42 protein-coding genes and 1 rRNA gene (1 of these 43 running past the window's edge) are annotated in these 42,088 nt (G+C 44.2%); 17 read left to right on the top strand and 26 right to left on the bottom strand.

The genetic code is table 11. The features are described 5' to 3' along the window. The 6 genes in view from HY807_07350 to HY807_07375 are tightly spaced (at most 58 nt apart) and all read left to right on the top strand, a layout consistent with a single transcriptional unit that may run on beyond the window. Positions 1 to 554, top strand: the 3' portion of a protein-coding gene (locus tag HY807_07350; protein ID MBI4826222.1) for a L,D-transpeptidase. It extends 544 nt beyond the left edge of the window; 554 of the gene's 1,098 nt are visible here — the last part of the coding sequence; the start codon falls outside the window, past its left edge; it ends in the stop codon at positions 552 to 554. Then, entirely contained in the window at positions 554 to 1,204 is a 651-nt protein-coding gene (locus HY807_07355; GenBank protein MBI4826223.1) for a L,D-transpeptidase, read from the top strand. The genes HY807_07350 and HY807_07355 overlap by 1 nt, the downstream gene beginning before the upstream one ends. Before the next feature lies 1 nt (position 1,205). After that, positions 1,206 to 1,880, top strand: a complete 675-nt coding sequence (locus tag HY807_07360; protein ID MBI4826224.1) for a hypothetical protein — start codon at positions 1,206 to 1,208, stop codon at positions 1,878 to 1,880. A 26-nt stretch (positions 1,881 to 1,906) separates the two neighbouring features. Then, positions 1,907 to 4,708: a transglycosylase domain-containing protein gene (locus tag HY807_07365; protein MBI4826225.1), complete on the top strand. Its 2,802-nt coding sequence runs from the start codon at positions 1,907 to 1,909 to the stop codon at positions 4,706 to 4,708. A gap of 58 nt (positions 4,709 to 4,766) precedes the next feature. Beyond that, positions 4,767 to 6,197, top strand: coding sequence for a HAMP domain-containing protein (locus HY807_07370; protein ID MBI4826226.1), 1,431 nt, complete (start codon positions 4,767 to 4,769; stop codon positions 6,195 to 6,197). Further along, on the top strand, positions 6,198 to 7,565 hold the full coding sequence (locus HY807_07375; GenBank protein ID MBI4826227.1) for a sigma-54-dependent Fis family transcriptional regulator: 1,368 nt from the start codon (positions 6,198 to 6,200) through the stop codon (positions 7,563 to 7,565). A 25-nt stretch (positions 7,566 to 7,590) separates the two neighbouring features. Here HY807_07375 and HY807_07380 read toward each other — a convergent pair whose 3' ends face one another. The 3 genes from HY807_07380 to nifU all read right to left on the bottom strand — a co-directional run bounded on the left by HY807_07380 (position 7,591) and on the right by nifU (position 10,076). Continuing rightward, on the bottom strand, positions 7,591 to 8,010 hold the full coding sequence (locus tag HY807_07380) for a hypothetical protein (GenBank protein MBI4826228.1): 420 nt from the start codon (positions 8,008 to 8,010) through the stop codon (positions 7,591 to 7,593). A 90-nt stretch (positions 8,011 to 8,100) separates the two neighbouring features. After that, positions 8,101 to 9,258: a cysteine desulfurase NifS gene (gene nifS / locus HY807_07385; GenBank protein ID MBI4826229.1), complete on the bottom strand. Its 1,158-nt coding sequence runs from the start codon at positions 9,256 to 9,258 to the stop codon at positions 8,101 to 8,103. After that, complete coding sequence (nifU, locus tag HY807_07390; GenBank protein MBI4826230.1) at positions 9,255 to 10,076, bottom strand: Fe-S cluster assembly protein NifU; 822 nt, start codon at positions 10,074 to 10,076, stop codon at positions 9,255 to 9,257. The genes nifS and nifU overlap by 4 nt, the downstream gene beginning before the upstream one ends. Positions 10,077 to 10,199: 123 nt before the next feature. Between nifU and HY807_07395 the strand changes: the two genes are divergently transcribed. Together HY807_07395 and HY807_07400 are read left to right on the top strand one after the other, a co-directional pair. Further along, entirely contained in the window at positions 10,200 to 10,463 is a 264-nt protein-coding gene (locus HY807_07395; protein MBI4826231.1) for a zinc ribbon domain-containing protein, read from the top strand. Positions 10,464 to 10,471: 8 nt separating this feature from the next. After that, positions 10,472 to 11,260, top strand: coding sequence for a sugar phosphate isomerase/epimerase (locus HY807_07400; GenBank protein ID MBI4826232.1), 789 nt, complete (start codon positions 10,472 to 10,474; stop codon positions 11,258 to 11,260). Positions 11,261 to 11,276: 16 nt separating this feature from the next. Here HY807_07400 and HY807_07405 read toward each other — a convergent pair whose 3' ends face one another. From HY807_07405 to nadA, 5 genes are all read right to left on the bottom strand, one after another. Continuing rightward, complete coding sequence (locus HY807_07405; protein ID MBI4826233.1) at positions 11,277 to 11,570, bottom strand: type II toxin-antitoxin system RelE/ParE family toxin; 294 nt, start codon at positions 11,568 to 11,570, stop codon at positions 11,277 to 11,279. Then, entirely contained in the window at positions 11,555 to 11,743 is a 189-nt protein-coding gene (locus tag HY807_07410; GenBank protein MBI4826234.1) for a hypothetical protein, read from the bottom strand. Before HY807_07410 ends, HY807_07405 begins: the two co-directional genes overlap by 16 nt. A 99-nt stretch (positions 11,744 to 11,842) precedes the next feature. Next, complete coding sequence (locus HY807_07415) at positions 11,843 to 12,970, bottom strand: SAM-dependent methyltransferase (GenBank protein ID MBI4826235.1); 1,128 nt, start codon at positions 12,968 to 12,970, stop codon at positions 11,843 to 11,845. A gap of 216 nt (positions 12,971 to 13,186) precedes the next feature. Next, positions 13,187 to 15,070 carry a diguanylate cyclase gene (locus tag HY807_07420; protein MBI4826236.1) on the bottom strand — a complete coding sequence of 628 codons (1,884 nt, stop codon included), beginning with the start codon at positions 15,068 to 15,070 and terminating at the stop codon, positions 13,187 to 13,189. 54 nt (positions 15,071 to 15,124) lie between these two features. Next, a complete protein-coding gene (gene nadA / locus HY807_07425) occupies positions 15,125 to 16,108 on the bottom strand; it encodes a quinolinate synthase (protein MBI4826237.1) in 984 nt (327 codons plus the stop codon). Positions 16,109 to 16,214: 106 nt separating this feature from the next. On the opposite strand from nadA, the gene der reads away from it, so the two are divergent. Together der and HY807_07435 are read left to right on the top strand one after the other, a co-directional pair. Then, entirely contained in the window at positions 16,215 to 17,537 is a 1,323-nt protein-coding gene (der, locus tag HY807_07430) for a ribosome biogenesis GTPase Der (GenBank protein MBI4826238.1), read from the top strand. Next, positions 17,537 to 18,358 (top strand): YihY/virulence factor BrkB family protein, encoded by an 822-nt coding sequence (locus HY807_07435; GenBank protein MBI4826239.1) that lies wholly within the window; start codon positions 17,537 to 17,539, stop codon positions 18,356 to 18,358. Before der ends, HY807_07435 begins: the two co-directional genes overlap by 1 nt. Positions 18,359 to 18,363: 5 nt before the next feature. Here HY807_07435 and HY807_07440 read toward each other — a convergent pair whose 3' ends face one another. From HY807_07440 to HY807_07470, 7 genes are all read right to left on the bottom strand, one after another. Continuing rightward, positions 18,364 to 19,608, bottom strand: coding sequence for a class I SAM-dependent RNA methyltransferase (locus HY807_07440; GenBank protein MBI4826240.1), 1,245 nt, complete (start codon positions 19,606 to 19,608; stop codon positions 18,364 to 18,366). 6 nt (positions 19,609 to 19,614) lie between these two features. Then, positions 19,615 to 19,890, bottom strand: a complete 276-nt coding sequence (locus HY807_07445) for a helix-turn-helix transcriptional regulator (GenBank protein MBI4826241.1) — start codon at positions 19,888 to 19,890, stop codon at positions 19,615 to 19,617. Between the two features lie 9 nt (positions 19,891 to 19,899). After that, entirely contained in the window at positions 19,900 to 20,172 is a 273-nt protein-coding gene (locus tag HY807_07450) for a type II toxin-antitoxin system mRNA interferase toxin, RelE/StbE family (protein ID MBI4826242.1), read from the bottom strand. 108 nt (positions 20,173 to 20,280) lie between these two features. Next, positions 20,281 to 21,126, bottom strand: a complete 846-nt coding sequence (locus HY807_07455; protein ID MBI4826243.1) for a restriction endonuclease — start codon at positions 21,124 to 21,126, stop codon at positions 20,281 to 20,283. A 57-nt stretch (positions 21,127 to 21,183) separates the two neighbouring features. After that, positions 21,184 to 21,828 carry a TIGR00730 family Rossman fold protein gene (locus HY807_07460; GenBank protein MBI4826244.1) on the bottom strand — a complete coding sequence of 215 codons (645 nt, stop codon included), beginning with the start codon at positions 21,826 to 21,828 and terminating at the stop codon, positions 21,184 to 21,186. A gap of 33 nt (positions 21,829 to 21,861) precedes the next feature. Further along, positions 21,862 to 22,137 carry a hypothetical protein gene (locus HY807_07465; GenBank protein MBI4826245.1) on the bottom strand — a complete coding sequence of 92 codons (276 nt, stop codon included), beginning with the start codon at positions 22,135 to 22,137 and terminating at the stop codon, positions 21,862 to 21,864. A 129-nt stretch (positions 22,138 to 22,266) separates the two neighbouring features. Next, positions 22,267 to 22,866 (bottom strand): DUF3786 domain-containing protein, encoded by a 600-nt coding sequence (locus HY807_07470; GenBank protein MBI4826246.1) that lies wholly within the window; start codon positions 22,864 to 22,866, stop codon positions 22,267 to 22,269. A 106-nt stretch (positions 22,867 to 22,972) separates the two neighbouring features. Between HY807_07470 and HY807_07475 the strand changes: the two genes are divergently transcribed. The 3 genes from HY807_07475 (at position 22,973) to dusB (ending at position 26,879) form a co-directional block, all read left to right on the top strand. Next, positions 22,973 to 24,832 carry an ATP-binding cassette domain-containing protein gene (locus tag HY807_07475; GenBank protein ID MBI4826247.1) on the top strand — a complete coding sequence of 620 codons (1,860 nt, stop codon included), beginning with the start codon at positions 22,973 to 22,975 and terminating at the stop codon, positions 24,830 to 24,832. Then, complete coding sequence (locus HY807_07480; protein MBI4826248.1) at positions 24,819 to 25,694, top strand: patatin-like phospholipase family protein; 876 nt, start codon at positions 24,819 to 24,821, stop codon at positions 25,692 to 25,694. The genes HY807_07475 and HY807_07480 overlap by 14 nt, the downstream gene beginning before the upstream one ends. Before the next feature lie 189 nt (positions 25,695 to 25,883). Further along, a complete protein-coding gene (dusB, locus tag HY807_07485) occupies positions 25,884 to 26,879 on the top strand; it encodes a tRNA dihydrouridine synthase DusB (protein ID MBI4826249.1) in 996 nt (331 codons plus the stop codon). Between the two features lie 18 nt (positions 26,880 to 26,897). Here the strand turns inward: dusB and HY807_07490 are convergent, their stop codons facing one another. From HY807_07490 to HY807_07500, 3 genes are all read right to left on the bottom strand, one after another. Beyond that, entirely contained in the window at positions 26,898 to 28,130 is a 1,233-nt protein-coding gene (locus HY807_07490; GenBank protein MBI4826250.1) for a hypothetical protein, read from the bottom strand. 130 nt (positions 28,131 to 28,260) lie between these two features. Continuing rightward, positions 28,261 to 28,836 carry a septum formation inhibitor Maf gene (gene maf, locus HY807_07495; GenBank protein ID MBI4826251.1) on the bottom strand — a complete coding sequence of 192 codons (576 nt, stop codon included), beginning with the start codon at positions 28,834 to 28,836 and terminating at the stop codon, positions 28,261 to 28,263. A gap of 30 nt (positions 28,837 to 28,866) precedes the next feature. Next, positions 28,867 to 29,358, bottom strand: a complete 492-nt coding sequence (locus tag HY807_07500; GenBank protein MBI4826252.1) for a hypothetical protein — start codon at positions 29,356 to 29,358, stop codon at positions 28,867 to 28,869. A 186-nt stretch (positions 29,359 to 29,544) separates the two neighbouring features. On the opposite strand from HY807_07500, the gene HY807_07505 reads away from it, so the two are divergent. The 3 genes from HY807_07505 (at position 29,545) to HY807_07515 (ending at position 33,465) form a co-directional block, all read left to right on the top strand. After that, on the top strand, positions 29,545 to 31,356 hold the full coding sequence (locus tag HY807_07505; protein MBI4826253.1) for a LysM peptidoglycan-binding domain-containing protein: 1,812 nt from the start codon (positions 29,545 to 29,547) through the stop codon (positions 31,354 to 31,356). Between the two features lie 204 nt (positions 31,357 to 31,560). After that, positions 31,561 to 33,132 (top strand): L,D-transpeptidase family protein, encoded by a 1,572-nt coding sequence (locus tag HY807_07510; protein ID MBI4826254.1) that lies wholly within the window; start codon positions 31,561 to 31,563, stop codon positions 33,130 to 33,132. Positions 33,133 to 33,267: 135 nt separating this feature from the next. Beyond that, the gene (locus tag HY807_07515; protein ID MBI4826255.1) at positions 33,268 to 33,465 is read left to right on the top strand and encodes a 30S ribosomal protein S21; all 198 of its coding nucleotides are present in this window, start codon (positions 33,268 to 33,270) and stop codon (positions 33,463 to 33,465) included. A 176-nt stretch (positions 33,466 to 33,641) separates the two neighbouring features. Here HY807_07515 and HY807_07520 read toward each other — a convergent pair whose 3' ends face one another. From HY807_07520 to hrcA, 8 genes are all read right to left on the bottom strand, one after another. Then, positions 33,642 to 33,842 (bottom strand): cold-shock protein, encoded by a 201-nt coding sequence (locus tag HY807_07520; GenBank protein MBI4826256.1) that lies wholly within the window; start codon positions 33,840 to 33,842, stop codon positions 33,642 to 33,644. A 179-nt stretch (positions 33,843 to 34,021) separates the two neighbouring features. Beyond that, positions 34,022 to 35,032: a sensor domain-containing diguanylate cyclase gene (locus HY807_07525; GenBank protein MBI4826257.1), complete on the bottom strand. Its 1,011-nt coding sequence runs from the start codon at positions 35,030 to 35,032 to the stop codon at positions 34,022 to 34,024. 130 nt (positions 35,033 to 35,162) lie between these two features. Continuing rightward, on the bottom strand, positions 35,163 to 35,741 hold the full coding sequence (locus HY807_07530) for a YcbK family protein (protein MBI4826258.1): 579 nt from the start codon (positions 35,739 to 35,741) through the stop codon (positions 35,163 to 35,165). Between the two features lie 197 nt (positions 35,742 to 35,938). Next, positions 35,939 to 36,679, bottom strand: a complete 741-nt coding sequence (locus tag HY807_07535; GenBank protein MBI4826259.1) for a 16S rRNA (uracil(1498)-N(3))-methyltransferase — start codon at positions 36,677 to 36,679, stop codon at positions 35,939 to 35,941. 40 nt (positions 36,680 to 36,719) lie between these two features. Continuing rightward, positions 36,720 to 37,829, bottom strand: a complete 1,110-nt coding sequence (gene dnaJ, locus HY807_07540) for a molecular chaperone DnaJ (protein ID MBI4826260.1) — start codon at positions 37,827 to 37,829, stop codon at positions 36,720 to 36,722. A 12-nt stretch (positions 37,830 to 37,841) separates the two neighbouring features. After that, positions 37,842 to 39,767 carry a molecular chaperone DnaK gene (gene dnaK, locus HY807_07545; protein MBI4826261.1) on the bottom strand — a complete coding sequence of 642 codons (1,926 nt, stop codon included), beginning with the start codon at positions 39,765 to 39,767 and terminating at the stop codon, positions 37,842 to 37,844. A gap of 58 nt (positions 39,768 to 39,825) precedes the next feature. Then, positions 39,826 to 40,380: a nucleotide exchange factor GrpE gene (gene grpE / locus HY807_07550; protein MBI4826262.1), complete on the bottom strand. Its 555-nt coding sequence runs from the start codon at positions 40,378 to 40,380 to the stop codon at positions 39,826 to 39,828. 13 nt (positions 40,381 to 40,393) lie between these two features. Further along, on the bottom strand, positions 40,394 to 41,425 hold the full coding sequence (hrcA, locus tag HY807_07555; protein MBI4826263.1) for a heat-inducible transcription repressor HrcA: 1,032 nt from the start codon (positions 41,423 to 41,425) through the stop codon (positions 40,394 to 40,396). 255 nt (positions 41,426 to 41,680) lie between these two features. On the opposite strand from hrcA, the gene HY807_07560 reads away from it, so the two are divergent. Further along, a 16S ribosomal RNA gene (locus HY807_07560) occupies positions 41,681 to 42,088 on the top strand; the annotation flags it as partial.

Consider the following 42,088-nt stretch of genomic DNA (forward strand, 5'->3'; position numbering starts at 1 on the left):
TGATGTCGCCTATACTCAGCCGTTATTCTGACGAAGCCCAGATAAAGAAATGGCGTTCATGGGTCAATGAAACCATTCAAAAATCAAAAGACAGGGATATTTATTCGATCGTAGTGAGCAAGATCGATAAGAAGCTGATTATTTATAACAGAGGCATCCCATACAGGACATATGAAGTCGGCATCGGGATCAACGGTTCAAAGGATAAGATGTATGCAGGCGACAGAGCTACACCCGAAGGGAAGTACAGCATTTCCAAGAAAACATCCAATAGCCGTTATTATAAAGCCCTGCATATCAACTATCCGAATGACGATGACCTGAAGCAGTTCTCTGTTCTCAAGAGAAAAGGAATTATTCCTAAAACAGCCCATATAGGCGGCCTTATTGAAATACACGGCGGCGGAAAGAACGGAATGACCTATGGGTGTATAGCCATGGAGAATGCCCATATGGATGAGCTTTTCAAAATAGTTGATGTTGGTACCCCGATAGCTATAGTAGGATCTGTCGAGTTTGAAAACAGTATTTCATCAGCTATGAAGGGACTTTAATGATGATCATTAAAAGAGCGGTACAGATATTAATAGTACTGCTTGTTGCAGTCTTCTTTTCCCTGGAGGGTATTGGTTATTACCTTGCCGGCAGAAGCGGCAGCGCTGTTGTTGGTACTGGCGCGGAGAAGAATTCCAAAGGGACTCCGGCTGCTTCATTCAAGGGCAGCCCTGCAGCTCTCAGAAAAAAGATCGCCTCTCTTTCTCCCAAAGGAATCTATATAATAATCGATACCGCGAGAAACAGGCTTTATATGAAAAAGGGGGAGGAAATATTGCGTGAGGCTGTGATATCAACCGGCAGCGGCAGCATATTAAAAGACCCTTCCGGCAAGAGAGAATGGGTATTTGACACGCCAAGGGGTGAACGTACTGTAAAGTCGAAGATCACGAACCCGGCATGGGTGAAACCTGACTGGGCCTTTGTTGAGGAAGGTGAAGAGATACCTGCTGATAACAGGGACAGGGTTGAAACCGGGATGCTGGGGGATTATGCCCTTTCCATTGGTAACGGTTATTTGATCCACGGCACTTTATATACAAGACTGCTCGGGAGAAGTGTGACTCACGGATGCGTCAGGGTAGGGGACGAGGACCTTGAGTTTGTTTACAAGAATACACCGATAGGGTCGAAGGTGATAATTTTTTAGAATGCGTTTTTGGCGAGCAGTTTTTCTAATCCATATCTTTTTTATCCTCTTTATAAGCGCGGAAGCTTTTTCAGAAACACTGCCAGGCCGGGCGGAGGAACGCCTGCTTCAGTCAGAGCTGCAGGTTGCGCAGAAGACCAATATCTATTTCATCCTCGATCTGGAAAAGAACAGGATATACTTTAAAGCGCGCGGGATCGTATTAAAAGACCTGGAGATCAAGGAAAAAAGATTTTGGGGAGCGGCTGACACTGTAAAATTATATGTCATGACCGGTAAGGCCGCGCGTTCTGAACCTCGCAGAGATGAGGTCATACCGGAAAACATAAAAAAAGATGAAAAGGTTCCTGTACCGGCCATATCCACTCCCGCTCCCGCAAGTGACCTCAAAGCGCTGGAAGTGGATGACATGCCTGCAAGCTTCATCCTTAAACTTGGTGAAGACCTGACCGTCTCAGTGAGGCCTGATAAGAAAGGGAAGATTCCCGGTCTTTATTCCATCGTCAATACATTAAACTGGTATATATCACAGCCGATGCTCACGGTGTGGCATACTTTGAAAAAGAGGCCGTATAGAGTATTGAATCTGGTTTTGGATGAGAAGGATGCCCAAGCCTTGTACTGGTCGCTATATGAAGGCACAGAGGTTTTAATATACAATCCGCAGAACCATTAATTTGATCCGGGCTGATCCTTATCAAAATGTCATCAATTAGGCTGCGCAACCATCTCAAGAACTCCAGGCGGTTTCGTCGTCTTTCGCTTTACTTCGCGTTAGGTATTATTGCCCTGATAATCTACGAATGGCGTACCTCTTTTATTCAATCATGGGTTTATTCAAACTATGCCAGAAAATTGCAATTCACACTCGGTTCCGGCCCCAGCCCGAGTATTGTTTTTCCTGAGAAAGGCCCTTTTGACGAAAGACGCGGTTATGTAAGTATCCCTGCATTTGTCATCAATCTGGAGAAAAACAATTATGAAATAATCCGTCAGGCCCGCTTCAGCCCGGCCCTTGAAAAGGCTGTCAGGGACGGCATAACTCCTCCATATAAAGAAAAGAATGTGGCCGGGTTGAGCATACTTGACAGGCTGGGCATGCCTCTCTATGAAAGCATCCCGAGCGAAAGGATATATGCCAGCTTTGAGGATATACCCGAGGACATTATCAAGATACTGCTCTTTATTGAAAACCGCGAGCTGTTAAAGCCGGCAGGGGATACACAGAATCCTGTCTTTGAGTGGAACCGCATGGCAAAGGCCGGAATCCAGTATGTCGGGAACAAGATCGGCCTGCCTATAGCGGTTGAAGGCGGAAGCACCCTGGCCACGCAGCTTGAGAAGTATCAGCATTCTCAGGGAGGACGTACTGCCGGGGCGAAAGAAAAGATACTCCAGATAACTTCCGCAAGCATCAAGGCTTACAGGTCAGGACGCGATACTACGGTCTCCAGGAGGGAGATCGTGACTGATTATATTAATACGATGCCGCTGGCATCAGCAGCCGGATACGGTGAGGTCAACGGGCTTGGTGAGGGCTTATTGGCGTGGTTTGGCACAGATATCAGGGAGGCGTCTGATATCCTGCGTTTAAAGGAAAGCCCCTCTTCTGATCTGAAATTGCGCGCCGAGACATTCAAAAAAGTCATGGCACTTTTTCTTGCGGTGAAGGCACCGACCGATTATCTTGTAAAAAACAGACAGGCACTATTGCAGAGGATAGATCACTTTACAGGCCTGATGCTGAAGGAAGGCGAGATCACCCCTGAATTTCATGATGCGCTGAAGTCCCTCCCCCTTGAATTCAGGACAGGCAGGATGAATGTGACGAAGGCGCCTTTTGCCGAAAGCAAAGCTCCGAACGCTGTCAGATATCATCTTCTCAAGGTGCTGAACTTACCCGGCTTTTATGATCTGGGCCGTCTGGACCTGACTGTTAACAGTACGCTGGATGCGGATATTCAGAAAAAAGTCGCGAATATGCTTGGACAGCTCTCTGACAAGGAATTTGTAATGTCTGCGGGGCTGTCTCAGGAGCGTATGCTGAAGCACGGCGACCTGAAAAACATGATCTATAGTGTTCTTCTATATGAGAAAACACCTTCCGGCAACGCACTAAGGGTGCAGGCTGACAATCTGGACAAGCCTCTGGATATAAATGAAGGCGTAAAACTGGATCTTGGTTCAACGGCAAAGTTAAGGACACTTGCGCATTATCTCCAGATAATATCCGAGGCATACGAAAAGATGTCCGGCCAGACCCCTGAGGCGCTGAGAAATGCCCCCTCTCTTCATAAAGACCCTATCTCCAGATGGATAGCTGAAGAGCTTTCAGCGAGACCGGGACTGTCCCTGTCGCAGGTTCTTGAGGCAGCTATGGAGAGAAGATATTCCGGTAATCCGTCTGAGGTATTTTTTACCGGAGGAGGGCAGCACAGGTTTGAGAATTTCAACAAAGACGATAACAGCAGGGTAATGACGGTTTATGAAGGGCTGAGAAATTCCGTCAATCTCGTCTTTGTACGCCTGATGCGTGATATTGTTTCTTATCATACGGCGCGACTGGACATTGATACCGCAGTTGTAATGAAAGACCAGAAAGATGCAAAGCGAAAGGAGCTTCTCACCATTGCTGCTGACAAAGAGTCGCGTGATTTGCTTTCCGGATTCGTGGAAAAGTATAAAGATGTACCGCTTAACCGGGCTATTAAAAAACTACACAGACATCCGCTTGAACTTTGGACGATAGGTTATTTGGAGGCACACCCTCAGGCGCAATGGCAGGAGTTAGTGCAGGCCAGTGCAGTTGAAAGAGAACAATCCAGCGCATGGCTTTTTTCACCGCGCAACAAACATGCCCAGGATATCAGGATCAGGATACTGATCGAAGAAATGGCATTTGGGGAGATACACAAGGGATGGCAAAAACTCGGGTACCCGTTTGACTCTCTGGTTCCATCATATGCCACTTCTATAGGCAGTTCGGCAGACCGGCCAAGCGCGCTTGCAGAGCTTATGGGGATTATAGTAAATGACGGGCTGCGTATGCCGGCGCTCAAGGTGACATCGCTTAACTTTGCAAAGGACACCCCGTATGAGACCGAACTTTTCCTGAAGCCGGTTGCGGGTGAAAGGGTCATGTCAACGGAAGTAGCAGGGATCCTGAAGAAAGCTCTGGCAGGAGTTGTTGAAGGCGGCACGGCACGCGCTGTTTCAGGCGCATTTAAAGGGACTGACGGCAGCCCTTTGGCAGTTGGGGGCAAGACCGGTTCAGGTGACAACCGGTTTGAAACATTTGGAAAGGGCGGAACCCTTATCAGTTCAAGAGTGGTAAACAGGACAGCCACCTTTGTTTTTTATATAGGTGGCCGCCATTATGGTGTTATCACGGCATTCATGCCTGGTGAGGAAGCTGCGGATTATTCCTTTACCAGTTCTTTGCCTGTGAATATTCTGCGCCTTCTGGCGCCAGGATTGAAGCCGATGATCCTGACTGATAAATAATTCCAGGACGCTGATATTTCAAAAGTTATATAATTATGATTATGAAAGCTGAGATCCTATGATACAAGACAGATTATTTAAATCGTCTCTTCACAAAAAACTCGTGGCAATGATGCTTTTTCTCAGCCTGAGCCTGATATCAATACTTATATTTCTGTATTCCCAGTCAGAGAAAGCGATATTCAATGAGTTTGAAAGACAGACGGCCGAGCTTTCAAAGGCGATACAGATCGGCATGGAGGAGGCCACGAGCAGCGGCATAACAGATGAAAAACGCCTGCAGGGCTTTCTTGGCAAGCTGAATGCAAAAGGTGTAAAGGAGATATCTGTTATCAGCACGTCAGACAAGATCATCTCCAGCACAAACCCGAAGGATGTGGGCAAGTGGATATCGAAGAGTAAAAAAGAATTGATATTCAAGGCTGAGCTGGGGGAACCTGTCACAGGAGAGGATCAGGGGTACAATGTAATGATCCCGGTTGTTTCAGGCGACAAACAAATGGGTTATATCAATCTGACATTGAATACTGAGGACTTCTCTGTATTTCTCCAGACCAGTATGATCAGAAGGATAGTAGCCGCCTCTATCATATTCGGGATAGGAGCTATTCTGGCTGTTTTTTTTGCAAAGCGATACACAAAGCCGATAGAGGAAGTTGTTACAGCGGCGCAGAGGGTTGCGCTCGGCGACCTTGATCAGGAGCTTCATACAGGCAGAAAGGATGAAATAGGGGAACTGGCAAGGAGCTTTAACTACATGGTCGGGAAATTGCGGGATCAGAGGGAGATGACAGAAAAACTTAGAAAGGCGGAGCATCTTGCTGGCATAGGCCAGTTCGCCCAGAATATAGCGCACGAGATCAAGAATCCTTTGAACTTCATTAACCTTTCTATTGACCATATGAGGGAGACTGCAAAACCTTCAGATCCTGTTCAGGCGGAAAAGTTTGATTCTCTTATTACGAATATGAAAGGCGAGATACAGCGTGTAAGCAGGTTTGCCGAAAGCTTTCTTGAATACGGCAGGCCCTTTGAACTGAACCGCCGAAAGACTAAAATGGAAACAGTAATTGATGAGGTCGTTGAGCTTGTATCGGTAAAGGCTCAAATGGAGAATATACAGATACATAAAGAGTACCGGAAGATACCGGAGCTTAATATTGACCCTGAATTTATCAAAACATGTATTTACAATATCATTATCAATTCACTTGAGGCGATGCCTGACGGGGGCGTTCTTACGATTATGGCAGGGATGGCAGGTTCAAATTTCTCTCTTGCTGTGAAAGACACAGGAATCGGCGTTAACAAGGATATGATGGATAAGGTCTTTGAACCCTTTTTGACTACAAAGAGCAAAGGCCTGGGACTTGGGCTTGCGTTTACAAAAAGGATTATTGAAGAGCATGGCGGCAAGGTTGTGTTTGAAAGTACGGAAGGCAAGGGCAGTACCTTAACATTCATTCTGCCTGTAGAGAAGGAGCATTAGATGCCGGTCATACTTGTTGTTGACGATGAGCCGCTTCAGAGGGATATCCTTAAGACGATATTGGAATCAGAAGGGTATGAGGCGCATACCGCTGCTTCCGGCGAAGAGGCGCTCGGAGTCATTAAAAAGTTCCAGCCTGAGGTCATACTCACTGACCTAAGGATGAAAGGCATGGATGGGATCGAGTTCATGGAGGCTGTTCCCCAGGAGCCTTTTAAGCCTTCTGTAATTATTATTACCGCGCATGGCACCATATCATCTGCTGTTGAGGCTGTCAGGAAAGGTGCCTTTGATTATCTTACAAAACCGATAGACAAGAACAGCCTGCTGCTGACCGTCAGAAGAGCGGTTGAGAGGGCATCTCTGCTGAAAGAGAATATGCTCCTCCATAAGGAGCTTTTCAGCAAATTCAAGATCGAAGGCATTGTCGGAAAGTCAGAGAAGATGCAAAAGGCGATGGAGATAGTAAAAAAAGTCGCGCCTTCATCCGCAACGGTATTTATAAGGGGTGAAAGCGGTACGGGCAAAGAGCTTGCGGCAAGGGCGATCCATTACAACAGCCTCCGAAAGACAAAGCCGTTCATCGCACTGAACTGCGCTTCCATACCTGAGAACCTTTTTGAGAGTGAACTCTTCGGTTACGAACCAGGCGCGTTCACCGGGGCCAACACGAGGAAAGAGGGCCTTTTTGAACTTGCAAACGGAGGCACTCTCTTTCTTGATGAGATCGGTGACCTGCCGCTTGTGACACAGTCAAAACTGTTGAGGGTCTTTCAGGATAAGGAGATACGCAGGATAGGCAGTAAAGTGACCATAAAGATCGATGTGAGGATAATAACCGCGACAAACAAGGATATGGAAAAGGAGATCGCGGCCGGCCATTTCAGGGAAGATATGTATTACAGGCTCAAGGTTGTAACGATTTATCTTCCGCCTCTAAGGGAGAGGATCGAAGATATTCCTGAACTTGTAGATTTTTTCCTGAAGAAATACAACAAGGAATTCGGCAAGAGAATAAAATCTGTGGAGCCTGCCGTTCTCAATGCTTTTTCGCGTTATCAATGGCCGGGCAATATAAGGCAGATAGAATCGGTTATTGAAAGGGCTGTGCTTATGAATGATACAGGGTCTATCAATCTGAGAGACATAAAAGGCGAACTTGAGTTTGTTGATAATAAAGAAAGTTCCGCTGCTTTTGATCTTCCGCCTGAGGGGATAAATTTTGAAAAGATGGAAAAAGAGCTTATCAGCAAGGCCATGGACAGGTCAGGCGGGGTGGCGTCAAAGGCTGCAAAGTTATTAGGGATGAGCTATAAGACATTTTTGTACAGGTTGGAAAAGCATAACATCGAAAGCGCTCCCTCCTGATTTGATTCTTATCTTTATATCAGGGTCAATCCTTCACCCAGTAAGCCAGCTTTTCCGCAATCATCGCCATAATTAGAAAGACCAATAAACCTATTCCCTGATACATTGGTTCCGCATAGAGAACCGGTTCAATCCCTGACCTATAAGAGAAGTAGGCGAGGGGCGGGATCCATGCTGTCAGGGAAATAAGCAAGCCTCTCCATCCTATAGAGAGAAAGGTCTTCGGCCTGGGAGGGCGCGTATCCCTTTCCTTATTCATGTCTCTGGCAGGGATCTGTTCGCCTCTCTGGCTAAGGAGCCGGCCTATAGCTTCAAAAGCCTCATCCGAATATTTATTGACATCGTTTTCTTTGTATATATTCTTAAGTTCTTCAGTATCCCTATTCTCCATCGTCTTCATTATGTCTTCTATAAGTATCTCTTTGCGGTCCGGTATGGTTGCCATTTCAGAAGGCTCCTTTTTTTAATGTGATTATTAATAAATTAGAATAAAATCTTAAAAAAAACAAATCAGGCAAAAGAGCGCAAGAGACATCTATGATTCTCTTCCAAAAGGACTGAGCGCGCGCAGGTCTCTTATGATCTCCGGCATCTTTTGAAGGACAAGGCCTATCTCTTCATCTGTTGTGTATCTGCTCAGGGAGAACCTGATCGAGCCGTGAATGGCGGTAAAAGGCACGCCCATGGCCCTTAGCACATGCGAAGGCTCAAGAGAGCCTGAAGTGCATGCCGAGCCCGAGGATGCGCAGATATTATATTCATTCAATCTCAGCAGAATGGCCTCACCTTCTACATATTCAAAGCTGATATTTGAAGTGTTCGGCAGCCGGTTCTCTGTATCGCCATTGACCCTTGCGTCAGGGCATGCGCTGAGCAACCCCTTTTCGAGCCGGTCACGAAGGTTTGTTACTTTTGTGTTTTCAATACCGAGATTATCTTTGGCAAGCCCGCATGCTTTTCCAAATGCGATTATTGAGGCAACATTCTCTGTGCCTGACCTTCTGCCTCTCTCCTGATGCCCCCCGATAATGTACGGAGAGAACCTGATGCCTTTTCTTACATAAAGCGCCCCGATGCCTTTTGGCGAGTGTATCTTATGCCCTGAGATGGACATCATGTCAACCGGGAGTTTCTTCACATCCACCGGTATCTTGCCTACAGCCTGCACGGCATCTGTATGCATAATAACACCTTTAGACTTCACGATCTCGCATATCTTCTCAATCGGAAATATCACCCCGCTTTCATTGTTAGCGTACATTATGGAGACAACGGCGGTGTTCTCAGTTATTGACCTCTCCAGGTTCAGGAGGTCGATCCTTCCAAGTTTATCGACTGGCAGGGTGGTTATATCGAATCCCCTTCTCGACATAGCCTTGCAGAAGTTCAGAACAGCCGGGTGTTCGACCCTTGTGGTGATGATATGTCTCTTCCGGCCTGTTTCAAGAGCGCTCATGACAGCGGTGTTGTCGCTCTCAGTCCCGCAGCTGGTGAATATTATCTCTTCAGGCTCTGCATTTATCAGCGAAGCAGCCTCTGCTCTTGCCTCCTCTATCTTCCTGTGGATCTGGCCTCCGAATAGGTGCATGCTCGAAGGGTTGCCGTAGAGTTCTGTCAGGTATGGCAGCATAGCATCTCTCGCCTCATCAGCGACCCTTGTTGTCGCGTTATTGTCGAGATAGACCTCTTTCATTGGGCCTCCACAACCAGTTCATCGCTTATAAGTTCCTTCAGTGTCTTATTGATATCTCCAATCGTAATGCCGGACATCTTGCATTCAGTGCACATGCCTCTCAGTGCTATTATGACCCTGTTGCCCTGAACATCTATGAGCTCTATATCCCCTCCATCAGCCTGAAGCCTCGGCCTTATCTCTTTTTCGATCACTTCCTGTATCATGGCTATCTTTTTGATATTGGTCATCGCTTTCTTTGGACTCGCGGCCTTTACTCCTGATACCTCAAGCAGGATATCCGCGATCCTGGGGATGCATTCACCGCAGCCTCCGCCGGCCTTTGTGAAATTGGTTATATCCTCTACAGTACGCAGGCCGTTCTCTTTTATGGCACGCCTTATCTTCTGATCTGTCACGCCGAAGCACTTGCAGACCATCTCTCCTTCATCAGCTTCGGGACGCGCTTCTCCTCTATAATCGGCAACAGCAGCCTCAAGCGCTTCCTGTCCCATCACAGAACAGTGCATCTTTTCGCGGGGAAGGCCGCCGAGGTATTCAGCGATATCCTTGTTCGTGACCTTCAACGCTTCATCAACCGTCTTTCCTTTTATCAGTTCAGTTAGCGCGGATGATGAGGCGATGGCGCTTGCGCATCCGAATGTCTGAAACTTAGCGTCAATGATCCTGTCTGTCTTTCTGTCTATCTTCAGCGTGAGCTTCAGCGCGTCGCCGCAGATCAGGCTGCCGATCTCGCCTACAGCGTCAGGATTTTCGATCTCTCCGGTATTTTTGGGTTGTAAAAAGAGTTTTTTGACCTTTTCAGTATATTCCCACATATTGATTAATTATCATAGGGATATGACCTTGTCAAGAAAACTCCGGATATGATATTTTTTATAGTGATTAAAGCTGTGTTATTCTATCCTGTACTCAGGTTTTAAGGCTGGCAAGGAGGAGTTATGCCGATATACGAATATAAATGTACAAAGTGCAAGGAGGTTTTTGAGGTGATCCAGAAGATCAATGATGAGCCTCTTTCCAAATGCGGTGAATGCGGAGGCAAACTAAAAAAAATGATTACAAACACCTCATTCGTCCTGAAAGGAAGCGGATGGTATGTTACTGATTATCCTTCTGAAAATAGAGATAAGGCCATGAAGGCGAAGAAGTCTGCCGATCAAAAGAAGGATTCAAAAAAGAAAGAGGCCGCAAAGACAGAGTGACAGCATTCATGAACAATACATCAGGAAAGATACGCCCGCATGTCCATGTCCCGTATGACGCAATAGATAAATATCTTAAGTTTATCAGGTCTGAGAAGCTGAACCTTGAGATATACTTTGGTTCCAAGCAAGCTGATGAGTTGAACAGGGACGACATCCTTGAACTGAAAAAGAAGCTGGATTACGGGCCTGAGATATCGGTACACGCACCATTCATGGATCTTTCCCCCGGAGCTGTTGATTCAAAGGTGAGAGAGGTCACGATACAGAGATTTGTTGATGTTCTTCATTACTCTAAGATACTTGAGCCCAATGTCGTTGTCTTTCATTCAGGATATGACAAGTGGAAATATGATAAACGCGTGGATATCTGGCTTGAGAGGAGCATGGAGACTTGGCAGCCTATAAATGTCATGGCAGCTGATATGGGCATAAAGATCGCGATAGAGAACATTTTCGAGGAGGAACCTGCAAACTTAAAGCTTCTCATGGGGGAAATGAACTCAAAGAACTTCGGGGTATGTTTTGATACCGGGCATTTCAACCTTTTTTCATCTATCTCATTGACAGAGTGGATCGAGGTTATCCATCCCTACATAGCCGAGCTTCATCTGCATGACAACAGCAGGCTTGGCGATGAACATCTTGCCATAGGGGACGGGATATTCGATTTCAACCTCTTGTTCAGGATGATTGAAGAGGTTGACTGTGTCTATACCTTAGAGGCGCACAGTATCAAAGATGTCAAGAAAAGTTTAAAATGGCTTGAGGAATATTTTGAAAAGCGTGGTGAGTAGTTTGCCATCTGCTAAATCATAGAATATTTTCTAATTGCCTTGCTCCATGACAGATTACAACAATCTCAATAATCTCATTCTTAATGCGGTAGACAATTCTATAATTCTCATAAATCTTCTCTCTTAAATTCTCATTGTTATATTCTGGAACAACGCGGCCTGTTTTTGGGAACTGAGAGATGGTTTCAACAATCGAGATAATTTTCTTGGCAAAAAGAGCAGCGTAATATCTTGAATCTTTTGCGATGTAGTCACAGATATCTTCAAAATTCGAAGCTGCTCTTGGCGACCATTTTATGCTGTAAGCCATTTGGACATCCGCTGTTCAATTTCTGAGTGAGGAATCCCTTTCCCCTCGTCCAATTCTTTCAACCCGGCATCAACCTGAAGCTTGAAATATAATTCTGCAATAATGTCATCAACCGTGACCTCTTCAGGAAGAGACTGAATCATCTGAATGACCTGCTGTTTTATACCTCTCATTTAAATCACCTCCTCGATGTCCAAATATACCATTTAAATCTATCCGCTAACAAGGGACATGATTTTTTAGGTCTTCAAGGGAAGTAGACTTTCCGCATTCTACAGCTTCCCGACATGATTCCTTAAAGAGAAGCCTTTGAGTTCAGGATCGCCTTCGCCTTTATACTGGATCATGACCATATGAGATTCTCCCATGCCTTCAGGCATTATCAGCCCTTTGATCTTTTTTATCTCTGCTGCATAATTCGGCGAGTCGGCATAGAGTTCTGTAATTATTTCGTCAATGCCGGAAGCGACAAGGTACGTTCCCTGCGATGTGTAGCCTAATGTTTCCAGCACTGCCTCATCACCCCATTTTTTAACGGATGAAAAATCAACATGGGCGGTTATGTCCTGCTCTCCTACATACTCATATGGATTTTCATTTATCTGATGATCGTGATAGCAGAGGAGGGTGCCTCTGTTTCTCTCTTCACTGTAATATTCTTTCGCAGTGTAACCGTAATCTATCGTCAGGAGAAAACCGTTAGATAATATCGATGATATCTCTTTGAGCCAATCTTTTATTCTGAGATTTATCTCAGTTCTGTACCCCTGTGGGAATCCCGTGGAGAACTGCCTGATGTAATCCATCAATTCAATATCAGTGATATCCTGTTTTATCTCAATGAGTCCGCCTGGATCATAATTCAAACAAACCTCTTTCAGGCCATTATCCATCTCAACGATATGAACCGGAAATGCGTCAAGAAGCTCGTTGGAAAATATGCAGCCGTTGATTTTGCCGGGCATATCTTTTAGTGACTGAAACCATGTTACCCTTTCTTTATGTTTCGCAAGAAGATCTCCCTGTTTTTTCTCAAAGTGTTTGAATGGTTCAATGATCGCGTACTTTAATGAGTTTGAAATATCATGAGATTGCTTAGTCAGATGATCGAGAATATCTTTGCTTAAATACCCTTCGCCCGCTCCTATCTCAACAGCATGAAATTCAGACGGCTTGCCGAGTATCTCCCACATCTCTATTAACTGCTTCGCTATCATCGCGCCGAAGACAGGGTGAAGATGCGGGCTTGTATAGAAGTCGCCATGACGGCCTATCGCAACCTCAGGGTTTGAGTAGTAGCCGAGTTCAGGATAATAAAGCGCCATCTCCATGAACTTCTCAAAAGTGACGGAACCGTCTTTTTTTATCTTTTCAATGATGATATTTTTCAGTTGTTTCATTTTTGTATTTTCGTCATTCCGGCTTGTCCGGAATCTTTTCCGTGATAAATACAGGGCTTCTTCGTTTCATTCAGAATGAAATTTAAAGACGATTCCGGACAAGCCAACAGTAGGCTGGACGGAACCGCCGGAATGACATTATCATGAAAGTCTGAATATTATAATGCTTTGGGAAGAATATGATGATAAAGATTGTAGCTGATGATTTACGGCAGGCTAAAACTCATTCTCTGTCCACATATCCTGCGTGAACCTGACGGCCTTGTTCCTGCCGGTATCTTTCGCCTTGTATAGAGCCACATCGGCATACTTGATGGCCTGCCAGAAGGCGTCTGTGTCTTTGGGGAATTCGCTTATGCCGAGGCTGATCGTCTTTTTTATTATTCCGTCAAAGACCTTGAGCTTGGTGTCTTCCATAGACTTTCTGATCTTTTCAGCGATCTCCATTGTTTTATCGCCCTCGACATCAAGTATTATCAGAAGGAACTCCTCTCCGCCAAACCGTATCACAAGGTCTGAGCTTCTAACGCATTGCCTGATGATATTGGCAGTGTTTTTGAGGATTTCATCGCCGACATTATGGCCGTAAACATCATTGACCTGTTTGAAGTAGTCGAGATCGCACATTATAAGCCCGATGTTCTTCTTCCTTCTCAGGGCGCCGGCTATGAGTGTTTCAGTATATTCCTGCAGGAACCTCCTGTTGTACAGGCCCGTAAGCGCGTCCTTCAGCGCAGATTCTCTTAGTGTGTTCGTCAGCCTCTTCGCCTCAATTACAGGAACAGCCTCGCTGATATACTGTTCCACTTTATATATCCTTCTGTCTTTACCGTTGAGATTGTAGTATTTTTTATCAAACAGGAACTGGACGACTCCGCCGACGCTTCCTGAGATCAGCATCGGTATACATACATGGATCTTGTCCAGTTCTGTTTTGAACTGTTTGCATATGTTTGGGTAAGCAAAAGAGGATATAAGGTGGCCGGTCTTTTTTACCTTGCATAGGCTGCAGTCATGCAGTATGTCAGGATTGCAGTTTATATCGTTTTCATTCATGATGATGGGATATACCGATTTCATCTTGTTCTGGCTGTTTGAAACCTCATAGATCAGGAAGTTGTCAAGCCCGAACCTGTCAAAGACATTGCCAAGCCTGGAGTAGACATCTTCAAGGCTGTCGTCCTCTTCGATGACCTGTTTAAAAATATCAAGTTCATGGATCTCTTCCATCAGGTCATTGAAGTCCTGTGTCAGGATGCCTATTTCATCTTTTGAGCTCACATGGATCTTGTTTGTGATATCCACCTTTCCTTCTCCCACTGACCTTATCTGCTCTATTATCGCCTTGACGGGCCTGGCGATCGCTCTTGAAATGGAGATCGTGAAAACTATAAGAAGAAGAGTCGCTGTCAGCAGGACGCCTATAAAGGCGTAGGGCATGAATTTTGTCACGTATCTGATGCTCCGGGCATTTACATCGTAAAGTGAGGCTTCTTCGGAAGAGTACCGGTTGGATAATGATATTAATTTTGAAATCAGCAGTTTGAATTCCCCGATATTATTATCAAGCTGTTCCGCGCTTAAATTTTTATCCGCGAGCAAGTCCTTTTTTGTTTTAGCTATCTCCAGTATCTTTGCTTCAAGCGCGTCAACGTCAGCCAGCAAAGACTTTGAGTAAATCCCGTTTCCGGGATCGTTTTCAGAAGAAAGTGTCGTGCTGTCAATAACGCTGTTGTCATCCCTGTTAATATCCACTACCAGCCCGCCCGTGGACAACGCAGCTGCAAATAACCTGATATCGGAAACCCTTGCTTTTGATATCTCAAGTTTAGCGTTAAAGATATTTATATCAGAGATATTCCTTATTTCAGTTGCGTCAGTGCTGAGCTCCTGCAGTTTTCTCAGGATCTTCTGGGCGACTCTTTCGTGAGGTATCAGGTGGTTTACTATCTTGTCGGTTTTCAGATTGATTATCTTGCTGGTTACGATGCTTATGCCGAACATCACCATGAACCAGAACAGGACGCCAACGAAAAAGAATACGAACTTTTCCCTTATAGGCATGTTGACGAATGTTATGAACTTTACAAATTTCTTCACTCTGCTCATATTTTCATTAGTCAATGCGGTCATAGTCAAATTATAAAGCAAAACCTAAGAAATTTCTAACATCCTGTCAAGCGCCTTTTTTGCGGGTATCCGGATATCTTCCGGCACCTTTATGATATTTGTCATCGTCTCAAGCGCCCTGAGCACGCTGTTAAGCGTGGTCTTCTTCATATTGGGGCATATCATGTCTTTTCTTAATGTGTAAAAAGTCTTGCCCGGATTCTCTTTCCTAAGCCTGTATAAAAGCCCTATCTCAGTGCCTACGATAAACTCATTAGCGTCAGACGCTGCCGCGTACCTCAGCATCCCTGATGTGCTTGTAACATGGTCAGCAGCCTCAAGAACCTCAAGCCTGCATTCAGGGTGCGCCATCACAAGCGCGAGGGGATGTTCGGCCTTCGCCTTCTCAACATCCTCTTTTCTGATCCTGTCATGAGTATGACAGAATCCGTCCCATGCGATGACCTCTTTTTGGGTATTTTTCGCTATCCACGCTGAGAGATTTTTATCCGGGATACATATGACCCTGCCAGAGTCGAGTGATTCAACCACCTTTACCGCATTGGCTGATGTGCAGCATATGTCGCTCTCTGCCTTTACAGCAGCGGTGGTGTTGACGTAAGTGACAACAGGCACGCCGGGATGAGCTTTCTTGATGTCCTTCAGAGTGAAGTCAGCGGGGTAGGTGTAAGCGTCAGTATATTGATAACCGGGAAACTCGGTTATCGCATTTCTCGGGCCGTCCACAGTTATCATGTCAGCCATGGGACAGAAGGCGCCTAACTCGGGCAGAAGTACCGTCTTGTCAGGAGAGAGTATGGATGCGCTCTCCGCCATGAAATTCACACCGCAAAAGACGATAACATCGCAGTCTGTTGATGCCGCCTTTCGGGAGAGCTCCAGAGAGTCGCCTGTGAAGTCAGCAAGCTCCTGAACCTCGTCACGCTGGTAATTATGCGCGATTATCAAGGCGTTTCTTTGCTCTTTCAGCCGCAGGATCTTTTCAATTATGGCGCTGTGCTCGGTCATGATGACTTGCAATATAACATGCGTATATATATAAGGTCAATCAGTAGTTATATGTAGTTATATGTAAGGCGCTCCCGTTGCCTGTGCTATAATTACTATCATTATTATGAAGAAACCGATCGTTGCGATAGTAGGAAGGCCGAATGTAGGAAAATCCACCCTTTTTAACAAAATGGTTGGGAAGCGGCGCGCTGTTATCGAGGATATCCCCGGTATCACAAGGGACAGGCTGTATGATGAGGCAAAGTACGATGACAAAAGGTTCATTGTCATAGATACGGGCGGTATCCATCCTGACCCTCATAAGGATATGGACAGCGAGGTGCGGGAGCAGGCTCTGGTTGCGGTGGAAGAGGCTGACATTCTGATCATGATGATGGACGCGGAGAGCGGCCTTCTGTCTGCTGACATGGAGCTTATCAACCTTCTCAGAAGATACAGTAAAAAAACCTTTTACGCGGTAAATAAGATAGACGGAATAAATAAAGAGAAGAGCCTTCTAACGGATTTCTACGCCGCCGGCATTGATATATTCCCTGTTTCAGCCTTGAACGGTTATGGTTACCATGATTTCATGGAGAAGGTCACAGAGCTGATCCCTGATTTTGATGAAGAGGAATCAGAATATCCGAGGATATCGATATTAGGACGTCCGAATGTCGGCAAGTCCACTCTTGTCAATTCCCTTCTCGGCAAAAAGAGGATGATAGTCAGCGATGTGCCGGGCACTACAAGAGATGCTGTTGATTCAATATGCTCGTACTACAAAAAGAACTATGTGCTTGTTGATACCGCAGGGATCCGCAGAAAGGGCAAGATGGCTGAGACCTTTGAAAAATATTCTTTCATGAGGACGGTGAGGAATGTTGAGAACTGCGATGTTGTCCTGATGGTGCTTGACGCGTCTGAAGGCGTTGTTGAGCTTGACCTGAAGATAGCAGGGCTGATATATGAGTCAGGCAGGGGCGCGATAATACTCCTGAACAAGTGGGATCTTGTGGATAAGGAGGAGATGTCACTCAAGAAGATGGAGGCTGAAATATATCAGAAGCTGTGGTTTATGCGGCATGTCCCGATATTGACGGTATCCGCATTGAGCAGGCAGAGGGTCACCAACCTCTTTTCCCTTGTTGATGAGGTCATTGCAGAGAGCGCAAAGAGGATCAGCACACACCAGCTTAACCTGTTCATTAAGAAGGTCACTTCACTTAAAGAACCCCCGATGCACGGAGGCAAGCGTGTCAAGATAAAATATATAACCCAGGTCAAGACCAAGCCTCCGGGATTTATCATATTTACCAATAATAAAGAGGGCATGAAGCCTCAATATATCAGGTTCATTGAAAAACATATGAGGGACTCGTTCGGATTCAAGGGTGTGCCGTTAAGCATATTCGTGAGACAGAGTGAGGTCAAGAAAATACCATAATGTATGTCATCAGATCACTTGGAAGGAGCCTGGCCGCTTTTTTGGAGGACGATTGCCTGTATCTATCTGCCTCGATATCATATTTCCTTATCGTTTCCATTGTGCCGCTGAGTCTGCTGATACTCGCGCTCTTCGGGTATTTTCTCGGTGAGAGCCAGGAATTCTACCAGTTCGCCGTCTCCGGGCTGTTAAGCGCTTTTCCTTCTGTAACCAGCAGTGTAACGGCTGAACTTCAGAACCTGATCATATTCAGGGGCATAAGTTTTTTTACCTTTCTGGTCTACTGTTTTCTGTCGCTGCAGCTATATTACTCCATGGAGCATGCGATGAATGTAATATTTGATGTCCCGCAGAAGAGGCATTTTTTCATATCTATATTATGGTCTATTCTGACCGTGACGCTGGTCATGTTATCTTTAATACTCGCTTTCCTGCTCAGTTCTTTTGCAGGAGTCTTTCACGTCCATCCGATGAATATCTTCGGAATAGCGGTTGGTGTAAAGCTGGGAATTTTCCTTAAATATATCGCCCCTTATTTAATGGTGCTTTCAGTATTCACAGCTATATTCATGATAGTTCCAAAGGCAAGGGTACGCACTCTGCACGCTGTTTCGGGAGCTGTTCTTGTAGCTATCTTGTGGGATCTGGGCAAAAACTTTTTTACATGGTATGTGAAGAATGTGGCTGATCTCGGAATGATATACGGTTCGCTGACAACATTTATATTCGCTCTTGTCTGGATATATTACTCATCATGCATCGTTCTTCTTGGCGGAGAGTTTGTTTCCTGCCTGGCTGCTTCACACAGGGAAAAGCCGTGATATTCTCACTTAAGGCTTAAGAATGCCATTGTTTCGATATGAAATGTCTGAGGGAAGAGATCGACCATTCTTACTGAGTTGAACTCGTATCTTGTCAGGAGTTTTTTGATATCTCTCGCAAATGTAGTCGGGTTGCACGATATGTATAATATTTTTTCCGGCAGCATCTGGAGAACGTTATCTGTTACCTTGTTGGAAAGCCCGAGCCTCGGAGGGTCAAGTATCAGTATGCCAGGCCTCTGTTCAGCCTGAAATTCTTCAGCCCTGGACTTCACAAACCTGTAGCGGGTTATATTGTTCAACTCCAGATTCCTCATGCCGTCATCAATGGCATATGGGTTCTCCTCAATGCCGGTCACTTCGCATCCTTCAGCCAATGGCAGAGAGAAATTGCCTGCGCCTGCGTATAGGTCCAGTATCTTTTCTTTGCCAGTGAGTTGCAGCTCCTTTTTAATCAGCCTTATCATTGCGATGTTAACATCCCAATTGCTCTGGAGGAAGCTCATAGGAGAGATGGAATATTTAAGCCCGTCAAGATCCAGAGAAAGATACGGGTCTCCGAAGTTCAAAGCCATAGTCTCTCCTGTATCGATCGAAAGCCCGGGAAATCCGGCATCTGTGAATTTTGAGACCAGGCTGTTAAGGTCGACATTGTGCGGGAATTCCCTTGAGACCTTTAAGAGAGCGACGGGCCTGTCCCCTGAAGTTATATGAAGCTCTTTGATGCCATGCATTTTTACCAGTTCTCTTGCTTTTTGGAAATGCTTGTTGAGATCATCAGTCATGATCAGGCACTTATCTATATTCACCACATCTCTCGTATTCTCTTTGTAAAAGCCTGAATCATCGCCCTCAACCTTAAACTGTCCCCTGATCCTGTATTTCCAGGGGCTATTCCCGACTAATGACTCTGAAAGATCGATCTCGGTCTTTGCTATCCTCTTGAGGCAGTTGCTGAGGATGTCCTCTTTCATCTTTATCTGCTGCTCATATGGTATATGCTGAAGATGACAGCCCCCGCATATTCCAAAGTATTCACATTCCGGCTTTACTCTGTCAGGGGAGGGTTCAATTATTCTTGATACAGTTGCTGTGATGTAATCCTTTCTGTCTTTATCCACTGTCACTTCAACCGTCTCGCCGGGCATAGTCTGTCCGCTGACCATAACTACCTTGCCTTCAAGCTTGGCTATATATACATTGCCGTATGCCGGGCGTTCGATCTTTAATGTGAGTTTATTGGGTGTCATGACTGACTATGCGGCGTTCCCAATTTCTTTTGATTCATATTCAGGGAACATAATTATTGCCGGATGAACATCAAATGTTTTGGCAAGCTGTTCAGCGCGTTTTTTTCCGATATCAATTTTCTTATTCTCCAAAAGACTGATATTGGTAACAGTTATGCCGGAACGGCGCGCAAGTTCAGCCTGAGTCCAGCCTTTCAATTCGCGGAGCATACGAATTACTTCACCTGTTGATAAAACAGCATGGGCTTTTGCTGCGCCAAATGTGCCATAAGCTGATTTCATTTAGTCCTCCTAATATTTATGCGGGGTTATTTCCATAACGTCGACAGTAACGATGTTCTGTTCTATCGTGTATATAACCCTGTATTGGTCGCTCAATCGTGATGAATGCTGCCCTCTGCGTTCGCCTTTAAGCTTCTCATCATGAAATCCTGGGAACTCTTTCAATTTATTCGGGCCATGACGAAAAACAATATTTTTCCAAAGTTCATATTTCTTGACTATATGTAATGGCAGCTTCAGGCATGTCTTTGCAATTGTACGATGTTCCCTGATATGCCACATTATTAAATATAATAACTTATCAAATCTGATAATTCAAGCCCCAGGAACGTGCCTATACACAGCAGTTCATTTTATAGATATGGAAGTCCGACTTCCATAATATTGTCTTTAACAGAGGCACAGCTCATCAGCCTGTTTCTTTAAAGCAGCGGCTTTTCTGGGCGTGAGGGAGAGAAGCTTGGCAATCCTGCCCTCACTCATAACAGCGAGGTCTTTGAGGAGGATGATATCATCTTTGATAAGTGTGCTGATAAGCCCGGACTTGATCCCTGAAATAATTGTGACAGGGTAGAGTTTTTTGTCCTCGATCATCTTCTGCAGGCTGTCACCATCAGGGTAGCTCCAGCTTCTTATATTGAGGCCCATGCACTTTGCGTATGTGACTGCGTTTGATGTGCAGCGCGTGTTTGTCACGAGCCAGCCTTTGAAGACTTTGTCAGGATGCATAGCTTTCATGGTCGGCCAGAGGTCGTGAAACCTTGAGTGCACATACAGCGCGGTCTTTACATCCGTAGTCCCGCCGGCGGTGTTCCTGTATTTGCACTCTACGAGCGAGACCTCGCCTTCTTTCACTGCATAGACATCTACTTCATGATCGATACAATTGCCTTTAATAATTACGCCGGTCTTGACCTTGTAGCCGTAATTCGTCATGACCGCGCCTAAATATTTTTCAAAAGGATAACCTGAAGGGCCCAGCCTGAAGATGGCATTCTTCAATGAATACCTGAGCCCTGCCGAATGATTGAGGGCCTTGAGATGTTTTTTTGCAAGCCTGTAAATCTTTCTGGTGCTGGTAACTGCGGGTATCTCATCAATCATCAGGTCTATTATCTCATCAGCCTTCTCACTGTCAGCCCCTGACCGTACAAGTGAATCATGGAGCTTATTCAGGTTGATGTCTTCAACAGCTCCGGAGGCTTTTTTGACCTTTATGTTTGCCGGTTTTGACATATTAATTTCAATAATGGAGACACTCTCAAAAAATGATATCGAATACGGTTGTTGGAGCTATTTTGATTCGAAGTTCTTTCTGTGTTCCTTTAGTATCTTGCAGACGTCATCAACATCATCGACAAGAGAGATCAATCCCATGTCCTCAGGATCGATTGCGTTATTTTTGACAAGAGTTTGTTTGAACCAGTCTATGAGGCCGCTCCAGTAATCTTTGCCGATAAGGACGATCGGAAAAGGGCTGATCTTCTTTGTCTGGGAGAGGGTAAGCGCTTCAAAGAGTTCATCCATAGTACCGAAACCGCCGGGAAATATTACAAAGGCGCTGGCATACTTTATGAACATCAGTTTTCTTACAAAGAAGTACCTGAATGAGAGCGAGATATCCTGATATTTATTCGGTATCTGCTCTGCAGCTATCTCAATATTAAGGCCGACAGACTTGCCGATGCCTTCTTTTGCCCCTTTGTTCGCGCCTTCCATTATGCCGGGCCCGCCGCCGCTTATGACTGCAAAACCTTCTTCCGAGAGCTTTCTCCCGAGGTCTACAGCCATCTCGTAATAAAATGATCCCGGTGTCATCCTGGCGCTGCCGAAGATGGTTACAGCAGGACCAAGGTCATGCAGCGTCTCAAATCCTTCAACAATTTCAGCCAGTATTCTGAAGATGCGCCAGGGTTCAGAATTTTTTAAGTCATCCATAAATATGCCTTTTGTTTAAAAGTGATTAGGTGCTTATTTTGGGATCTCAAGCTTCTGAGGTTCGCAGAGCAGTTCGGAATTGATAGCGACCTTTCCGCATTTCTTGCACTGGTACCTGTCTGTATGCACTTTATTGTGGCAGTATGACGGGGGAGCGACACCTGCGCTTCCGCACCAGTCAGCCTTTTTTACCATGCCCTGTACTTTGCAGATATTGTTTTGATCAAGCGCCACAGCTCCGCAGTTTGCGCATACAAACGCGCGGGTCTCTTTTGGAAGGGGGACGTGTACCTTTTTTTCTTCTGACATTTCAGCCTCCTTTAAAGTATTACAGTTTTAGGATTAATAGAGGTAAGTAATATAATGAAATATAACATAAGGGTGCGCATTTTTTCACATTGAATGACAGGGATTGGGATACGTTGCAGCAGTGGTGTGCTACATCATTATCAGCAGGCTCATCATGGCGATAGACCAGATGATATCTATCGGCAGCTGAAGTTCAGAGTTTGAATCAAGCAGAAGGTCAAAGCGGGCAGGAAACTCCTCGTCGGTCTCCCACAATATAAGGATGACCGGGAATTTCGGAAGGGGATAGAGTTTAATAGACGCATCGCCATAGCCCATCCTCTCTCCGCCGAGCTCTTCACCTCTTCTTACAAATGCATCGGCGTCATTGCCGTATCTATCAGCAAGCTTATCAAGCGGCAGCAGGTGAGACCCTCTGAAGAAGATATCCCCGCCTTTTAAGTTTAATGGTTTCAGCAGTTGCCCTGAAAGCGGGATGTCCTTAAAGTTCACAAGATATGAGATCATGGACAGCCTTGAGAAGTAGCCGAGCCTCTGAAGGATGATCTCGCTCAGAGGGGAATCTCCGTAAAATATCTCATCTTTCGGAAAGACAGTGATGTCAGTTCCAAACGATCTCATATGATAGGCTTCTGATTTATTGTCGAAATCCACTCCGGCTCTTCTGCATACATCTTCAGGCGACATGCCTCTCAGATCGTCCCATCCCTTTTTTTCTCCTGATGACATGGTTTATTATACTAAAGTAAGTTTCTTAACGCCTCGATATTGAATGTCAGTCAAACGGACTACCCCGTAGCAGCGCTTCGAGGACTCTTTTGATTAAAGGAATAATATGATACAGGTCTCTAATTTAGAAAAGTCGTACGGCAAGCAGACACTATTTGACAATGTGAGTTTTACCATCGCTCCGGGTGAACGCATCGGTCTGGTCGGCAGGAACGGGCACGGCAAGTCCACATTTTTTCGCATGCTTATCGGGGAAGATCATCCTGACTCAGGCATCATCAATATACCTGACCACTATTCAATAGGGCATCTTTCGCAGCATCTCCGTTTTACAGAGAAGACGGTTTTGAAAGAGGCATGCCTCGGGCTTAAGCCGAATGAATACGGCATTGACGAGACATATAAGGTTGAGACGGTACTGCACGGGCTTGGATTCTCTCCTGCCGATCTGGAACTTGACCCGAAAGACCTTTCAGGCGGATATCAGGTAAGGCTGAGCCTTGCAAAGGTGCTTGTTTCAGAGCCGAACCTTCTTCTGCTTGACGAACCTACAAACTATCTTGATATCGTCTCTATCCGCTGGATAAAAAAGTTTCTGAGCAACTGGAAGAATGAGCTTATCCTGATCACGCATGACAGGAGTTTTATGGACACTGTTATAACCCATACCATGGCGATCCACCGCTGCAAGGTACGCAAGATGATCGGCTCAACAGACAAGCTCTATCAGCAGATATTGCTGGAAGAGGAGATCCATGAGCAGACTCGTGTGAATGAAGCAAAGAAACGGAAGGTGACGGAGGATTTCATAAACAGGTTCAGGGCAAAGGCTACGAAGGCCAAGGCTGTGCAGTCGAGAGTGAAAGCGCTTGAGAGGAAAGGTACTCTGGAAAAACTTTCTCATATTAAGAACCTGGATTTCCAGTTCAAGAGCGCGCCGTTCAATGGGAAGAGGCTTCTTGAGGTTCAGAACCTCTCATTCTCATATGACAAAGACACGAAGCCGTTAATAGAGGACTTCAGTATCGCTGTGGGCAAGTTTGACCGTATAGCGATAATAGGCCAGAACGGTAAGGGGAAGACCACTCTTTTGAGCATTCTTGCCGGAGAACTTCCGCCCCAGAGCGGGAATATCAGCCCTCACCCTGCCATGAAGATCGCCTACTTCGGCCAGGCAAATATTGAGCGGCTTAATCCTGAACTGACCGTTGAGGAAGAGGTTGCGAGTGTTCAGCCTGAATATCACAGGACATCTGTTCGCAGCATATGCGGCCTTATGATGTTCAGCGGGGATGATGCTTTAAAGAAGGTGGATGTGCTTTCAGGAGGCGAAAAGAGCAGGGTGCTGCTTGCGAAACTGCTTGTCAGCCCTGCCAATATGCTTATGCTTGATGAGCCGACCAACCACCTGGATATGGAATCCGTTGACTCGCTTACAGAGGCTATAAATGATTTTGAGGGCGCTGTCATAATAGTCACTCATAATGAGATGCTTCTTCATGCTATGGCAACAAGGCTTATAGTATTTGACGCGGGCAAGGTGACGCTTTTTGAAGGCACATACCAAGACTTCCTTGACCGTGTGGGCTGGAGCGATGAGTGTGAGATAACTCTCTCTGCCGGCAAGGCTGATGTTGTCCCAACCAAGCAGATAAATAAAAAAGAGATGCGCCGTCTCAGGGCTGAGCTTGTCACAGAGAGGTCAAAGGCAACCGCTGAGATGAAGAAGAGGATAGCTGAGATCGAATCAACCATCACGCAGCTTGAGAAGAAGGCCGGCGATGAGAGCCAGGAGCTTATCAATGTATCGCACAAAGGCGACAGAGATTCTATCAGCCGCCTGTCAAAGTCAATAGATAAATCAAAAGGCAGGATCGAGGTGCTCTTTATCGAGCTTGATGAGCTTACAGCGAAGCATGAAAAAAGATTGAAGGAATTTGAAGAGAGGCTGAATGAATTGTCATAACAAATATGTTTTCATTCTTATAGCCGCATTGTCATTACTTGCGGCTTCCTGCTCGCTATGGGAAGTCAAGCCTCCACTGAAACCCGTAAAGATTGCCGTTGTTTTAGGAGCAGGCGCGTCAAAAGGTTTTGCGCACATAGGTGTTTTGAAAGTCCTTGAAGCAAATAAAGTGCCGATTGACATGATAGTCGGGACGAGCGCGGGGAGTTTCGTAGGCAGCCTGTACGCATACGGCTACAATGCGTTTCAACTGCAGGAGATCTCTTTTGCAATAGAAAGAGGTGACATCGTCGATTTCGGCATTCCCGATAAAGGTTTTATTAAAGGGGATGCGCTGGGGGAGTTTATCAACGCGAAGGTAAAAAATACTCCGATTGAAAACTTAAAGATCCCTTTTTATGCTGTTGCTACTGATATCCAGAGCGGGGAGGAGAAGGTTTTCAGCAGCGGCAACACAGGGACGGCCGTGCGGGCTAGCTGTTCCATTCCCGGAGTCTTCATGCCCGCGCAAATAGCGAACAGGCTTTATGCTGACGGCGGCATTGTCAGTCCTGTGGCTGTTGACGTTGCAAGACGCCTCGGCGCGGATATTATTATTGCAGTTGATATTTCCGCTGATATTGATAATACGCTGCCGGTGGGCACCATTGATATGATACTCAAGTCAGTTAGCATCATGCATTCCAAGATCGCTGCCGAGCAGATCAAAAAGGCCGACGTTGTGATAAAACCAAAGGTCGGATATATCGGCTCAAGCGATTTCACCAAACGGCATGAAGCCGTTCTTGAAGGTGAAAAAGCAGCTACTGAAGCTTTACCAGAAATACAGAATATCATCAGTAAACTAAGGCAGGAAGGCTGAATTAAGGAGTGCCAGTGGTCGCCGTAGCGAAAGGGGTGTGTCATAATCTTCAGCAAGCTAATTTCTATGCCGTCATTCCCGACTACAATCGGGAATCCATCTGCTTGTTTTATATAAGTTGGTATTTTGATCGGATGGGTAATACCCCCTGTAAATTGTGCCATCCGTAGTTAGAGTGTAAAATATAACATGTTAAAAATAGGGAACCTCGAATTATCTTCAAACCTCATCCTTGCTCCGCTCTCAGGAATAAGCGACATGCCTTTCCGCATGATCAGCCGTTCTTTCGGCTGCAAGTTCGCATTTACAGAGATGATCAGCGCCCACGCCATTGTTCAAAAGAGCAAAAAGACAGAGGATATGCTTCTAACAGTTCCGGAGGACAAACCTCTGGGCGTGCAGCTTCTTGTCAGTGAGCCGGACTACATTGAAAAGGCGATTGAGATTGTTAACAAGCACGACTTCCCTCTTCTGGACATCAATTCCGCATGTCCCGCAGGCAAGGTAACACGCAGCGGCAAGGGCGCAAGTATGATGAAAGACCCTGAAGGATTGAGAGAGCTTCTTAAGATCGCTGTCAGGAATTCCAGGGTTCCGGTCACTGTAAAGATAAGGGCCGGGTGGGATAAGGATTCTGTTAATGCAAGGGATGTGGCTCTTCACGCTCAGGATGCAGGCATAAGCGGGCTCTTTATCCACGGCAGGACAAAGAAGCAGGGCTACAGCGGGAGCGTTGACTACAATGTGATAAGGGAAGTTAAAGAGGCGCTGGATATTCCGGTCATCGGAAGCGGTGATGTCTTTTCTCCCGATCTTGTTAAGAAGATGTTTGACGAGACCGGCTGCGACGGTGTCGTGATCGCAAGAGGCGCGCTCGGCAACCCGTGGATATTCAGGGAGGCTGAGGCGTTTCTGAAAGACGGCTCGATAATTGAACGTCCTCATATTGATGAGATAACAGACGCCATAGCAAAGCACATGGAGATGCTGATCAATCTCTATGGCGAGAGCAGGGGAGTAATGGTATTCAGGAAGTTCTTTGCCTGGTACCTTAAAGGCCTGAGAAATATTAAACCGTTAAGGGAAAGGGGATTCAAAGCAGTTACGAGAGAAGATATAGTGGTGCTGATCGAGGAACTTAAAAGTTCTGAAAGAACATTTCATGCTCATGAACAACCTGATTGATCTTCCATGATTTTAGATTTATTGCTTGCTTTGCTGACGGTGTCTTACAAAAGATATGAGGAAGGCTGTTAATGATAGCAGGGCAATCAGAGTCGCAAGCGGCCCAAAATTTAACAAGCCCCAGCTCATGCCTACAAGCGGCAGAAGGCTCCAGCGGACCATAGTACGCAATGTGTCATGCTTTGCTATGAAGTTGGCAACCGGCGGGGAATATTTATAATAAGTCTGTACAAATGAATTGCCGATCGCATTTGTTATCAAAAATCTGTCGCGGAAGTTGCGGAGTATTTTTACATGGGGCTCCATAAAAGATCCGTAAGCAGCAGTGGCTATAAAGCATCCGCTTTTGTTGCCGGCTCCGCCTGAACCTGCTGTACCTGATGATGAATCCTCACCAAGCCCTGACGGGTCTACTATTACACCGTTTGCAATGCCATCGTCATCTCCACGGCCTCCATCGATAAAGTGGAGCGTTACGGTGCTGCCGTTTATCTCAGCTCCGGTCTGTCCGTCAAACATGAACTCATGCCATCCACCAACCGGGCTGTATTTATACCAGACATAACCGGCAGGAGCAGGCGCGGGCAACTGGATGGTCACTGTAGCGGTGTCTCCATGGTTAGGAACTGCTACTTCTATATCAAATAGGCCGAATATAAGATTGTTGGGTTTGTCTGTCGCATCCTCTATGGTATTTGGGTCAATGCTACGGAACTTTCTTAGGTCATTGTCAGAATTAACGATGTTTGTTATTTCTGAATTTTCCGTTGTTATTATAGTTGAGCCTGGAGTTGAGTCTGCAACCAAAGGCTGCAACTCAATTAACAGAAAGGTCCCGTTGGAAACTTCTGTGCCTGCTCCAAACGGCACAAGTAATAGCGTGCCTGTTGAGGTTAGTACTGTGTCAGAGATCAGGTAATTTGGATCAGTTAATGAAGTTCCGGTGTTTAAGATAACATTCTCACCTTCTAAACCAACTATTACAAAAATGGATCCGATTAGAGTTATATCTCCAGGTGGTGTGGTAATTATGTCGATGGGTGGTGTATCTATAGGTGTGCTAATGATGTCGCCAGGTAGTGTTGCATCTATGCCGTCAGGTAGTGTGGCATCTATGCCGCCAGGTGGTGTGACAATGATATCAGCATTACCAATGTTTAAACCTATAGGGAAGTATATGTTGTAAATAAATAGATGATTGAGCGGAAGAAGCAGTAATAATGCTGTCAGGAAAATGATCTTCTTTTTCATTATCTCTAAATGTGGTTTCTTATCTTAAAGCTTAAAATTCTTATTAAGCCTGCAAGACCAGATGTATAGAGACATATTAGTGGATGGCTAAGTTTTTGTCAATCTTTATTTTACAGATGTAAAGATGTCGTTACAGAAGCTCAATCCCGAACTTTTTGAGGCAATCAGCCAAGGCGGCAAGCGGCAGGCCGATCACGTTAAGGAAATCACCTTCTATCTTTTTCACAAGAAGCGCTCCAAGCCCCTGAATGGCGTATGCACCGGCCTTATCAAGCGGCTCTCCTGTTTCGACATATGAGGCGATCTCCTTTTCAGTGAGCTTTTTAAATGTCACTTTTGTCTCGACTGACCTTGATATCTTCTTTTTCGTTGCCGTATCCAAAATGGTAAATCCGGTAATAACGGAGTGTGTCTTGTTGTTGAGCAATGTCAGCATCCTCTTTGCTTCTGTTTTGGTGTGAGGCTTGCCGAGGATTTGACCTTTATAAAGAATGAATGTGTCGGCAGCGATGATCAGTGCATCTATATGTCTTGCGGCAACTGCATTTGCTTTTTCATGTGAAAGGAACCTTGCAAGCCGGTGAGGCTTTAATTTCAGGGAGAGGTCTTCTTCATAATCGCCGGCATCAATCCTGAATTTGAGTCCGGCGTTCTTGAGTATCTCTTTTCTCCTCGGGGACTTTGACGCGAGTATTATCTGCTTCATTGTTGCGATAGCCTTGATGAGAATATTTACTTAAAGCAGGCCTTGTAATTCTTCCAGCAAAACCAATAACCTTTCTGATCCTTTCATAAGACTTTCATCGAATTTCTTGATTTGCCTGTAGTATACGGAGACGTCATGCTCGCTGTTGCGATATGCTTCCCTGTTTTTGATCTGTTCATTAATTGAATTAGAGTGTGGTATCGTGCTTCTGATCTTAATGAGTGTATCCCCTTTCAACGCATCAGGCACGTTCATTTTCAAGAGGTCGTCAAAGCCTGAGTGGAGGTATTTTAGAGGATGTATAATATTGTTTTCATCAAAAATGGTATCTAACTCTTTTCTCAGCAGGTCAATATTGGATTTTAATATTTCCAGGTTGGATGATACTTCCTGACTGATAATCGATAATAGCTTGTTCCCTTTTTTTCTTGCCGATCTCCTGATCTTGAAGCTGTCCCAGAGCATTGCAAGTACAAGCCCTGATGTTATTCCTGCAATAAATCCTTTTAACCATTCGGACACGATAAATTTCTCCTGTACAAGAAAAAAGAAGAATTAAGGGATCAAAAATATTAATATGATCAATTTAGTATTAACTGTAATCTACTATTTTTACTATCACATGTCAATAAGTTTCGCTAATTATTATATGCATTACGTTTGCCATTTATCACATATTTATATATCATATTTAAAACATTTCTATTTATGAAGTACTTTTCCTCCATAAACCTTTTAGCGCTGTTAACTCTTTTACTAATCAGCTGTGTTACGCCTAACAGTAATTATTCATCCGACATAAATGAGAGCCTGAAAAATTCACCGACTTCACAATCCGTCGTAAAGCTTCCTGTTAATAATGAAAGTGAGCCCCTAATGTTTTCACCTCCGGAAAGCAATACTGACATTACTCCTGAAAATACCACGTCCACATTAACAGAAAATATCGTATCTCCCTTAGCGGAGGTGGAAGAGGAGAGCGGGCAGAACCTGCTTGACACGGCTCTTGATTTTTGCAATGCATCTCAGGAGTCCTGGGCAGACGGCAACTTTGAGGAAGCGATAGAGGCTTTGGATCAGGCATATAATATGGTGCTGAGTGTCGATACGGAAAATAACCCCACGCTTATTCAGCAGAAAGAAGACCTCAGGTTCATGATATCAAAGAGGATCCTTGAGATTTATGCTTCACGATATACCGCAGTTAATGGCGAACATGAGGCTATCCCTTTGATCCTGAACAAGTATGTTCAGAGGGAGATCGAGCTTTTCCAGGGGTATGAGCGGAACTTTTTTGTAGAATCTTACAAACGCTCCGGAAGGTATCGTGAGAAGATCGTTAAGGCATTAAATGAAGCGGGCATGCCGGAAGAGCTTTCATGGCTGCCGCTTATTGAGAGCGGGTTTAAAGTGAGGGCGCTTTCAAGTGCCCGCGCTCTTGGTTTATGGCAGTTCATCCCTTCAACAGGTTATAAGTTCGGGCTGAAAAGAGATAACTGGATAGACGAGAGGATGGATCCTGAAAAATCCACTGCTGCTGCTATTGCTTACATGACCGAGCTTCATAATATATTTGGTGACTGGACAACGGTTTTGGCCGCTTACAACTGTGGAGAGGGCAGGGTTCTCAGACTTATACGTGACCAGAGCATAAATTACCTTGATAACTTCTGGGATCTTTATGAGAAGCTTCCTAATGAGACAGCGAGATATGTTCCGAGGTTTCTGGCCACGCTTCATATACTAAAGGATCCGGAAAAATTCGGATTTACGCTTGAGGAACTGGATGAGCCTGTTGAGTACGAGACTGTGTCTGTTGAAAAGATATTGCAGCTTAAGACATTAGCTTCCGTATTAGATGTTCCATATGAGAAACTTGCTGATTTAAATCCGGAACTCCGTAATCAGGCGACTCCTTCCAAGCCATATTCATTAAAAGTCCCGCCTGGAATGGAGAATATATTGCTCTCCAAGCTTGATACTATACCTATATGGTATCCGCCTGAGAAGGTCTATGTATATCATAAGGTGAAAAAAGGCGAGACATTATCAATGATAGCGTCAAAATACAGCACGAGTGTGCAGAATATCGCCAGGGCTAATAATATAAAAGAGAAGCAGGTTATAAGGGTAGGGCAGAAGCTTAAGATACCGAGTGGAAGCGAAATAATTGCCAGCAGCCCTGTGGCCGCACCATCTGTTGAGATGCCTTCAGATGGGATTTATCGCGTTAAAAAAGGGGATTCGTTATGGAAAATAGCCAGTAAATTCAATACTGATACAAGCACCCTCAAGCGCATAAATAATATGAAAACAACACAACTTGAGGTGGGCCAGGTCATTAAGGTGACAGGGTCACTTGCTGAGACAGCTTCTGATAGTAAGTATCGTGTTAAAAAAGGCGATTCATTATCGTTGATAGCGAAGAAGTTCAATACAAATACAAAGGCACTGCTGCGTATCAATAATCTGCAAAACACCAGCCTTAAGGTCGGGCAGGTTCTTAAAGTAAGTCAATAAACAATAGGTCATTTTCAGTATGCCTTCTATTGAAGAATCCCTTCTTATTTTTAAGAATAAATGTGAAATAATTCTGTTACAATTATTCCAATGAGAAAAAGTTTTTTTATAATAATATTTGCTGCTGTATTTGTTTTCCTTCTTACATCAGGCCACATTTTTTCATTAAATGCTGAACTGGTCAATCCATTGCCCGTTAATAAAATGGCAGAGCTTTTAAACAAGCGAATTAATGCTGCCGGTTCACATGCAAAGATAATTGTTGGGGACGAGAAGTTACACACTTCAATAATCATCGCGCGTTTATATAAGGAAAGGGCTTTTCAGCCTGTATGGGTTCAGGATCAAAATTTCCTCATTGCTGCCGCAAAACTGACTGATGCAATTAACGATGCATACCTGGAAGGATTAGCTCCTGGACATTATCATCTTGAGCAAATAAAGTCAGTTATGAAGAAGGTTCGCAAAGATATTGGCAATGAATCAGTTTCTGCCATTGAAACTCTTGTTGATCTTGATCTGCTGCTGACAGATGCCTTTCTAATGCTCAGTTGTCAGTATTCTGCCGGTTGTGAGAATCCTGCAGCGATGGAGTCTAAGCGGGCCGCAACTATTGAAGAGACTAATATTCTGGCGGTATTAGAGAGCGTTTTCAGGGAAAAGCGGATAAAAGAGGCCTTAAATGGATTGCTCCCATCGGATGAGGGTTATGCCAGACTTAGGAAAGCGCTGTCTGAATACCGTGTAATTGCTGAAAAGGGCGGATGGCCAGAAGTGTCTTCGGGCCCTTTGCTTTCCAGTGGTAAAAGGGACAATCGTGTTATTGAGCTCAGAAATCGTCTTCTCATATCAGGAGATTATATTCCTGGCAACAATAGTGTTGAAGCGTTATTTGATGATGCGCTTAAAGATGCAGTCTTGAGGTTTCAGAACAGGCATGGGCTTAATATGGACGGGGTAGTAGGCAAAAACACCCTCAATACTTTAAATATTTCAGCCGAATCACGAGTTAGGCAGATAGAGCTTAATCTGGAGCGTTTGCGGTGGAGCAGGAACAAGCCTTTTAATCGTTATGTAAGGGTTAATATCGCTGACTTCAGGCTTGATGTAATTGAAAAAGAGAGGAGCGTTATGTCGATGAAGGTTGTTGTTGGGAAACCTTACTGGAACACTCCGGTTTTTGATGATTTAATGACCCATATTGTTTTTAACCCTTCATGGAACATACCAATGAGCATTGCGATAAATGAGGTGCTGCCAAAGATCAAATCAGCAAAAGATTATCTAACGGCCCAGAATATAATTGTACTTAATGGGTTTGGGGATGACGCACAGGAGATAGCTCCTGATTCCATTGACTGGTCAAGAGTGTCAGATGATAACTTTCAGTTTAATCTTCGACAGAAACCAGGGCCTTTGAACCCTCTTGGCCGTGTAAAATTCGTTTTCCCCAACAGGTTTAATGTTTACATGCACGATACACCTTTTAAACGCTATTTCAGTAATGAGGCACGTGGTTTCAGCCATGGCTGCATAAGGCTTGAAAGGCCTGTAGAGCTTGCTGAATATTTACTCAAGGACGATCAGGGGTGGCCGGCTGAAAAAATACAGGAAGCCATAAGTAATGGGAAAGAGAAGTATGTAAAACTTGCGGAACCAGTAGCTGTTAATATCATTTACCTGACAGCATGGGTTGATCAAGAGGGCCAGGTTCAGTTCAGAAATGACATATATGGGAGAGACAAGAAGCTTGATAACTACCTGAAAACTCAATAATAAGTTTGTTAATTTTTAAGACGTGGAAAGAATAACTTAATTAATGTATAATTTAACTTTCTTTAAATCTAAATATGAAAGTGGGGATGTGGTTGTTTATTAGTATGATTATGGTGAGGAAGGAGTTGAGACTGTTTGGATATTAAAGTTCATGGAAGTGATATCGAAAAAGCGTTAAAGATCTTGAAACGCCAGCTACAGAAGGAAGGACTTTTCAGGGAGATCAAGAATAGAAAGTTTTATGAAAAGCCTTCGGAGAAGAAGAAGAGAAAGAGGATTGAAGCAAGAAAGAAGAGGATGAAGGCGTTAAAGATGAGGACTGAAACAAAGTAAGAAATTAATTTTTCTATTTGGTTAATCGGAAAGGCTGGTTCTGCTGCAAAGCAGGATCAGCCTTTTTTGTATTAAGGCATAACTCAAGATATGGAGAAAACAGGAAAGGTATATATTGATTCAGTGAAGACAAAAAACCCCTGCATTTAATGCAGGGGTTTTTTTAAGTTTGTAAGTTAGATTTTTACAACATTAATAGCTTTAGGGCCCTTCTCGCCTTCCTCAATGTCAAAAGACACTCTCTGTCCCTCAGCCAGGGTTTTATAACCTTCACCCTGTATTGAGGTATGGTGAACAAATACATCACCGCCATCCTCACTTGTGATAAAGCCAAACCCCTTGGAATCATTAAACCATTTTACTGTTCCTTCAGCCACTTCTTTACCTCCTTTAAATAGATGTTACTGTTTGATTTAGCTTCTAAAGGCCTTGATCAGCATTAGTAAAGTATAAGTGATTACAAATGCCTTTAGAACTTTGGGAGTAACATAACATGTTTTAAGAAAATAAGTCAATTGATTTGTATTGTCCTGTGAAGCCCAAAAGATACTGATACTTATTTATGAGAAAAACCCTTAACCATGTTCCTTCCGCTCTCTTTAGCATTGTACAGTGCTCTGTCTGCAATAGCTATCAGTTCTTCACACCTGATATCTCTGCCACCTCCGTCATAATATCCTACACCAATACTAACAGTAATATTTATTCCGTCAAAATCCGACCTTTCAATAGTGCTTCTAAGCCGCTCTCCTATCTCCATTCCGTACTGATATGAAGAATAAGGAAGTATAAGGGCAAACTCCTCACCCCCGTATCTGGCAGCTATATCCGTGACCCTGGTAATACTTCTAATTATCTCAGCAATTCTCTCAATAACCTTGCTGCCGACGGGATGGCCATATCTATCGTTTACCTTTTTGAAAAGGTCTATGTCCATCATTATTACGGATATCGGATAATCATATCTCAAGGAACGGGCTATTTCTTCTTTGAGCCTTAATTTAAAATATTTTTGATGATACAGCCCGGTATGGCCATCAGTAACTGCTTCCTGATACAGTGCGGCATTTTGAATTGCAATTGCGACCTGATTTGCAAAAGTCTGCAGTATCATTACATCATCAATATCGAAATTGCCATCTATTTTGTTGATCAGTTGAAGTACGCCGATAATCTTGTCTTTATCTCTGACAGGGACACAGACCATGCTCCGGGTCTTAAATCCGCTAATCTCATCAATTCCATTGTAAAACCGCATGTCTGATGATACATCATGAATTAATACCGGTTCGCTGTGCTCTGCAACCCAGCCTGCAATCCCCAGGTGTTTTTTTAATCTTACCGAATTTATTTCGTCACACTTTTCACCTACAGCAACCTCAAAAAAGAGTTCTCCAGCATTATGATCAAGGAGTAAAAGGCTGCCGGCTTCCACTCCTAATAGTCTTATAGCAGACTCAATTGCCAATTTATTAACGACAGAAGAATCAAGCGATGAAGTCACAAGGGCGGTCATCTCAATTAATGTGTTAAGCTGCTTTAATCGCTTGTCTTCTAACTCGTTCATTTTATCAGCATGGATAATTGTTGGATGATAGTTGTCGTCGGCTAAAAAATAAAATGTAACGGATTAAATTTATTCTGGCATGGCGCAAATCCTGGAAGCATACAGATAAAACAAAAAAGCGGAAGAACTGTTACCAGTACCTGACACTGCCGATATCGACATGAACAAAGTTTGATCGAGGGTAGTAGCCTACCCCGCCGGCCTTCAGTTTTGTTGCAATATTTCTTAAAGATTCAATGCTGCGGCCGGGAACCTTAATATCCACAGCCATTCCATAGATATGAAAACTGTTACTACCAACTCCTCTGCTTGTCTTTCTTAGCATCGCGTTTGTCTCGGGTGACCGGTATCCTGACATTACATGAAAAGGCTGTCTGGCTTTCATCTTTTTGTTAATGACATACAGGAGATCCAATAGTTTGGTATCAATATCTTTTATGCCGCCTGTACGATAATCACGCAATATAAAATTTATCTCAGCAAGTGAATCAGGTATATATGCGTTGTCCTGCCAGTAAACGGTCTTAAGCTTCTCGTCAGTATGAATATTATAAAAATAGAGAGATCTTTCAGGAACCTTCATTTCCTCAAGGGATGCCGTAACATATGAAGGGAAAAGAGTGGTAGCAACGGTAGCAGCTCCCAACGCAAGAAAACTTCTGCGGCTTAGTCCATTATTTGTTTTGTCACATGATTTATCCGGTTTCATAGCAGATCCCAAGTTGGACTAACTTAATACTGTAATTTTTCAACAATAATCACTTGAAATTATAGTATTACGATTTTAAAGAAAAATGATAGAAAATGCAACCAGAAAAATAAAAGCACAACGATTTATTAAATATGAAAATAAGGTAACTTATTATAATTAAAGAATAATTATAGGAATTTAGGTAATCGTGCACTTTAGCCGACATCCCCCAAGACAAACTGGATGATGCTTATTGCAGTTATGGGAGATGTTTCAGTGCGGAGTATCCTTGGGCCAAGGGATACTTCGGTAAATCCTTTAGCAACAGCGAGAGATGCCTCATATTTTGAGAACCCGCCTTCAGGCCCGACAAGTAGTATGATCTCTTTTATGTTGTGACAATTGTTCAATACTTGCTTAAGATTTCTTTCCTCGTACGATTCAGAGCAAAGCAGTTTTAGAAATCCAGAGTCATTTGAAGCAGGGGGTTGGGTATCGGCGAATTTCTTAAAATCTATTGGTTCAATGATTTCAGGGACTATCTCTCTTCCTGACTGCTGGGAAGCGGAGAGGGCGATCTTTCTCCATCTTGAGACTTTATCGGTAGTTCTTACCTGAGACCGTTCAGTTATGAGAGGAACTATTTTGTTTACTCCGAGCTCTGTGGATTTTTGGATGATAAGATCCATCTTATCGCCTTTAGCGAGTCCCTGGATAAGCGTGATTGAGATTGGAGATTCCGATGAATAAAATTCTTCTTTGATAGGATTAACAGTTATTGCTTTTCTATGAACAGTTAATATCTTGCAGATATATCTCTTGCCGTGTCCGTCAAGGATCGTAACGGATTCACCGGGTTCAGCTCTTAATACAAGAGAGAGGTATCTTGCATTCTCCCCGGTTATGACGATCTCTTTTGAGGCAAGCTGTTCAGGCGGGAGAAATATACGGGCCATGGTTAGTTATTGATAGGTAAAATATTTCAATGATAGATAATTATGATTTTGCCTGATGGTTGCTGAAGATATCTTTTACTTTGTCCATAAACTTTTTAGATATATCATCACCGCTGATCTCTGCAAATTCTTTAAGGAGCTCTTTCTGCCGTTTGGTGATTTTTTTAGGAACATCTACAACCATGGTTATGTACTGGTCACCTTTGCCGTATCCGCCCAGCTTCGGGACACCCTTTCCCCTCAAATGAAAGATCTTGCCCGAAGGAGTTCCTGAAGGGATAGTTAAAGGCTCTTTACCGTCTATTGTAGGCACTTCTATTTCCGAACCAAACACAGCTTTGACAAATGATATTGGAACCTCACAGTGAAGATCGTTCCCTTTACGCTTAAAGAAAGGGTGGGGCTCCACATTAATAACTACATAAAGATCTCCGTTAGGGCCGCCATGAATCCCTGGTTCACCTTCTTCCGATACCCTGAGTCTTATCCCGGTATCCACCCCTGCCGGAACTTTTAAGTTGATCGAACTCTTCTTTTTTATTTTGCCAATGCCTTTGCATTCAGCACATGGGTCAGTGATGATAGATCCTTCGCCCTTACATTGGCCGCAAGTCTTTGCCATTGTGAAAAATCCCTGCTGAATCCTTGTTTCCCCCGTGCCCTTACAGGTTGAACAAGTCTCAGGTTTTTTCCCAGGTTTAGAGCGTGATCCGTTACATGACCGGCACGTCTCCCATCTCGGGAGATTCAGTTCTTTCTCAACACCGTATACGGCTTCATGCAGGGTTAAGTCAAGGTCATATCTGAGGTCATGCCCCTTTACAGGCCGAGTCCTTCCGCCTGCAGCGCTGCCAAAAAAGCTTCCGAATATATCTCCAAAGATATCTCCGAAATCAGATGCTCCGCTGAAACCGCCGAAACCGGCACCCATGCCTTCTGCTGAGCCGAACTGGTCATAATTAGCTCTCTTATTCTGATCGCTGAGGCATGAATAAGCCTCATTAATTTTTTTAAACTTTTCTGTGCTCTCATTGTCACCCGGGTTTCTGTCAGGATGGTATTTGAGCGCAAGTCTCCTGTAAGCTTTTTTTAATTCATCTGCAGATGCGCTTCTCTCAACCTCTAAAATACTGTAGTAGTCTTCGCTCAATTGTTGCTTTCCTTATTTATCCTTGTCTGTTTCCTCAAATTCTGCATCAACAACATCATCTTTTTGCCCTTGCCCTGAAGAAGCTTCCTGATGGTCTCCATGCTGGGCGCCTGCCTGCTCTGCTCCCGCAGAGGTTGTCTTGTATATCTCTTCAGCAAGTTTATGCGATGCCTTGGTCAGTTCCTCAACTGCTTCCTTCAGCTTGTCAGCGTTATCGGTAGTGTCTTTCAGTTTTTTGCATTTATCAATTGCATCATTGAGCTTTCTCTTCTCTTCTTCTGATATCTTGTCGCCATGTTCTTTAACTGACTTCTCTACCGAATATACGAGCGTGTCCGCCTCGTTCTTTGCCTCAGCGAGGGCGCGCCTCTTTTTATCCTCTTCAGCATGAGATTCTGCGTCAACAGTCATCTTCTTTATCTCTTCTTCAGATAATCCGCTTGTAGCCGTAATCCGGATAGACTGTTCCTTGCCGGTTCCCTTGTCTTTTGCTGCTACGTGAAGGATTCCATTTGCATCTATATCAAAAGCTACCTCTATCTGAGGAATGCCTCTTGGGGCAGGCGGGATACCGGCAAGTTCAAAATTGCCGATAAGCTTATTGTCATTTGCCATCTCCCTTTCTCCCTGGCATATCTTTATCGAAACTGCAGGCTGGTTGTCTGCCGCGGTAGAGAAGACCTGGCTCTTCTTTGCAGGGATGGTTGTATTTTTCTCAATGAGTTTAGTAAAGACGCCTCCCAATGTCTCAATACCGAGTGAAAGCGGGGTTACATCAAGGAGCAGAACATCCTTTACGTCACCCTTAAGCACGCCTCCCTGAATAGCAGCTCCGGCAGCGACTACCTCATCAGGGTTTACACCTTTTGAAGGCTCTTTTCCAAAGAAATCCTTGACTATCTGCTGAACTCTTGGAGTTCTGGTCTGCCCGCCTACAAGTATTACTTCATGAATGTCGCTTGGCTTAAGGCCGGCATCGGCAAGAGCGGTTTTACATGGCCCGATTGTTCTGTCGATAAGGTCGCCTACAAGCTGTTCAAGTTTGGCGCGTGACAGTTTTATTACAAGATGCTTTGGCCCGCTTGCATCAGCTGTGATGAAGGGCAGGTTTATTTCCGTCTCCATAGCTGTAGAAAGTTCGATCTTGGCTTTTTCGGCATTTTCTTTAAGTCTCTGAAGAGCCATCTTATCATTATGAAGGTCGATACCTGAGTCTTTTTTAAACTCCTCTACAAGCCAGTCCATGATCTTCAGGTCAAAGTCATCACCGCCAAGGTAGGTATCACCGTTTGTGGATTTGACCTCAACAACACCTTCTCCGATCTCAAGGATAGAGACGTCAAACGTTCCGCCGCCGAGATCATAGACTGCGATCGTCTCCTCTTTCTTTTTATCCATACCGTATGCAAGAGATGCTGCGGTCGGTTCATTTATTATCCTTAGGACGTTCAATCCTGCTATCTTTCCTGCATCTTTTGTTGCCTGACGCTGGCTGTCGTCAAAGTAAGCAGGAACGGTTATGACCGCATCTGAGACTGTTTCGCCGAGATAATCTTCAGCAGCCTGCTTTAACTTCTGGAGTATCATCGCAGATATCTCAGGCGGAGAGTATGTTCTGCCGTGAGCCTCTACATGTGCGTCATTATTTGATGCCTTGACTATCTTGTATGGAAGTTTTTTTATCGCCTGTTTTGATTCGTTCGAATCAAACTTTCTTCCCATAAGTCTCTTTATAGAGAATATGGTATTTTCAGGGTTTGTTATCGCCTGCCTTTTGGCTATCTGGCCTATCAGTCTCTCGCCTTTGTCTGTGAAGGCGACTATTGAAGGCGTTGTCCTGTTTCCTTCCTGGTTTGCTATTATTGTTGGCTCACCGCCCTGCATAACTGCTACTGCCGAGTTGGTGGTTCCAAGGTCAATTCCTATTACTTTCCCCATCTTTTTACTCCTCCTGTTTTTTTAATCTATTGTTTGATTATTTTTGTTTTGACTCAGTTTATTTAGCTTGAGAAGGCTTTTTCGAAACTTCCACTAATGATGCTCTGAGTAATCTGTCTTTTAACATATACCCTCTCCTATGCTCTTTTGCCACAATGTTTTCCTCAACCTCATCTGTCTCTATCTGGGATATTGCATGGTGGACAGACGGGTCAAAAGGTTTATCCTTTGCTTCAATTGAAGTTAACCCGTACTTCTCTAAAATGGACTTGAAATCCTTTAAAGTTAATTCTACTCCTTTTGACAGTGATTGTGAATTTTGTTCATCGGATGAATGCTGAAGTGCAAGTTCCAGATGGTCAATAACGCTGAGGAGGTCTTCAATTATTCCTTCGTTTGCATATTTAAGAAACTCCTGCCTGTTCCTTTCGGCAATCCTTTTATAGTTTTCAAAATCAGCGTATAGCCTGATATATTTGTCATTCGATTCAGCAAGTGACTCCTCAAGTTTCTGGATACTCTTTTCTTCGGAACCTTCTTTCTGAGGGTTGTCTACATTATTATATACAGTATCTTCAGTGAGTTCCTTATTTTCTTTTTCTTCTTCTATCATAAATTGTTTCTCCTTATGCGTCAGACAGGATTTCTGTCAGTGTTTTGGCTGTATGGGCAACGATAGGTATCAGTTTTTTATAATTCATACTTGTTGGGCCGATAACACCAATAGTGCCGATTATATCTTTATTATCTCTGTAGGTAGAAGCAACCATGCTTAATTCTTTCATGGTTGGGAAAATGCTCTCCATTCCGACAAATACCTGGACTCCTTTAGAATCACTGACATTCTGCAGCATCTTTAAAAACAGATGTCTGTCTTCAATCGCCTGCAGTATCTCTTTCATTTGTTTCAGATTGGCGAAATCAGGCAGGTAAGATGTGCCTGCAAGTTCATTTATATCAAGATTGTCAGATTCATTGCTTATGAAATCTTTGCACTTGGTCAGTATGTCTTCAATATACTCATTCCTTGATTCCTCATCCTGTAGCCGCAATGATAACTGTGTTTTTGCCTTACTGAAAGAAAGACCTTTTATAAGGTTGGTTAAATAACCTGATAAAACATCCAGGTCATTCTGTGAGAGTGATCCACTGAGGTTAAAGAAGTTGCTCCTTACACTCTCATCATCTGCTATCAAAATGCACAAGACCTTATTGTCTTCATACTTGATAAGTTTAATATGCTTTATCAGAAGTTGTGCTGCTTTTGATTGTGTAGCAATGGAAAGGCATCGGGAGTAAAATGATAGCGATTTTGCAGCTTCTTTTATGAGCTGACTTGCATCATCTTGAATAAATAAAAGTCTCCTCGTTAGGTTATCAAATATGGTTTTGCTTACAGATAGATTGCGTTCCTTTAATAATGAATTGACATAAAGCCTGTACCCTCTTTCTGTAGGTATTCTGCCTGCTGAAGTATGAGGCTGTTTTACATATCCCATATCTTCCAGAGATGCCATAATGCTTCTGACAGTGGCAGGTGAAAGGCCAAAGGAGAATTGCTGAGTGACTTTGATTGAACCTACAGGAGCATTTAAGGTAGTATAACTTTGTATAATTGCCCAAAGGATTTTTCTACTTCTTTCGCTGAGTTCGTCCATATCGATTAGCACTCTTTATGTTAGAGTGCTAAGATTATAACAGCAAATATTAATGAGTGTCAAGAAGTGCAGGACTGTTTTATTTAGACCGATTTCTTGTTTAATTGTTGAATATTTTATTAAATAAAAAATATTTTCTATTTGCCATTGACGTTATTTTTTTTATGTGCTATATTATTAAGCTGTCTTAACGAGTATCACTAAAAGACAGACCGCTCTTTGAGAAATTTAAAAAGTAGGCCTGCAAGTCAATTAATTAATGAGAGTTTGATCCTGGCTCAGAATGAACGCTGGCGGCGCGCCTAACACATGCAAGTCGAACGGGGTTATAGGGAAAAGCTGACTTCGGTTGGTGGATCGCTATGACCTAGTGGCGAACGGGTGAGTAACGCATAGGAAATCTGCCCTTAGGATTGGGATACTCCCGAGAAATCGGGCTCAATACCGAATATGATTACGAGGTGAAATGCCTTGTGATCAAAGCTGCGAGCAATCGTGGCGCCTGAGGATGTGCCTGTGTCCTATCAGCTAGTTGGTGAGGTAATGGCTCACCAAGGCTAAGACGGGTAGCCGGACTGAGAGGTCGATCGGCCACACTGGAACTGAGACACGGTCCAGACTCCTACGGGAGGCAGCAGTGGGGAATTTTGCGCAATGGGCGAA

The sequence above is a fragment of the Nitrospirota bacterium genome, from assembly GCA_016207885.1.
In the GTDB taxonomy this organism is placed as follows: Bacteria; Nitrospirota; Thermodesulfovibrionia; order UBA6902; family UBA6902; genus JACQZG01.

Coding starts and splice junctions, on each gene's coding strand:
- dnaK (MBI4826261.1), bottom strand. CDS start 39,767: ATGGGGAAAGTAATAGGAATTGACCTTGGAACCACCAACTCGGCAGTA.
- HY807_07360 (MBI4826224.1), top strand. CDS start 1,206: ATGCGTTTTTGGCGAGCAGTTTTTCTAATCCATATCTTTTTTATCCTC.
- hrcA (MBI4826263.1), bottom strand. CDS start 41,425: ATGGACGAACTCAGCGAAAGAAGTAGAAAAATCCTTTGGGCAATTATA.
- HY807_07475 (MBI4826247.1), top strand. CDS start 22,973: ATGATACAGGTCTCTAATTTAGAAAAGTCGTACGGCAAGCAGACACTA.
- HY807_07365 (MBI4826225.1), top strand. CDS start 1,907: ATGTCATCAATTAGGCTGCGCAACCATCTCAAGAACTCCAGGCGGTTT.
- HY807_07380 (MBI4826228.1), bottom strand. CDS start 8,010: ATGGCAACCATACCGGACCGCAAAGAGATACTTATAGAAGACATAATG.
- HY807_07490 (MBI4826250.1), bottom strand. CDS start 28,130: ATGAAAAAGAAGATCATTTTCCTGACAGCATTATTACTGCTTCTTCCG.
- dusB (MBI4826249.1), top strand. CDS start 25,884: ATGTTAAAAATAGGGAACCTCGAATTATCTTCAAACCTCATCCTTGCT.
- HY807_07530 (MBI4826258.1), bottom strand. CDS start 35,741: ATGAAACCGGATAAATCATGTGACAAAACAAATAATGGACTAAGCCGC.
- HY807_07400 (MBI4826232.1), top strand. CDS start 10,472: ATGAACAATACATCAGGAAAGATACGCCCGCATGTCCATGTCCCGTAT.
- HY807_07405 (MBI4826233.1), bottom strand. CDS start 11,570: ATGGCTTACAGCATAAAATGGTCGCCAAGAGCAGCTTCGAATTTTGAA.
- nadA (MBI4826237.1), bottom strand. CDS start 16,108: ATGACCGAGCACAGCGCCATAATTGAAAAGATCCTGCGGCTGAAAGAG.
- HY807_07450 (MBI4826242.1), bottom strand. CDS start 20,172: ATGTGGCATATCAGGGAACATCGTACAATTGCAAAGACATGCCTGAAG.
- grpE (MBI4826262.1), bottom strand. CDS start 40,380: ATGATAGAAGAAGAAAAAGAAAATAAGGAACTCACTGAAGATACTGTA.
- HY807_07470 (MBI4826246.1), bottom strand. CDS start 22,866: ATGTCATCAGGAGAAAAAAAGGGATGGGACGATCTGAGAGGCATGTCG.
- HY807_07410 (MBI4826234.1), bottom strand. CDS start 11,743: ATGAGAGGTATAAAACAGCAGGTCATTCAGATGATTCAGTCTCTTCCT.
- HY807_07435 (MBI4826239.1), top strand. CDS start 17,537: ATGTATGTCATCAGATCACTTGGAAGGAGCCTGGCCGCTTTTTTGGAG.
- der (MBI4826238.1), top strand. CDS start 16,215: ATGAAGAAACCGATCGTTGCGATAGTAGGAAGGCCGAATGTAGGAAAA.
- nifU (MBI4826230.1), bottom strand. CDS start 10,076: ATGTGGGAATATACTGAAAAGGTCAAAAAACTCTTTTTACAACCCAAA.
- HY807_07375 (MBI4826227.1), top strand. CDS start 6,198: ATGCCGGTCATACTTGTTGTTGACGATGAGCCGCTTCAGAGGGATATC.
- HY807_07505 (MBI4826253.1), top strand. CDS start 29,545: ATGAAGTACTTTTCCTCCATAAACCTTTTAGCGCTGTTAACTCTTTTA.
- nifS (MBI4826229.1), bottom strand. CDS start 9,258: ATGAAAGAGGTCTATCTCGACAATAACGCGACAACAAGGGTCGCTGAT.
- HY807_07445 (MBI4826241.1), bottom strand. CDS start 19,890: ATGAAATCAGCTTATGGCACATTTGGCGCAGCAAAAGCCCATGCTGTT.
- HY807_07535 (MBI4826259.1), bottom strand. CDS start 36,679: ATGGCCCGTATATTTCTCCCGCCTGAACAGCTTGCCTCAAAAGAGATC.
- HY807_07465 (MBI4826245.1), bottom strand. CDS start 22,137: ATGTCAGAAGAAAAAAAGGTACACGTCCCCCTTCCAAAAGAGACCCGC.
- HY807_07415 (MBI4826235.1), bottom strand. CDS start 12,970: ATGAAACAACTGAAAAATATCATCATTGAAAAGATAAAAAAAGACGGT.
- HY807_07510 (MBI4826254.1), top strand. CDS start 31,561: ATGGCAGAGCTTTTAAACAAGCGAATTAATGCTGCCGGTTCACATGCA.
- HY807_07460 (MBI4826244.1), bottom strand. CDS start 21,828: ATGGATGACTTAAAAAATTCTGAACCCTGGCGCATCTTCAGAATACTG.
- HY807_07440 (MBI4826240.1), bottom strand. CDS start 19,608: ATGACACCCAATAAACTCACATTAAAGATCGAACGCCCGGCATACGGC.
- maf (MBI4826251.1), bottom strand. CDS start 28,836: ATGAAGCAGATAATACTCGCGTCAAAGTCCCCGAGGAGAAAAGAGATA.
- HY807_07395 (MBI4826231.1), top strand. CDS start 10,200: ATGCCGATATACGAATATAAATGTACAAAGTGCAAGGAGGTTTTTGAG.
- HY807_07480 (MBI4826248.1), top strand. CDS start 24,819: ATGAATTGTCATAACAAATATGTTTTCATTCTTATAGCCGCATTGTCA.
- HY807_07370 (MBI4826226.1), top strand. CDS start 4,767: ATGATACAAGACAGATTATTTAAATCGTCTCTTCACAAAAAACTCGTG.
- HY807_07355 (MBI4826223.1), top strand. CDS start 554: ATGATGATCATTAAAAGAGCGGTACAGATATTAATAGTACTGCTTGTT.
- HY807_07525 (MBI4826257.1), bottom strand. CDS start 35,032: ATGAACGAGTTAGAAGACAAGCGATTAAAGCAGCTTAACACATTAATT.
- HY807_07455 (MBI4826243.1), bottom strand. CDS start 21,126: ATGTCAAAACCGGCAAACATAAAGGTCAAAAAAGCCTCCGGAGCTGTT.